This window comes from Methyloversatilis sp., from assembly GCF_051861465.1.
Classification (GTDB): domain Bacteria; phylum Pseudomonadota; class Gammaproteobacteria; order Burkholderiales; family Rhodocyclaceae; genus Methyloversatilis.
Genome location: NZ_JBHYCQ010000004.1, coordinates 1 through 57671, shown reverse-complemented (window position 1 = coordinate 57671; position 57671 = coordinate 1). Strand labels below are relative to the sequence as shown.

The following is a 57671-nucleotide window of genomic DNA, read 5'->3' as shown; positions in this document are numbered from 1 at the left end:
ATATGTTCGGTGAAGTGCTTCATGCGGTCTTTCTTGGACAGACGAAAACCGGATCACGGGTTAATCCCGCTCACCCCAAGTAGCGAGTGTACTGAGTAGCGCGAGTACCGTACAGGCAGAATCCCCCAGGCAGCTGCGAGACCGCGGCTGCATTGAGAGTTGGCAAACCCCTCCACGTCCCCGTCCCGTCCTCATCGAGATAGAACCCGATTGCCGCCGAAACGATAGACGTTATTCATTTGACGAGCGGTTTGTCCTGCCCGTGTGCGGTGCGCGCGGGAGAAGTTGATGAAACGAATGCTCTTCAACGCGACGCAGGCAGAAGAACTGCGCGTTGCGATTGTCGATGGACAGAAACTTGTAGACCTCGACATCGAGTCATCCAGCAAGGAACAGCGAAAAAGCAATATATACAAGGCGGTCATCACCCGGATCGAACCCAGTCTCGAAGCCTGCTTCGTCGACTACGGTGCCGATCGCCACGGCTTCCTGCCGTTCAAGGAAGTCTCCAAGGTCTATTTCAAGCCTGATCTTGAGCCGGGCCGCGCCCGCATCCAGGACGCGCTGCACGTCGGCCAGGAACTGATCGTCCAGATTGACAAGGATGAACGCGGCAGCAAGGGCGCCGCGCTGACCACCTTCATTTCGCTGGCCGGCCGCTACCTGGTGCTGATGCCGAACAATCCGCGTGGTGGCGGTGTGTCGCGCCGGGTCGAAGGTGACGATCGCGCCGAGCTGCGTGAAACGATGGATCAGCTCGAAGTGCCCGCCGGCATGAGCCTGATCGCCCGCACCGCCGGCATCGGCCGCAACGCCGAAGAGCTGCAGTGGGACCTGAACTACCTGCTGCAGTTGTGGACAGCGATCGAAGGCGCAGCGCAGTCGCAGACCGGCGCCTTCCTGATCTATCAGGAAGGCAGTCTGGTGATCCGCGCCATCCGCGACTACTTCCAGCCCGACATCGGCGAAATCCTGATCGACACCGACGAGGTGTACGACCAGGCCTACACCTTCATGGAACACGTGATGCCCGGCAACGTGGCGCGCGTGAAGCGCTACCGCGACGACGTGCCGCTGTTTTCGCGCTTCCAGATCGAGCACCAGATCGAATCCGCCTACTCGCGCCAGGTCACCCTGCCGTCGGGCGGTGCCATCGTGATCGACCACACCGAAGCGCTGGTGGCGGTGGACGTCAACTCCGGTCGTTCGACCAAGGGCAGCGACATCGAAGAAACCGCGCTGCGCACCAACTGCGAAGCGGCCGACGAAATCGCCCGCCAGCTGCGCTTGCGCGATCTGGGCGGCCTGATCGTCATCGACTTCATCGACATGGAAAACCCGCGCGCCCAGCGCGAGGTGGAAACCCGCCTGCGCGACGCGCTGCATCATGACCGCGCCCGCGTGCAGATGGGCAAGATCAGCCGCTTCGGCCTGCTCGAACTGTCACGCCAGCGGTTGCGTCCGGCGCTGGCCGAGACCAGCTACATCCCGTGCCCGCGCTGCAGCGGTACCGGCCACATCCGGTCCACCGAGTCGGCCGCGCTGCACATCCTGCGCATCCTCGAAGAAGAGGCGATGAAGGAAAACACGGGCGCCGTGCATACCCAGGTTCCGGTCGATGTCGCCACCTTCCTGCTGAACGAGAAGCGCGCCGACATCAACGCCATCGAGCTGCGGCACAAGGTCAACATCGTGTTGATCCCGAACAAGCACCTCGAAACGCCGGCGCACGAAATCATCCGCCTGCGCCACGACCAGCTGAATCTGGAAGGCACGGTTGCGCCGTCCTACCAGATGGCGGTCAATCCGCTGGCAGAGAGCTACCAGCCGCCGTCGACCATTCCGGCCGATGAACGTCCGAAGCGCATGGAAGCCGCGATCAAGCACCTCACGCCGGACCAGCCGGCGCCGATGGTGGCTGATCCGGTGCCGGCCGCACCGGTCGCCGTCGCGCCCGTTGCGACACCGGCCCCGGAGCCACGCGGTCTGTTCGGTCTGATCGCATCGTGGTTCCGCGGTTCCGATCCGGCACCGGCGCCGGTCGCAGCGCCGGTTGCCGAGCCGAAACCGGCCGGCAATCGCGAGCGCGGTCCGCGCTCCGGTGATTCGGGTGGCCGCAGCCGCGGCCGACGTGAAGGTCGGGAAGGTCGTGAGGGCCGCGAACCGCGCGAAGGTCGCGAGCAGGCGAATCGCACCGAAGGTCGCAGTGAGGGCCGTCCGGAAGGCGGCCGTGGCGAAGGCCAGCGCAAACCGCGCGAGCCGCGCACGCAGGATCAGGACAGCACCGTCGCCCAGGCCGAGCGCGCCCCGCGCGAGCCGAAGCCGCCGCGCGAACCGCGTGAGCCGCGCGCTCCGCGTGAACGGGCAGCCAACGATGCGCGCGAGCAGCAGCAGGTCGATCTGCCGCTGGGTGCGGATTCGACGCAGCCGGAAAACGGCGTCCCCACCGAGGGCGCCGAGGGTGGAGCACCGCGCAGCCGCCGCCGCCGCGGTGGTCGCCGCGAACGTGGCGAACGCCGCCCCGAAGGCGCCGAAGCAGGTGCCATCGGTGATGTCGCCGCCGTCGAGGGCGATATCGAAGGAGTGACGGCGGCTGCCAACGAAGCGCCGGTCGATCCGACGGAGGCACAGGCACCGCTGGCGCTGACCGCCGCCGCCGAGCCGGTCCTTGACGCACCGTCGCCCGTGCCGGCTGCCGTACAGGACGCACCGGCCGACATCGTGGCCCGTGCCGAACCGGTGGTTGCGGTGATCGAGGAAGCGCCCGTACAGGCTGAAGCACCGGTGCAGATCGAAGTACCGGCCCCGGCCGTGATGACGGTTGCCGAAGCGGATGCGGTGGAGCAGATCCCCCCCGAACCCGTTCAGGCTGCACCGGTCGTCGACACCCCGGTCGTCGCTGACGTGCCGGTCGTGCGTGTTGCGCCGCCGGTGACCGACAGCGCCGAATCGACGCTGGTGCGTGCCATGGAAAGCATGGGTTCGTCACCGATCCAGGTTGCGCCGGCACCTGTGGCCGCGCCGATTGACCTGCAGACGTCGCTTGATGCAAGCGGCCTCGTCATGGTCGAAACACAACCCGGCAGCGGTGCAGGTCAGGCGCCGATCGAGCCCGAGCCGGTCCTGCTGGGGCGTCGCCGCCGTCAGGCTCCGGTAATCGCCAGCGAACCGATGCAACAGGTGGAAACGCGCGGCGAGTAACTTCGCGCGTCACGTCGTCCGCAAGGAATGGGCCCGGTGCAGACCGGGCCCTTTTCATGCCGCCGGCAAAGCGTTTCCGGGGTGTTTTTCCCGGGTCACGCAAACCGTTATCACCGACACTCGTCGCCTTTACAACATTCACAGAGGAGAGATTCACATGCGTTTCCTTGCTGCACTGATGGCCCTGCTCACCAGCACGCTGGTGTTCGCCCACGGCCCGTCGCGACTCAAGGCCAACGAAACCATCACGCTGAAGGCCAGCCCGGACGTGGTGTGGGCCAAGGTGAAGGACTTCACCCAGTTGCAGGCCTGGCATCCGGCCATAGAGAGCAGCACCGCCACCGCCGGCAGCGAAGTCGGATCGGTGCGCACGCTCAAGGTGAAGGGCGGCGGCGAAGTGATCGAAAAGCTGGAAAAGATTTCCGATGAAGAGCGCAGCTTGATCTACACCGCACAGGACGGCGGTGCGCTGCCGGTCACCAAGTACAAGTCCTGGCTGACGGTGAAGCCGGCGGCCGATGGCGGAAGCGAAGTGGAGTGGCGTTCGGTGTTCTTCCGCGTCGACCAGGGAGACTACCCGGCGGCCGGCAAGGACGATGACACGGCAACCAGCACGATCAGGAAGGTCTATACCGACGGTCTGACGAACCTCAAGGCACTGCTCGACAAGTAAGACCGTCAAGCACGACCATGCGGGCGGCTTCGGCCGCCCGCTTTCATTTCAGCTGCTGTGCCAGATCCCGGATCAATCCGTCGGCGGCATCCTCGATCAGGTCGAGCACACGTTCGAAGCCGGCCGGACCGCCGTAGTAAGGGTCCGGAACTTCGTCCTCGTCGAAGGATTCCGCGTGCTGCAGGAACAATGCGAGCTTGTGCTGCACGCCCTCGGGACAACTCCGCTGCAGATTGCGCAAGTTGTCGCGATCCATCGCGTAGATGCGGTCGAAGCGAGCGAAATCATCGACCGTGACGCGTCGGGCGCGGATTTGCGACAGGTCGACCCCGCGTGCCGCCGCCGCTGCCTGCGCACGCGGATCGGTGCGGCTGCCGACATGGTGCGCATGCGTGCCCGCCGAAGCCAGTTCGACACGGTCCGCGAGCCCTGCGCCTTCAAGCTTCGCCCGCACGACGCCTTCGGCGGTCGGCGAGCGACAGATATTGCCCATGCAGCAGAACAGGATGCGCACTTCGGCGTTGTCCGGGCCCTGCGGGCTGCGGCGCAGCCAGCGCTCAAGCACAGCCGCCGCTCGCCGCGATGTCGAGCCGGAGCGGGATGCCGGCGATCGCGTCCTCATCCACCCAGCTGCGCGGCGGCAGTTCGACCGGATCGAAGGCGGTGTCGCCCTCGCCTACGTCGGTGCCCGGCTGCAGGCCTGCGAAATCGAACAGCTTCGAGTCGGCCAGATGCGACGGCACGACGTTGCGCAGGGCGGTCGCCATCGATTCGATGCGTCCGGGATAGAGGCGTGCCCACTCCTGCAGCATCGCCTTCACGTGCTTGCGCTGCGCGTTCTCCTGCGAGCCGCAGAGGTTGCACGGAATGATCGGATAGGCCATCACGCGGGCGAAGCGCTCGATATCGCGCTCGGCGCAGTAGGCCAGCGGGCGGATGACGATGTGCCGGCCGTCGTCGCTCACCAGCTTGGGCGGCATCGACTTGATCTTGCCGCCGAAGAACATGTTCAGGAACAGTGTTTCCAGCAGGTCGTCGCGGTGGTGGCCGAGCGCGATCTTGGTCGCCCCCATCTCGCCTGCCACGCGGTAGATGATGCCGCGGCGCAGTCGCGAGCACAGGCCGCAGGTCGTCTTGCCCTCGGGAATCTTGTCCTTGACGATGCTGTAGGTGTCTTCGGTTTCGATCCGGTACTCGACGCCGATCGATTCGAAATAGGCCGGCAGGATGTGGTCCGGAAAGCCCGGCTGCTTCTGGTCGAGATTGAACGCGATCAGGCGGAAGCGCACCGGCGCGCGCTGCTGCAGGCCGCGCAGCAGCTCCAGCATCGTGTAGGAATCCTTGCCGCCGGACATGCACACCATGATCACGTCGCCGTCCTCGATCATCGAATAATCGGCGATCGCCTGCCCGGTCGCGCGTTCGAGCCGCTTGCGGAACTTGAGGAAGGTGCTGGACGGCGGCGCCGCGTCGGGCGACGCCGGCACAGCGGAAAGAACTTGCGACATGGACACCCCGACTGCCGGTCTGGCACGCCGAGGCGCGCCGTCCGGCAACCCGATGTCGCCGGAACTGATGCGGATTATATCGTGCGGGCTCGGGTGACCGCGTTCAAGACCGGTCAATGGGCGCCGTAGAAGCTCGGTATCGAAACCTGATCCCGCACCGGAGCCGCCCCCATGAGCACACAGAAATTCCGCCTCGTCACCCGCAGCGATTTTGACGGATTGGTCTGCGCCGTGCTGCTGAACGAGCTGGACCTGATCGACGAAATCAAGTTCGTGCACCCGAAGGACATGCAGGACGGCAAGATCGACATCACCGATCGCGACATCACGACCAACGTGCCCTACGTCGCCGGCGCCCACCTCGCATTCGATCATCACCTGTCGGAGACGCTGCGCAACCCCGGCGAGCGACCCAATCACATCATTCACGCCGATGCGCCGTCCGCTGCGCGCGTCGTGTACGACTACTACGGCGGTCCGACGGCTTTCCCGACCATCGCGATGGACATGATGGAGGCCGTCGACAAGGCCGATGCGGCGCAATTTTCGCGCGACGAGATTCTCGACCCGAAAGGCTGGGTGCTGCTGAACTACCTGATGGACGCCCGCACCGGGCTGGGCCGCTTCCGTGATTTCCGCATCAGCAACTACGCACTGATGATGGATCTGATCCAGTACTGCCGGAATCACACGATCACCGACATCCTGCAACTGCCCGACGTGCAGGAACGTGTCGAGCTGTACTTCGACCAGGCCGAAAAGGCGAAGGCGCAGATCCTGCGCTGCACCCGCCAGCACGGCAATCTTGCCGTGCTCGACCTGCGCAACGAGGAAACGATCTGGGCCACCAACCGCTTCATGATCTATGCGCTGTTCCCGGACACCAACATCTCCATCCACATCATGTGGGGCGTGCAGAAGCAGAACACGGTGTTCGCCACCGGCAAATCCATCCTTGACCGGTCCAGCCGCACCAATGTCGGAGAACTGATGCTGGCCTACGGCGGCGGCGGCCACCAGGCTGCCGGCACCTGCCAGGTCGACAATGCGCAAGCCGACAACACCCTGCGCGCGCTGATCGCGCGCATCAACACCGACGGCTGACAGCGGCGCCTGGCTGGGCTAGGCTGATCAAGGGGCGCAGCGGACTCCGGCGGATGCATCCGCCGGAGTCCGCTGCGCGTAGTAGCTGCACCACCCACCCCATCGCGCCGCCCGCTCCGGAGTCGACCATGAAGCGCCTGTCCCACCGTCTGACGCATGTCCTGTTCGTCGTCCTGCTGATGCTTTCGCTGCCCGCACAGGCGGGCGGCACAGGCAAATTCGATGCGGCCGAGGCGAAAGCGGTGCGCGCCGTCATCGAGGCGCAACTGGCGGCCTTCGCAGCCGACGACGGACCGCGCGCCCTGTCCTACGCTTTCCCGGATATCCGCAAGCGGTTCCCGGCGCCGGAAGGTTTCCTTGAAATGGTGCGCAAGAGCTATCCGGTCGTGTACCGGCCGCGTTCGGTCGGCTTTCTCGAGCCGGAGCTGGAGGACGACGAAGTTTTCCAGGCGGTCGAAATGTCCGATGCCGACGGCGTGCTGTGGGTCGCCATCTACCGCATGGGACGTGTGGAAGACGGCAGCTGGCGCATCATGGGCTGTCGCGTCGTGCCGGGCGGCGGCAGCGCTATCTGAATCGACGGGACCGGCGCTGGCGCATTTTTTTCGCATAGAATCGCGGCTCCGCTTTTCGCTTTCGGCATGTCGTGATGTCGCGTTTTTCAGTTCGCTCCGCTCCGCCCACAGCCCTTTCGGTTTTCGTCACGGTTTTTGTCATTTCGCTGCTGAGCCTGGGCGCCCGGCCCGCTTGGTCGCAGGCGGCCACGGCGCCTGAATTCGGCCGTCTGCCGGACAGTGCGCGCATCGTATTGATGCCACTCGACGTCGAGTTGTTTTCGGTGGGCGCCGGTGGCGTCGCCGAGCCGCAGGCGCAATGGACCGATCAGGCCACGAAGCATCTGCGTGATTCGGTCCGGCGTCGCGAAGCATCGCTGGGCGTCACCCTGCACGAATCCGACCTGAGCGACGACGACGCGGTCGCGCTGAATCACCTGCACGGTACGGTGGCCACGGCGATCGCGCTGCATCACTACATCGCGCCCTACGCGTTGCCGACCAAGGAAAAGCGGCTCGAATGGCATATCGGCGCCGATACTGCGCGTCTGCGCGGCGCCAGCGGCGCCGACTACGCACTCTTCCTGTATATCCGCGACAGTTACGCCACCGCCGAACGCAAGGCGGCCATCGTGCTGGCTGCCATGATCGGCCTGGCCATGCCGGGCGGCATCCAGACCGGCTACGCCTCGCTGGTCGATCTCCGGAGCGGTGACATCGTGTGGTTCAACCGCCTGCTGCGCGGCACCGGCGACCTGCGGGAAGCCGAACCGGCGGAAGAGTCGATCAGCGCCCTGCTCGACAAGTTTCCGCGCTGACATGCGACGTCGTGATCTGCTCTGCGGCTGCTGCGGCAGCGGGCTGCTGACGCTCTGGCCCGGCCGCATCGCAGCTGGCGTGGCCGACACTCCACGCTTTGCACGGCCCGATCTGGCCAGCGACGAGGGGGGCCTGTGGGCGTTGATGGACCGCGAGGAAGAACGGCTGCGCCGCTCGCGCTTCCTGCTCGGCGACGACGCGCTGCAGCGCTATGTGTCCGACATCGCCTGCCGGCTCGCCGGCGATCACTGCCCCGACATGCGTGTCTATCTGGTGCGCACCCCGTACTTCAACGCCAGCATGGCGCCCAACGGCATGATGCAGGTGTGGAGCGGGCTGCTGCTGCGCGCCGCCAACGAAGCGCAGCTGGCTGCCGTGCTGGCGCACGAGGTCGGTCACTATCTGAAGCGGCACAGCCTTGAACGCCTGCGCGATGCGCGCGCCAAGGCGGGTTTCGCACAGTTCCTGGGTCTTGCGCTCGGGGCGGCCGGTGCCGGCAGCATCGGTCAGGTCGCACAGCTGGGCGTGCTGGCCAGTGTCTATTCGTTTTCGCGCGACCACGAGCGCGAAGCGGATGCAATCGGGCTGGCGCTGATGCATCGTGCCGGCTACGACGCGGGCGAGGCTGCCCAGGTTTGGGCGCAGTTGATCGAGGAGAACGCCGGCGAAGACGGCGGCGGCACGCTGCTGTTCGCCACCCATCCGTCCGCCGACGAACGTCGCGACACACTGAAGGCCGCTGCGAAGGCACTGGCCAGCGACGGCGCGCCCGGCGAGGTGCACGCCGAACGCTACCGCGCACACATCGCGCCGCTGCGGCTGCAGATGCTGCAGGACGAATTGCGCCGGCGCGTGCCGGACAGTTCCCTGCGCCTGTTCGACCGCCTGATGACGCACCACGGACGCGACGGACAACTGCTGTATGCACGGGCCGAAGCGCTGCGCTCGCGCGCCCGCGACGAGGATTTCGAGCAGGCGCTTGCCGCGCTCGACGAGGCCGACGCGCTTCCGGACCGGCCGGCAGAAGCGATGCGGCTGCGCGGCCAGATACTGCGTCGCCGTAACGATGCCGAAGGCGCGCGCAATGCCTTCCGCAATTATCTTGAACTTCGACCCGGCGCACCCGATGCGCCGATGATCCGCAGCTACGTCGAGACCCCCGCACCATGAAACTGTTCTGTCTGCTGTGCCTCACCCTTCTGCTGACCGGCTGCGGCGGCCAGTTCAAGCGGGTCGAATCAGCCCCGGTACTGGTGCGCGGCAGCATGGAAGTGCAGGCCGGCGGTGACTGGAACCACCACACGCCGTACGGTTCAAGACACCGCGAAATGTGGACGCAGCACGGTGTGCCGATCGATCTGCTGACGTTCTTCAGCGGGGTGGCCGACGGCATGGCGCTGGACGATCTGGCGCCGCGCAATGGCAAGCCCCCACTGTTCCGCCGCAACATGTCGCCGGAAGACATTGTCGGTCTCGTGGAAACGATGCTGGCCGGCAATGGTGGCCAGTTCCAGCTGCAGTCGCTGGCGCCCGACACGGTGTCGGACAGCCCCGGCTTCCGCTTCGAGTATCTGTACACGGCGCGCAGTCAGGAAGTGGAACGTGCCGGTATCGGTCGAGGTGCGGTCGTCGGCGACCGGCTCTACCTGATGCTGTTCGACGCCCCGCGCGGTCGCTATTTCGATCGTGGCCGTCAGGGCGCCGAACGCCTGATGGACAGCCTGCGCGTCGTGCCGCAACGTTGATCGCACGGTGATCGTCAGACGGCGATCCCGCCGCACGCAATCAAAATTCACCCGCCAGGCCGCGCACGCGTAGTATTTTTCAGGCCATGCCACTACCGCCGATACTTGCCAAACGCGCGTTCCTCGACCTGCTGCCCGACGCCATATGCGTCGTCGATGAACACGGCCGCTTCGTGTTCGTCAGCGCGGCCTGCGAACGCATCTTCGGCTACACGCAGGACGAAATGGTCGGCCGCGCGATGATCGACCTGGTGGCGCCGGAAGATCGCGCGCGCACGCTGCAGGCGGCCGCCGACATCATGGCGGGCGAACACAAGCTGAATTTCGAGAACAGCTATGTGCGCAAGGACGGCCGGCGCGTGCATATCCTGTGGTCGGCCCGCTGGTGGGAATCCGACCGGCTGCGCATTGCGGTTGCGCGCGACATCACGGAACGCAAGCGGGCAGAGGCCACCCAGGCCGCGCTGTATGCACTGTCCGAAGCGGCGCACGCAGCAAGCGACCTGCCGGCGTTGTGCGCGCATATCCGGCTGATCATCGACAGCCTGGTACCGGCCAACAACTTCTTCGTCGCCACCATTGATGGCGACGGTGTGCTCAGCTTTCCCTACCGTCTCGACGAACATCGAGCGGCTCCGCCGCACGCGCTGTGCAGTGAAGTGGTGCGTACCGGGCAGTCGCAGCTGCGTACCGCCGCCACACCCGACGCCTGCTGCTGGCTGGCCGTGCCGCTGAAGACCGAGCACCGCACGACCGGTGCGCTGGTGCTCAAGAGCATGCCGGGCGAGGCTGGCTACACCGAGCGCGACATGGCGCTGCTGCACTTTGTATCCACCCAGGTGGCCACCGCCATCGAACGCATGCAGCTGCTGGCACAGCTCAAGCGCATGGCCCAGTTCGATGAACTGACTGGCCTGCCCAACCGCGCGCTGCTGCGCGACCGGCTCGACACCGCGCTGTCGGCCGCGCGCCGGGAGCACGCTCACGTTGGCCTGCTTTATCTGGATCTCGACCGGTTCAAGGAAGTGAACGACACGCTGGGACATGCGACCGGCGATCAGCTGCTGCAGGAAACCGCGCAACGGCTCAAGCACTGTGTACGCGATGCCGATACGGTGGCGCGCGTGGGCGGCGACGAATTCGTCGTACTGCTGCCCGGCATTCCGCAGCCGGAAGACGCCCTGGTGGTCGCTCGCAAGATTCGCAGCGCGCTCGGCCAGCCCGTCGCGCTGGGGGGTCGCCACCTCACGGTGTTGCCCAGCATCGGCATCGCCGTCTATCCGGATCACGGAGAAGATGCGCTCGCCCTGCTGGAAGCCGCCGATCAGGCGATGTATCGCGCCAAGCACAGCGGCGACGACTGTCGCTGGGCCGGCACGGCAGACGAGTTTTAGCAGGCGCTGTTCCGGTCAGACGATGACGTAGCGGTTGCGACCGCGGTTCTTCGCCGTGTAGAGCGCCCTGTCGGTACGCCGGAACAAGGTCTCCGGACAGTCGTCGGGCCGGACGGCGGTCACGCCTGCGGAAAAGGTGTAGGCCGGCAACCTGGTTGGCGTGGGTTCCGGTGCCTGCAGCCGGGTCAGCAGCATGGCGACGCCCGAAATGGGCATGTCGGGCATGATCAGCAGGAATTCCTCGCCACCGATGCGCGCCGCCACATCGCTGGCGCGGATGCCGCTGCGCAGGCGCTCGGCGAAGTCGCGCAGCACCTGGTCGCCGACGTCGTGACCGTGCAGGTCGTTGCAGGCCTTGAAGTGATCGATGTCGATCATGACCAGAATCAGCGTCGTGTTCCCGGTGACCGATGCCGCCACCGCCGCCTGCAGGTGCTCGAACGCGTAGCGCCGGTTGTAAAGACCGGTCAGCGCGTCGCGCTGCGACACATGCAGTGCGTGGTCATAGTTCTGCTGCAGTAGCACTTCGCGCTGTTTCAGGTCCGAAATGTCGCTGGCCAGCGTCAGCACGCCACCGCCCGCGTCGATGGTTTCGACCACCCACACCCAGCGCCCGTCGGTCAGGTCGGATTCGAAACTGCGCGTTGGCTGGCTGCGCCGGCGCAACTGCACCGCGGCCAGCCAGCCATCGATGTCGTCCGTATCGATCAGCACGCCCTGCCGCGTGGCGTGGCAGTTGCGCATCATGTCTTCCCAGCTCGGATGGTCCGCCGCACGAACGTTGTAGCTCGACTCGAACCAGCGGTTCGCATAGCGCAGCACATCGTCGGCATCGAACCACGCGATGCCGGCTGCAGCATGGTCGAACATGCTGCCCGGGTCGGGCGCAGCCGGCGCACCGGCGCGTCTGGCGACAGACCGGTTCATGAAGGCGGGAGGTGATCGGAGGCGCGCCTGCGCGGCGGCAGGACGCGTGACGGATCGGGCCAGGCGAGCGGGTCCACGGTGGCAATCGAATTGAAGGCCGCCTTTGCGAACAACCAGCCCTGCATCAGCCGCACGCCCGAGTCGATCAGCACGTCGCGCTCCGCCACGGTCTCAACGCCTTCGGCGATGACCGTGATGCCCAGTTCCTCGCAGGTGCGCAGCACGCCGCGCACGATGGCGCGGCTGGCGCGACGCTGGTCGATGTTGCGGATCAGTTCCATGTCGATCTTGATGTAGTCCGGCTGGAACAGCGCCAGCAGGTTCAGACCGGAATAGCCGGCCCCGAAATCATCGATCGCGGTCTTGAATCCGAGGCGCTGGTACTCGGTGAAAATCTCGCTCAGCCAGCGTGCATCGCCGACCCGCTCGCCTTCGGTCGCTTCGAACAGGATCTGCTCGACCGGAAAATTGAAGTCGCGCGCCGCGTCGAGTGTTGCCCGGATGCACACCTCGGGCCGATAGATCGCATTGGGCAGAAAATTGATCGACAGCAATTCGGACATGCCAAGACGCGCTGCGCCCTCGATCGCCGTGCGGCGGCAGATCTGGTCGAACCAGTAGCGGTTCTTGTCATCCACCTTGTCGAGCACCGACGCCGCGCCTTCGCCAGCCGGACCGCGCACCAGCGCCTCGTGCGCGAAGATGCTGCGATCGCGTACATCGACGATCGGCTGATAGGCGAAGGAAAGCTGAAACCCGGCGTCTGCGGGCGACTTGCAGCCCGGACAGCCTGCGGTTCTGGTTTGGAAGCTTGGCGTGGAGAGGGTCATGGCCGGATTGAGCGGTACGGATGTGTACAGCGTTTTAACGGGAAGCGACACCGGAACTTGATCGCGTTCAGCGGGTGAATCTCTGCTTCAAGATTTTCTGCCATGCCCTGTCGCACGCCGCTGCGACACCTCTGGCGAACAAGTGACCACGGTCGCGAAAACAGGGACAGGATTGACCTATTCGGCGGAGCGACCCGGATTCCGGGCTGGACTTCGCATTCATCGGTACGCCCACGGCCTGCGCGTGTTGCTTACCCGATCCATCAGGTTGATGATGTAGACGCGAGTCAGGCGAAAGAGTGTCGAGTTCGGGCGTGGTTCTGAAACAGACGGATACAAAAAGCATCGCGTTCTCCGCTTTCCCGACGATCCGCCCGCCCACAATCACTGGATATCAGCGCGCAGGCTGACATGCGCAGCTTCTTCTGCTGCGTCTTCACGGTTGACGCCGGCCACAAGGAGCCTGAACGCACTCATGCAAGCCCCGTTGCCTGCAAATGAAGCGAGCCGTCTGGCAGCGCTGGCCGAATTCGGCATCCTCGATACGCCGTCAGAGCAATCGTTCGATGCAATCACCCGCCTGACGGCGGACATCTGCGCCATGCCGGTCGCCCTGGTGTCGCTGGTGGCGGGCGATCGCCAGTGGTTCAAATCCGCCGTCGGCCTGGATATCCGACAGACCCCGCGTTCGGTGTCCTTCTGCGCGCACGCGCTCGAGTCGTCGACAACGCTCGAAGTCGAAGACGCCCTCGCCGATCCCCGCTTTGCCGACAATCCCCTGGTCACGAGCGGCCTCAAGGTCCGCGCCTACGCGGGCGCTCCGCTGGTGACGCCGGGCGGAGAAGTGCTGGGCACGCTGTGCGTCATTGACTGGGTGCCACGGCGTCTCGACACGTTGCAGCGAACGGCGCTCCGAACGCTGGCCGATCAGGTGATGGCGCAGTTGCAGTTACGCCGACAGTTGCAGCTGCGCGCACGAACCGAAGCGGCCCTGCACGAGAGTGAGGAACGCTGGCAGTTCGCCCTGGCCGGTAACGCTCAGGGCGTGTGGGACTGGAATATCGAAACGGGCGAGGTGTTCTATTCGGAACGGTGGAGCACGATCCTGGATCACCTGCCATCGGAAGTCGTGCCGACACCTGAAGCATGGTCGTCTCGCGTGCATCCGGACGATCTGGCGTCGGCGCACGCGCAACGGGAGGCGCTGTGGAACGGATCGGCGCCCACCTACGCGGCCGAATACCGCATGCGTTCGCGTGACGGTCATTACATCTGGGTCCTCGACCGCGGCATGGTCGCCACCCGGGATCGCCATGGTCGGGCGCTGCGCATGGTGGGCACCCACTCCGACATCACGGCCCGCAAGACCGCGCAGCATCAGACGGAACGCATGGCGGCCTTGCTCGAAGAAGCACAGGCCATCGCCGCGATGGGCAGCTGGGAATTCGACCTCGACAGCAAGGTGCTGACCTGGTCGGCACAGACCTGCCGCCTGTTCGGCATTGCCGCGGAAGACTTCCACAGCACCTTCGACGACTTCCTTTCGTTGATCGTGCCGGAAGACCGCCCTACGGTCGCTGCCTGCATCTACGAGCAGACGAGTGCCGGAAGCATCGTCGAGAACACGTACCGGATACGTCGCCCGAACGGCGAAATCCGGTGGATGTACGAGCGTGGCAAAGTGGTGTTCGGTGGCGACGGCAGGCCGCGGCGACGACTCGGCATGGTGATGGACACCACCGAGCGCGAACTGGCGCGCGAAGCGCTGGCGGCCACCGAAAAGAGCTTCCGCAAGGTGTTCGAGGACGCCGCCACCGGCATCGCGATCACGACGCCCGACGGACGTTTCATCGCCACCAATGCGGCTTACAGCCGCATGCTCGGCTACTCGGAACAGGAACTGCAGGCGCGCACGCTGTGGTCGATCACGCACCCGGACGACCTCGCGGACACGCGTCACAGCATGACGCAGCTGCACGCTGGTGATCGCGACAGTTTCGTCATGGAAAAACGCGACCTCGCAAAGGACGGCCGCACGGTCTGGTGCCGCATGAGCGTATCGATGCAGCGCGACGCAAGCGGCACACCACAGAGCATGATCGGCGTCAGCGAAGACATCACCCTGCAGAAGGAGGCCGAATCACGTCTCACGCAAACCGAGGCGTTGCTGGCCATGGCCTCGCGCGTCAGCCATCTCGGCGCATGGATATTCAAGGTCGCGGACAACGCCGTGATCTGGTCGGACGAGGTTAAACGCATCCACGGGCTGGGTCCGGACGAAACCCCCAGCCTCGAACAGGCCCTGGATTTCTACATCCCCGAGCATCAGCCACTGGTCCGCGCGGCTGTTAACGGATGTCTGGACACCGGCGCGCCCTTCGATCTTGAAGTGCAGATCGTCACTGGCGCCGGGCGCAAGCTCTGGGTGCGCACGCTGGGCGAAGCCGTGCGCAATGCGGCGGATGAAATCGTCCAGCTTCAGGGGGCCTTCCAGGATGTATCTGAACGCAAGGTCGCGGAACAGGCGCTGCAGGAAAGCCGGCGCGAACTGCTGACGCTGATGGGCAATCTGCCCGGCATGGTCTACCGCTGCCGGCCGGACGACGACTGGTCGATGGAATTCGTCAGTGAAGGGGTTGTCGCCTTGACCGGTTACCGGCCCGACGAACTGATCGGCAATGCCTCGGTGCGCTATGTCTCGCTGATTCATCCGGACGATCAAGCCAGCGTCAGACGCGATGTCATGGCTGCGTTGCAGGCCGGTCGGGCGTTCGAGCTGACGTATCGAATCGTCGATCGCGAAGGCGCAGAGCGCTGGGTGTGGGAGCGTGGCCAGGGGGTGCGCAACCCCAGCGATCACCACATCACGATAGAAGGGGTGGTTTTAGACGTGTCGCAGCGGCGCAAGGACGAAGAGCAGTTACGCCTGCTCGAAACCGCCACTTCGCGCATGGCTGACATCATCATGATCACTGAAGCGGAGCCGGTCAGCGCGCCGGACGGGCCGCGCATCCTGTTCGTCAATGACGCCTTCGAGCGCGTGACGGGCTACAGCCGGGATGAAGCCATCGGCCGCACGCCGCGTATTCTGCAGGGGCCGGCGACCCAGCCTGATGCACTGACCCGCCTGCGCACGGCGCTGAAAGAGTGGCGGCCGGTACGCGAAGAAGTGATCAACTACAAGAAGTCAGGCGAGTTGTTCTGGCTGGAACTGGACATCGTTCCGATCGCCGACGAAAAAGGCTGGTACACGCACTGGGTCGCGATCGAACGCGACATCACCGAACGCAAGCGGGCAGAACAGGCCCTGCGCGACAGCGAAGACCGCTTCCGCCAACTTTCGCGTGCCACCAATGATGCCATCTGGGACTGGAACCTGCTCTACAACACGCTGTGGTGGAACGACGGCATTGAAACGCTTTTCGGCTACGACCGGAAGAAAATAGAGCTGACGATCGAGTCGCGAACCTCGCGAATGCACCCGGCCGACGTGGTGCGCGTGATGGAGAGCATGACCCGCGTCATCGATGACGGCGGCGATCAGTGGTCTGACAGTTATCGCTTCCGCCGCAGCGATGGCAGCTACGCCCACGTCATAGACCGTGGCTTTGTGATCCGTGATCCCGACGGTTTTCCGAAACGCATGCTCGGCGGCATGACCGACATCACCGATCGCAGGCAGGCCGAGGAAGAACTGCGTACCGTTGCCAGCCGGCTGCAGCACTACCTTGCCGTCAGCCCGGGTGTGACCTACGCACTGGCCGTACGGGAGGATCGTACGGTACCCGAATGGGTCAGCGACAATATCAAGTGGCTGTTCGGCTACCTGCCGGAACAGACCATGGCGCGCGACTGGTGGGTTTCGAATGTCCATCCGGACGACCTCGAAGGTACGCTCCCCCGGGTGCGCGAGGCACTCACGCAGGGTCATGTCATCCACGAATATCGTTTCCGCACGCTGAATGATCGCTGGATCTGGATCAATGACCACATGCGGGTCGAGCGCGATTCGAACGATGTGCCGATCCGCATCGTCGGCGTCTGGACCGACGTCACGCAGCGCCGCGAGGCCGAGCAGGAACTGACGCGTTACAAGACCCGCCTGGAAGAACTGGTGCTGTCGCGGACCGCCCTGCTTGAAGTTGCACAGCGGCAGGCGGAAGCAGCCAACCAGGCAAAAAGCGTTTTCCTGGCGAATATGAGCCACGAAATACGCACGCCGATGAATGGTGTGCTGGGCATGCTCGAAGTGCTGGCGCACGGCAAGCTCTCACCGAAGCAGGACGACATGGTGCGTATCGCGCGCGAATCAGGCCGCATCCTGCTGGGCCTGATCGACGATGTGCTGGATTTCTCCAAGATCGAAGCCGGACGCCTCGACATTGCGAACGAACCGGTGGCGGTATCGGAACTCGCCGAAAGCCTGTGCGACGCGCTGCTTCCGGTGGCTGAAGGCGTCATGGTCGACATCAGTGTATTCGTCGATCCGGACATGCCGTCGCAGGTGATGACCGATTCGGTACGCCTGCGCCAGATTCTGTACAACCTGGTCGGTAACGCGATCAAGTTCTCAGGCGGTCGCAAGCACGTACGCGGCCGGGTCAGCCTGAACGTGGAGGTGGTTTCCCGCAGCCCGCTCCGCCTCACCTTCAGCATCCGCGACAACGGTATCGGCATGACGGAAGAGACGATCGTCAGGCTGTTTACGCCATTCCTGCAGGGCGAAGGTTCAGCCACTCGCCGTTTCGGCGGTACCGGACTTGGCCTGAGCATCTGTCGACGACTGGTCGAACTGATGGGCGGCACCATCGAGGTATCGAGTGCGTTCGGCGAAGGGTCGCTGTTCACGGTCGAATTGCCGTTCGTGGCTGCGGACGAACAGATGCCGCCCACGCTCCCCGATCTGTCCGGCGTGTCCTGCATCGTGCTCGACGACGCGCTGTTTCCGGCTCTTCTGCAACGCTATCTGGCGCACGCCGGGGGTTCGGTTCATGCGGTCGTCACCGCTGACGAGGCGGCACTGCGCGCCGCTGCGAGCACGCCGCCCGTCGTGCTGATCCGCAGCGCCGACGCGCGTAACCGAACACCGGCGCTCGACAGCCAGGACGCGTTGCACCATGTGCTGATCACGCACGGCAGGCGCAGGCGGCCGCGAATGGCAGGCGGGGATGCAGTCAGCCTTGACGGAACGGTCCTGCGCCGCGCTGCGCTGCTGCGGGCAGTCGCGATCGCCGCCGGGCGCGCGTCGCCCGAAATCGTCAGCGAATGGACGACAAACGAAACTTTTGACGCGATTGCGCCCCTGTCCGTCGAGGACGCCCGGGCGAAGGGCGAGCTGATACTGGTGGCCGAAGACGATGCCATCAATCAGAAGGTCATCCTCGAGCAGCTGGAGCTGCTCGGTCGCACGGCCGAAGTCGCAAGCCACGGAAAAGAAGCATTCAGAATGTGGGCGACCGGCCGTTATGCGCTGCTGCTGACCGATCTGCACATGCCTGAAATGGACGGCTTTGCATTGTTGCGCGCCATCCGGGCCGAAGAAGCGGCGTGCGCGGGAGACCGGTCGTCACTGCGCAGGCCGCTGCCGATCATTGCGCTCACCGCCCACGCTCTGCGCAGTGCCTCCGCGCAGGCGCGTACTGAAGGATTTGACGACTACCTGACCAAACCGCTCGCGCTCGACATGCTGAAAGCGACGCTCGAACAGTGGATGCCCGGTTCGGGGCTTGAATGGGATCCGGGTGCCGACACGGGCGTACAGGGCGGCAGCGAAATTTTCGATCCGGTTGCAATGCGTCGTTACCTGGGCAACAAGGAAAAAACCATCCGTGACCTGCTGCAGCTTTTCGTGGAACGCGCCGCACAGCAGTGCGGGGAACTGCAACACCATTGCGCCAACGGTGACGCAAGCTCGGTGGCGAGCGTTGCGCACAAGCTCAAATCATCATCGCGTTCGGTCGGTGCCGTAAAGCTGGCCGAGTGCTGCACGGATATCGAGCAAGCAGCCCGGGCGGGCCGGAAATCGAATCTCGCGAAACAGTTGAAACGACTGGACAACATCTACCGCCGCACAGACGAAGCGATACGCCGCTATCTCGCGGAACCCGTCATCCATCAGGACGATCGCACGGAGCCGCCCAATTGAACGTATTGATCATCGATGACGACCCGTTCGCGCTGTCGCTGCTGTCACAGCAGCTCAACGAGCTCGGAATGCGCCGCGTGCAGACCTGCGACAGCGCAGATGCCGCGCTGAAACGTCTTGCCGATCGTACCGAGCGCTTCGATGCGCTGTTCTGCGATCTGAACATGCCGGGCATGGACGGCATCGAGTTCCTGAGGCATCTGGCGCAAAGCGATTATTGCGGCGGTCTCGTGCTGATCAGCGGCGAAGACCAGCGCATCCTCGATACGGTGGGCCGCCTGGCCAGCGCGCGATCCCTGAAACTGTGGGGTGCGTTGCACAAGCCGTTCGGCCTCGATGCCCTCAAGGCGGTGCTCGATTCGGCGCTGACCAGCACCGGCGAAATCCGGTCTAGCGCGCAGCGCGCGCCCTATCCGGCGGATGCCCTGCTGCACGCAATCGACGACGGACAGCTCGTCAATCACTACCAACCCAAGGTTGATTTCGCAAATGCCAACGTCGTCGGGGTCGAAACCCTGGTGCGCTGGAATCATCCAGTCGACGGTCTTGTCTTTCCGGACCAGTTCATCGGCACCGCCGAAGCACATGGCCTGATTGACCGGCTGACCCATGCCGTGCTGTCCCGGGCACTGTGCGATGCCGCGCACTGGAACGGTCTGGGCCAGACACTTCGCGTGGCGGTGAACGTGTCGATGGAAAATCTCGTCGCGCTGGACTTTCCGGACGAGGTGGCGCGCGCAGCGCACGCGGCAGGCGTGCCGATTTCGCAGCTGGTGCTCGAAGTCACCGAAAGCCAGCTGATGCGCGATCCGCTTGCGCTGCTCGACATCGTGGCGCGGCTGCGCCTCAAGCGCATCGGGCTGTCGATCGACGATTTCGGAACCGGATTTTCCTCGCTGGCTCAGTTGCGCGATATTCCATTCGACGAACTGAAACTGGACCGCAGCTTCGTGCATGGCGCCGGCACCAGCACATCAATGGTGGCCATCCTGCGCGCCAATCTGGGCATGGCCCGCCAACTGGGGCTGCGCACCGTCGCCGAAGGCGTCGAGACCCGCGAGGACTGGGACTGCCTGCGCCAGCTCGGCTGCGACATCGCACAGGGCTATTTCATCGCCCGCCCGATGCCCGCCGATCGTCTGCCCGAGTGGCTGGACGCCTGGCGCCTACGTCGCCCGGAACTGGTGTCGTGAAACAGCTGGCCGACACGGCGCGCATTCTGGTCGCCAGCGATGTCGTCAGCGATGCCGAACTGGTGCGCAAGCTGCTGCGTGACGAATTCGAAAAAATCTCGTTATCGACCGACGCCGATCAATTGGTCGAAGACTTCGAACGCTTCAAGCCCGATGTGCTGGTGCTGGCGTTCAACTCGCTGGAAAAGGCCGAGCGCTATTACCTTGGCCTCTACCGTCTCAGCACGGCCGTGCATGGGCTGCCGCACCGAACGGTCATCCTGTGCAACAAGGACGACCTGAAGCGCGTGTACGAACTGTGCAAGCGCGAGTACTTCGACGACTACATCCTGTTCTGGCCATTGACGCATGACGCACCGCGGCTGCCGATGGCGGTCTTTCACGCCCTGCGACAGATGAACATCGACCGATCGATGCCGGCCAGCGTGACGCAGCTTGCGGCACAGACGAGAAGAATTGCCGAGCTCGAAAGCGCGCTGGAGCAATACATGGCCAGCGGACACGAGCGGGTGGACACGGTCCAGCGCACCTTGCGCGACGCCGAACACCATATCGGCGCCGCACTCGCAGAGTTTTCCCGCAGTCTGGGCGAAAGCAGCAATGTCGAGGTGAAGGACAGGGCGCGCTTCGATCAGGAATTCCAGCAACTGCGCATCCGGCACATCGATCCGGAGCTGAAGAACGCCACCGATGCGGTGGAACCCGTGCGGGTGTGGGCGGGCGACTTCGCGCGAGCGCTGTCGCCCCAGATCGAATCGGCCCGCTCGCTGCAGAAGCTCGCCGAGCAGTTCAAACCCGTCGTGCTGATCGTCGACGACGACGAGTTCCAGCGCCGGCTGCTCGGCGAATTCCTGTCCGCGGAAAATCTGCAGCCCCTCTTTGCCGCATCCGGTGCCGAAGCCATCGGCATCCTGCGCAAGCACCGTCCCGACATCATCCTGATGGATTTCGACCTGCCCGGACTCAACGGCGTCGAGGCGACGCGGCAGATCAAGTCGGTGGAACACTTCGCGGACATCCCGGTGCTCATCATCACCGGCCACAGCGAACGCAATATCGTGATCGAGAGCCGGAACGCAGGCGCGTCCGATTTCGTCGTCAAGCCCGTCGACAAGGTCCGTCTGCTGGCCAAGATACAGCGCATATTGCAGATCGCCAGCGAGCTTCGCTCCGCACCACCGTGACCGTCCGGACAGCCACCCGGAATCGCCCGAACCACGCGCGCGATGCGGCCTGTCGAGTACCGGGTCGATGAATTGAGTCTAGGACTGAACGGCCATTTCCGGCTGATCCATCAATGCCTGCAGCGTGTGCCCGTCCTGCGTGCCGACAAAGCTGCATTCGGTGCTGTGCCCATCGCAGCGCCCGAGAATCGGGCAGCGACTGAACAGTTCCGCGGCCCAGTCCACGAAGGCGCGCACCTTGGGCGACAGATGCCGGTTCTGCAGATAGACGACTGAAATCGGCATCGGTGACGGCTGCCACTGCGGCAGCACCTCGCGCAGCGCACCGGACTGAAGGTGCGCATGCACCATGAAGCGCGGCGGCTGGATGACACCGAAACCCTGCAGACCGCAGGCGACGTAGGCGTCGGCGTCGTTCACCGACACCTTGCCCGGCACCTTCACCTCGACCACCTTGTCGTCGACGACGAAATCGAGATCGATGACGCGGCCGGTGCGACTGGAAAAGTAATGCACTGCGCGGTGGTCCTGCAGGTCGTCGAGCGTGCCAGGCGCCCCGTGGCGCTCGAGGTAGTCGGGCGCTGCACAGGTGACCGTTTCCATCGTGCCGATGCGTCGCGCAACCAGCGTCGAGTCCCGCAGTTCGCCCACCCGGATGACGCAATCGACGCTTTCACGCACCAGGTCGACCGGGCGGTCGCCCATGCCGATCACCAGTTCGATGTCCGGATAGCGGGTGTGGAACTCGCAGAGGCGCGGGATCAGGAACAGCCGGCCGACCGGCGCCGGCACGTCGATGCGCAGCCGGCCTTTCGGACCGCGCGACACTTCCCGGAACGACGCCTCGGTCTCTTCGATGTCGGCCAGGATGCGCGCACAGCGTTCGTAGTACGCCGCGCCGTCGGGCGTCAGGCTGATCCGGCGCGTGGTGCGGTTGAGCAGCCGCACCTGCAGCAGATTTTCCAGGTTCTGCACGGCCGTGGTGACGGTGGCGCGCGGCAGGCCGAGGCTGTCGGCGGCACGGGTGAAGCTGTTGGAATCCACAACGCGGGTGAATACCTGCATGGCCTGCAAGCGATCCATGGCGCAACTCCGTCGGAAAGGGTCGTCGCCGACGACCGATTGTTCGTGACCGGCGAATAGTGTTAACGAATTATCGCTATTTATCCAGATAGCGCCAACACAGACAATCCGGTCACGCCTCGCTTCCGGCCTCGCCGACAGGACTGACCGCATGCCCCCGCCGCATCACGACACCGCAAAGGATCGTTCGCCCACCCTGCCCTGGCGCAGCCTGGACATCGCCGGCCCGAATGGCCGCATCCCGCTGCGGCTCTACCGGCCCGCCTCCGACGTGCGGCTGCCGCTGGTGATCTACCTGCACGGCGGCGGCTTCGTCGCGGGTTCGCTCGACGACGCCGATGCCGCAGCCCGATTCATCGCCGCCGGACTGCCCGCTGCGGTGCTGTCGGTCGGCTATGCGCTGGCCCCGGCCCATCCCTTTCCGGCCGCGCCGGAGGACGCCTACGCCGCAACCCTCTGGGCGGTGGAACACGCGGCCACCCTCGGCGCCGACCCGGAGCGCCTCGTTGTCGCCGGCGATGACGCCGGCGGCAATCTGGCCGCCAGCCTGGCATTGATGGCGCGCGACCGGCAGGACTTCCGCATCGCGGTGCAGGTGCTGATCGGGCCCATGCTCGACCCGAGCATGACGCGCGCCGGCGACGCGCAGCGGCTGCAGTCCGACCTCAGCGTCGCGGACTGCACCGACTGCTACCGTCAATACCTGCCGCGGCTGTCGCAGCGCCTGCATCCCTACGCCGCACCGCTTGAATCGTGCCGCCAGGCCGGTCTGCCGCCCGCCTACATCGCCACGGCTGAACACGACCTGCTGCACTGCGAAGCCGAAAAGTATGGCGCGGCGCTGATTTCCGCAGGTGTGCACACCCAGGTCGAACGCTTTGCCGGCGTGACACACGCCGGCCTGCTCGCCCATCCACCGGTACTCGCCGGCGCGATCCAGTTCATGCGCTGCCGGCTCGGCCGGTGCACGAACGTCGCGCCCGGTTCGAATGATGACTGAATCCCCCTTGCATCCCGCTTCCATCCTTCCATGAGGTCAGCCATGTCCATCCTGAACCGCCGTCATACGCTCACCTTTCTCGCGGCCTCGCTGATCCTGATCGGCGGTGGCGCGGCCGTGCTGCACGCCCGGGCCGACACGCCGCAAGCCACGGCGACCGCAGCACCACCCGCCACTGTCGTCGAGGTGGCTGAAGTGACCCGCCAGACCATCATCGACTGGCAGGACTATTCCGGGCGCCTCGAAGCGGTCGATCGGGTCGACATCCGGCCGCTGGTATCGGGCACGCTGACCGCGGTGCATTTCCGCGACGGCGCGCGGGTGAACAAGGGTGACCTGCTGTTCACCATCGACCCGCGCCCGTATGCAGCCGAGTTCGAACGCGCGCAGGCCCAGCTTGCGGCGGCCGAAACGCGCGCAGCCTACACCGCCACCGACATGGCGCGCGGCCAGCGCCTGGCCGCCGACAACGCGATCGCGCAGCGCGACCTCGACGAAAAGCAGAACGCCGCGCGCGAAGCGGCCGCCCAGGTGCAGGCGGCGCAGGCCGCGCTGACCTCGGCCCGGCTCAACCTCGAATACACGCGCATCACGGCACCGGTGTCGGGCCGCATTTCGCGCGCCGAAGTGACGGTCGGCAACATCGTCGCCGCCGGCGCCGGCACCGTGCCGCTGACCACGCTGGTGTCGATGGACAAGGTTTATGCCGCGTTCGATGTCGACGAAAAGAGCTTTCTGAAATACGTCAATCCGGCGCGTGCCGCCGGCGGCGAGCCGGTCGCCGTGTTTCTCGGCCTGGCCGACGAAGACGGTCATTCGCGTCGCGGCCGCGTGTCGTCGGTGGATAACCGGCTCGACACCTCGTCCGGAACGATCCGCGTGCGCGCCGTGTTCGACAACGCCGACGGCCTGCTGCTGCCGGGGCTGTACGCGCGCATCCGGCTCGGTGGCGGCGCGCCGCGCGAAGCGCTGCTGATCGACGAGCGCGCCATCGGCACCGACCAGGACAAGCGCTTCGTGCTGGTACTCGACCAGACCGACCGCACCGCCTACCGCGAAGTGCGGCTGGGTGCGCGCCAGAGCGGCCTGCGCATCGTCGAGAGCGGCCTGAGTGCCGGCGAACGCATTGTCGTCAACGGCCTGCAGCGCACCCGGCCCGGCGACACGGTGAGCCCGAAGACCGTGCCGATGAACCGCGAAGTGCTGGTCGACGCGCCCGCGCAGCCGGCCCGGCGCACCCCGAACGTGAAGGTTTGAAACCATGAACATTTCCAGATTCTTCATCGACCGCCCGATCTTCGCCGGCGTGTTGTCGATGCTCATCCTGCTGGCCGGCGCGCTGTCGCTGTTCCAGCTGCCGATTTCCGAATACCCGGAAGTGGTGCCGCCGTCGGTCGTCGTGCGCGCGCAGTTCCCGGGCGCCAACCCCAAGGTGATCGCCGAGACCGTCGCCTCGCCGCTCGAAGAATCGATCAACGGCGTGGAACAGATGCTGTACATGCAGTCGCAGGCGAACAGCGACGGCAACCTGACGCTGACCGTGTACTTCCGTCTGGGCATGGATCCGGACAAGGCGCAGCAACTGGTGCAGAACCGCGTATCGCAGGCGCTGCCCCGGCTGCCGGAAGACGTGCAGCGACTGGGCGTGACGACGATCAAGAGCTCGCCGACCATGACCATGGTGGTGCACCTGACATCGCCGGACGACCGCTACGACATGACCTATCTGCGCAATTACGCGGTCATCAACGTGAAGGACCGGTTGGCGCGGCTGGAGGGTGTCGGCGAGGTCGGCCTGTTCGGCTCCGGCAACTACGCCATGCGCGTATGGCTCGATCCGCAGAAGGTCGCGCAGCGCGGCCTGACCGCCAGCGACGCGGTGCGCGCGATCCGCGAACAGAACGTGCAGGTCGCCGCCGGCGTCATCGGCGGCTCGCCCAGCGCACGCGACGTACCGCTGCAACTGTCGATCAACGCACAGGGCAGGCTGAAGACCGAAGCCGAATTCGCCGACATCATCCTGAAGTCGTCGCCGGACGGCGGCATCACGCGCCTGGGCGACGTGGCGCGCATCGAACTGGCGGCGTCCGAATACGGGCTGCGTTCGCTGCTCGACAACAAGCCGGCGGTCGCCATCCCGATCTTCCAGTCGCCGGGCGCCAATGCGCTCGACGTGTCGGACCGCGTGCGCCAGACCATGGAAGAACTGTCGACCGACTTCCCGGCGTCGGTCGAATACCGCATCGTGTATGACCCGACACAGTTCGTGCGCGCCTCGATCAACGCGGTCATCGTCACGCTGCTCGAAGCGGTGGCGCTGGTCGTGCTGGTGGTCATCCTGTTCCTGCAGACCTGGCGCGCGTCCATCATTCCGCTGCTCGCGGTGCCGGTGTCCATCGTCGGCACCTTTGCGCTGATGCTCGGCTTCGGCTACTCGATCAACGCGCTGTCGCTGTTCGGCATGGTGCTGGCCATCGGCATCGTGGTGGACGACGCCATCGTCGTGGTCGAGAACGTCGAGCGCAACATCAGCGAAGGTCTGAGCCCGCGCGACGCCACCTACCGCGCGATGCAGGAAGTCAGCGGGCCCATCATCGCCATCGCGCTGACGCTGGTCGCGGTATTCGTGCCACTCGCCTTCATGACCGGCCTGACCGGCCAGTTCTACAAGCAGTTCGCGATGACCATCGCCATTTCGACGGTGATTTCCGCCTTCAACTCGCTGACGCTGTCGCCGGCGCTGGCCGCGCTGCTGCTCAAGGGTCACGACGCGAAACCGGACGTGCTCACGCGCCTCATGAACCGCCTGTTCGGCCGCTTTTTCGCCGCCTTCAACCGCGTGTTCAGCCGCGCGTCGGACCGTTATTCGCGCGGCGTGTCGGGCGTCATCTCGCGCAAGGCGTCCGCCATGGGCGTGTATGGCGTGCTGCTCGCAGCCACGGTCGGCCTGTCGTATCTGGTACCCGGCGGCTTCGTGCCGGCGCAGGACAAGCAGTACCTGATCAGCTTCGCGCAGCTGCCGTCAGGCGCCTCGCTCGACCGCACCGAAGACGTGATCCGCCGCATGGGCGACATCGCACTGGCGCAGCCCGGCGTGGAAAACGCGGTCGCCTTCCCCGGCCTGTCGATCAACGGCTTCACCAACAGTTCGAGCGCCGGCATCGTGTTCGCCACGCTCAAACCGTTCGATGAACGGAAAAGTGACGACTTGTCGGCCGGCGCCATCGCCGCCTCGCTGAACCGGAAGTTCGCCGCGATCCAGGACGCCTACATCGCGGTATTCCCGCCGCCGCCGGTCATGGGGCTGGGCACGCTGGGCGGCTTCAAGCTGCAGCTGCAGGACCGCGGATCGCTCGGCTACGCCGAACTGGACGCTGCCGCGCAGGCCTTCGTCGCCGCGGCGGCGAAGGCTCCCGAACTGGGGCCGACCTTCTCCAGCTACCAGATCAACGTGCCCCAGCTCGACGTCGACCTGGACCGGGCGCGCGCCAAGCAGCTCGGTGTGCCGATCACCGACGTGTTCGACACCATGCAGATCTATCTCGGCTCGTTGTACGTGAATGACTTCAACCGATTCGGCCGCGTGTATCAGGTCAGGGCCCAGGCCGACGCGCCGTTCCGCGCCCAGGCCGAGGACATCCTGCAGCTGAAGACGCGCAACGCCAACGGCGACATGGTGCCGCTGTCATCGCTGGTCACCGTCAGGCCGTCGTTCGGCCCGGAAATGGTGGTGCGCTACAACGGCTACACCGCGGCCGACATCAACGGGGGCCCGGCGCCCGGCTATTCCTCCGATCAGGCGCAGGCGGCGGCGGAGCGCATCGCGGCCGAAACACTGCCGCGCGGCGTCAAGTTCGAATGGACCGACCTGACCTATCAGAAGATTCTGGCCGGCAACGCCGGCGTATGGATCTTCCCGATCAGCGTGCTGCTGGTGTTTCTGGTGCTCGCCGCGCAGTACGAAAGCCTGACGCTGCCGCTGGCCGTCATCCTGATCGTGCCGATGAGCATTCTCGCGGCGCTGACCGGCGTGTGGCTGACCGCGGGCGACAACAACATCTTCACGCAGATCGGACTGATGGTGCTGGTCGGGCTGTCGGCGAAGAACGCCATCCTGATCGTCGAGTTCGCGCGCGAACTGGAACTGCGCGGCCACGGCATCGTGCAGGCGGCGATCGACGCCAGCCGCATGCGCCTGCGCCCGATCCTGATGACGTCGATCGCCTTCATCATGGGTGTCGTGCCGCTGGTCACCTCGACCGGCGCCGGCTCGGAAATGCGGCATGCCATGGGCGTGGCGGTGTTCTCCGGCATGCTCGGCGTGACGCTGTTCGGCCTTTTCCTGACACCGGTGTTCTACGTGCTGCTGCGCTCGCTGAGCGGACGCCGGCTGACGCACGCCGGCCACCCCCCCGAAACCCCTGCCGCGCTCGCGCCGCAGGCTGCCCACTGATCAACGGGAGACCTCCGCATGACCTTCATTCTCCGAACCCGTGCGCCGGCGTTGCTGCTGGCCAGCCTGCTGCTGCTCGCCGGCTGCTCGGTGGTGCAGCCCTACGAGCGCCCGGCGGTCGACACACCGGCCGCCTTCAAGGAAGCACCGGTGGGCAATGCCGACTGGAAACCGGCGCAGCCGTCCGAACAGCGCGCCCGCGGCGAGTGGTGGACGGTGTTTGGCGACGACACGCTGAACACCCTCCAGGCGCAGGCGCTGGCCGCGAATCAGGACCTGAAGGCCGCCGCCGCCCGGCTGGCGCAGTCTCGGGCGCTGCTGAAGGACGCCCGCTCGCTGCGCGCGCCGCAGGTGAGCGCGGGCTTCGGCCCGACCCGGCAGCGCGCCTCCCCCGCCTCGCGTGGCCTGCCGGATGACGGCGACGCCAGTTCGCTGACGCTGTGGCGCGCCCAGGCCACGGTGGGCTACGAGGTCGATCTGTTCGGTCGCGTCGCCGCCGGTGTCGATGCCGCATCGGCCACGGCGCAGCAGCGCGAGGCGCTGTTCCGCTCGGTGCAGCTCGCGCTGCAGGCCGACGTCGCCCAGGGCTATTTCCTGCTGCGCGAACTGGATGCCGAACAGGCGCTGTACGCCGGCACCGTGCAGTTGCGCAGCGACGCGCTGCGTCTGGTGCAGCGACGCTTCGACGAGGGCGACATCAGCGAACTGGATCTGGCGCGCGCGAAGACCGAACTGGCGTCGGCGCAGTCGGAATCGTTCGGGGTCGCCCGCCGACGCGCCAATGCCGAACATGCGCTGGCGCTGCTGCTCGGTCGCGCACCGGCCGATTTCAGCCTGCCGCCGAGCCCGCTGCAGCAGGTCAGCATCCAGGTGCCCGCCGGCCTGCCGTCGGCGCTGCTGGAACGACGTCCCGACATCGCCGCCGCCGAGCGCGCGATGGCGGCGGCCAATGCGCGGGTCGGCGTGGCGCAGACGGCGTGGTTCCCGCGGCTGAACCTGACCGGCGCGCTGGGTTATGAATCGTCCGAACTGGGCAATCTGTTCCAGTGGTCGAGCCGCAGCTTCCTGCTCGGTCCGCTGGTCGGCACGATGCTGTCGCTGCCGGTGTTCGACGGCGGTGCGCGCGACGCCGGTCTGGAGCGCGCCCGCGCCGCCTGGGAGGAAGATGTCGCCACCTATCGGCAGACCGTGCTGAATGCCTTCCGTGAAGTCGAGGACAATCTGGCCGGACTGCGCATACTGGCGGACCAGACGCGCACCCAGGACGAAGCGGTGCGGTCGGCGACGCGCGCGGCGCAGCTGTCGCAGATCCAGTACCGCGAAGGGTCGGTCAGTTTTCTCGACGTGATCGACGCCGACCGCAGCGTGCTGCTGCAGCGGCGGATCGCGTCGCAGCTCGAAGGCGAACGCGCGCGCGCCGCCGTCGGTCTCATCCGTGCGCTCGGCGGCGGCTGGGACCACCCGGCCGAGGCCATCAACACATCCGACGCAGGGCCGGTTCAGCCCCTGCATGCCCGACATCATTGAGGAGATCCATCATGACCGTTACCCGCAAAGTTGCCTTCATCACCGGCGCAAACCGCGGCCTGGGCCTGGAAACCGCACGCGGCCTGGGCCAGCTCGGCATCGAAGTGGTGCTCGGCGTGCGCAATGCCGAACGCGCGGAGGAAGCCATCGCCGCGCTGCGCGCCGAAGGCATCACCGCCAGCGCGATCGCGTTCGACGCGAAGAAGCCGGCCACCTACCAGAATGTCTACGACCACCTTGCGCACCACTACGGCCAGCTCGACATCCTGGTGAACAACGCCGGCATCGCGCTGGAAGACCTGTTCGCGCCGAACGCCAGCAGCGTGACGCCGGCCGTGCTGCGCGAAACCTTCGACGTCAATTTCTTCGCCGTGGTCGAGCTGACCCAGCTGCTGCTGCCGCTGATCCGTCTGTCACCGGAAGGCCGCATCGTCAACCTGTCGAGCATTCTTGGCTCACTCACGCTGCAGAGCGACCCGAAGTCGCCGATCGCAGCCGCCAAGGCCTTCGCCTACAACGCCTCGAAAACCGCGCTCAACGCCTTCACCGTCCACCTGGCCGACGAACTGCGCGCAACGCCGATCAAGGTCAATTCGGCGCATCCGGGCTGGGTGAAGACCGACATGGGCGGCGAGAACGCGCCGATCGAAGTGTCGGAAGGCGGCCGCACCAGCGTGCTGCTGGCCACCCTGCCCGCCGACGGTCCGACCGGCACCTTCACGCACGTCGGCGAAACGGTGCCCTGGTGAAGCAGATGCAAGATGCAAGACACAAGATTCAAGGGCAAGACTCAACGCTCGATGGATCCGACTGCTTGCATCTTGAATCTTGCATCTTGAATCTGGATTGAAAGGAGCGATGATGACGATTTCCATGTATGAAACTTCGGTACCCGTGTTCGTGCGGGTGCTCCAGAACATGTCTGCCGTGCTCGACAAGGCCGCGGCGCATGCGGCCGCACGCAAGATCGACGAATCGGTGTTCATCCATGCGCGGCTTTCACCCGACATGTTCGCGCTGCCGCGCCAGGTGCAGATCGCGACCGACATCGCCAAGGGCGGCGCGGCGCGTCTGGCCGGTGCCGAGGTGCCACGCTGGGAGGACAATGAAGCGACCTTCGCCGAACTGCAGGCCCGCATCGCCAAGGCCATCGAGTTCGTGCAGGGCTTCGGCGCCGCGCAGATCGACGGCAGCGAGGAACGCGACATCACGTTCCGGCTGGCCGGGCGCGACGCGCATTTCAAGGGCCTGCGCTATCTGCTCGATTTCGTGCTGCCCAATCTGTATTTCCACGCCACGACCACCTACGCCATCCTGCGCCACAACGGCGTCGAGGTCGGCAAGATGGATTTTCTCGGCGCAGCAGCACTCGGCGACGCGCCGGGCGCCTGAGACCGCGGCGTTGAAATGACGGCGGCGCGACCCCAGCTTCTTCGAACCCCAACCGGCGAGATTGGCCAGACGTGCCGCTGCTCCTCTTCATCCTGCTGACGCTGATTCCGGCGGTCTGGCTGCTCGCCGAACCGCTGCGCATCGAATCGCGACGCCGCTGGCAGCGCAGCCGGCCGTTCCCGCCGGCCTGGCGGGCCATCCTGCGCCAGCGTGTGCCGCAGGTCCGGCTGCTGCCGGCCGACCTGCAGCTCCAGCTGAAGAAGCACATCCAGGTGTTCGTCGCCGAAAAGACCTTTGTCGGCTGCGACGGACTGGACGTGACCGACGACATGCGGGTGACCATCGCCGCCCAGGCCTGCCTGCTGCTGCTGAACCGGCGCAGCGGCTACTTTCCGGCGCTGCGTGAAATCCTCATCTATCCGTCGGCGTTCGCCGTTCGGCGCCTGTCCACCGACGCCGCCGGCGTCGTGCATGAAGGGCGCGCGGTCCATCTGGGCGAGTCATCGGCGCGCGGGCATGTCGTGCTGTCGTGGGACGATGTCGTGCGCGGCGCGGCCGATGCGTCCGATGGTCACAACGTCGTCATCCATGAATTCGCGCATCAGCTGGATCAGGAGAACGGCGACGCCAATGGCGCCCCGCCCATGGTCGGCCGCCACCGCGTCGAGCGCTGGACGCGCGTGTTCGACGCTGCCTACAGCCGGCTGCACCGTCAGCTGCAGGGCGAAGCCGCGCCTGCGCTCGATCCGTATGGTGCGAGCAGTCCGGCCGAATTCTTTGCCGTGGCGTCGGAATCGTTTTTCGAGCGGCCGCAGCACCTCGCCGAAGCCTTTCCGGAGCTGTTCGGCGAGCTGAGCCGCTACTACCGGGTCAATCCGCTCAGCTGGTGATGACCGCGTTGCGGCCTACAGAAGGCGCCCGTCATGCAGCGCGCTGGCCACCAGCACCGCCGTGACGCCGATGCCGTCGAGCGCGCGCAGGTCCTCGCGGTTGCGCACACCGCCGGCGGCGATGACGTCCACGTCCGTGCGCATCGACTGCAGCGTGCGGATCAGCTGCAACGCGGGACCGTCTTCGGCCCCGACGCGCCCCAGTTCCATCGCGAGCACCCGGGCCGGCCATTCGACCGGATCGTAGGACCAGTCCGGGCCGAGCGGAACGCCGCGCCGGTAATCGAGCGACAGCACGGTGTCGATGCGCGCGTTGCGGAACTTGCGCAGTGCGCCATAGCTGCGCATCGATTCGGTACCGAACACCGGCGTCACGCCGGCCGCGCGATGCAGCGCCAGCGCAGGCGTGGCATCGACATAACCGCCGTCCACCCACCACTCGACATCCGGGTGACGCGCGGCCAGTTCGGCGATCAGCGTCGTGTGGTCGGCCCTGGCAACGGTTTCGCCGCCGTCCTTGCCGCTGACCTTGCCGTGGGCCTTCCCTGCGACCGGTCCGCGAATGGCATCGATGTCGGCCACATAGACCTGACGCGCACCGGTCGCCTCGATCAGCGCCTGCGCCACGTCGTGCGGGTCGCAGCCATCGACCAGTGAAGACTGCAGCGGCTGGTAAGCTTGCCGGTCGCCGCGGCGCGCATGCACGACCTGGCCGTTCATCAGATCGATGACGGGAATGATTTGAGGCACCACGAATCCTTATATGAAGCGTCGAATTTTCGTGTTCGAGTTTATCACCGGCGGCGGACTGGCCGGCCAGCCCCGGCTGCCGTCTTCGCTGCTGCGCGAAGGCCGGCTGATGCGCGATGCGCTGTTGCGCGACGCGGCCGCGCTGCCCGATGTCGACATCACCCTGCTGCATGACGCGCGCCTGCCGCCGCCCGGCTTTCCGGCGCATCTCGTTGCGGTCACCCCTGACCCTGCCTTCGATGCCGCTTTCGAAGCGGCTTTCGACCATGCGCTCGCGACCGCCGATGCGGTGCTCATCGTCGCGCCGGAAAGCGGCGGCGTGCTCACTGCACTGACGTCCCGGGTCGCGGACGCCGGCAAGACGCTGCTCGGCTGCGACGCCGACGCCTGTCGCATCGGCACGTCCAAGTCGCTGACCGCCCGCTGTCTGGCCCGGGCCGGTATTCCGGTGCTGTCGCACTACACCGATGCCGCCGCGCTGCCGGCGCTGCCCGGTCGCTGGGTCGTCAAACCGGATGACGGCGCCGGCTGTGACGGCCTGCGGCTTGTCGACAGCGTGCATCGGGCCGCACAGGCACTGCGCCCGGGCTTCGTGGCACAGCCCTGGGTCGCCGGCGAGGCGCGCAGCCTGAATCTGATGTGCGCGCATGGCGAAGCGGTGCTGCTGTCGATCAACCGCCAGCACCTCGCCATCGACGGCGACGAGGTAGCGCTCGCCGCATTGGCCGTCGGTGCGGTGCCGATCGACGACACATACAAGGCGTTGGCACGGCGCATCGCTGCCGCCCTGCCCGGCCTGCTCGGTCATGTCGGCGTCGACGTGCTGCACACCGTCGACGGCCCGGTCGTGGTCGAACTGAACCCACGCCTGAGCACGTCGGCCTGCGCGCTGCACGACGCGCTGGGCTGCAATCTGCTCGCCGCCACACTGACCGTGGCCGACGGCGGCCCGTTGTGGCGTCCGAACCGCGCCGCGCAGCCGCAGCGCATCGAACTGACGGAGGCCGTCGATGTCGTCTGACGGCGCCATCACCGGCTGGGACATCGGCGGTGCGCACGTGAAGGCGGCGCGCGTCGAGCACGGCCGCGTCACCGGTGTCGTGCAGGTGGCCTGCCCGCTGTGGCAGGGACTGGACAAGCTGGATGCAGCCGTCGTGCAGGCACGTGCGGCACTCGGCGACACCGGCCACCACGCCGTCACGATGACCGGCGAAATGGTGGATCTGTTCGATTCGCGGGCCGCCGGTGTGGTGGCCATCGTCGAACGGCTCACCGCAGCGCTTCCGGGGGAACTGCGCCTGTATGCCGGACGCAGCGGCTGGGTCGCGCCGGCGAACGCCCGCTCGAACGCCGACGACATCGCCTCGGCCAACTGGCTGGCAACCGCCGCATGGGTCGCGAGCCGCTGCCCGCAGGCGCTGCTGGCCGACATCGGCAGCACCACGAGCGACCTCATCGTGATCGACCGCGGGGTGGCCAGCGTGAGCCGCAGCGACGCCGACCGGCTGATCAGCGGCGAGCTGGTGTATGCCGGCCTGGTCCGCACGCCGCTGATGGCGCTGGCCCCGGCGGTCGATTTCCGCGGCCGGCGGCACCGCGTGATGGCCGAACACTTCGCGACCACGGCCGACATCTGGCGACTGCTCGGCGAGTTGCCGGAACACGCCGACCAGTATCCGGCGGCCGACGGCGGCGCCAAGACGCCGCAAGCCAGCGCCCGACGCCTCGCCCGCATGATCGGTCGCGATGTCGACGAAGGATCGATGGACGACTGGCGCACCCTGGCCGCCACTTTCGCCGACGCCCAGCTCGCGACGCTGATCGACGCCAGCCGCGCACTGCCCGGCATTGCGGCCCTGTCCGCCGACGCACCGGTGGTGTGCGCCGGCGCCGGCTGCATGATCGCCGCCCGCCTTGCCGACGCGCTCGATCGCCGCGCCGTCACGCTCGCCAGCCTGCTGGCCGACTGCGCACCGACCTGTGCCGACGATGCGACCACCTGCGCCCCGGCCGTCGCTGTCGCGCTGCTGGCCGGGCCTGCGCGATGAAGTCGTCAGGCGATGGCGCGTTGGCGCGATTCGAGTCCGAGCCGCCCCTTTGGGTGTGGCCCCTTTGTGTGCGGCCTCTGTGGGAGCGGCGGCCCCGCCGCGATTGCACCGCGCTGGTCGCGTTGCAGCGTTCGAATCGCGGCGGGGCCGCCGCTCCCACAGGGGGCAGAGCCGGTCGCGGCAAGGGCAGGCCGTGGTGCGCCGCTTCCGGAGCAATCCGGACGGGTTCGGCATGAACACGCCGCTCGTCATCAAGCTCGGCGGCAGCCTGCTGAGTGACCCCACGGACGGACGGCTTCAGCGCTGGTGCGACTGGCTGTCGGGTGCGGGCGCCGGGCGCGGCATCGTCGTGGCCGGTGGCGGCCCCTTTGCCGATGCGGTCCGGGCGAGTCAGGCTCGCTGGGGCTTTCCGGATGATGTCGCACACCGCATGGCGCTGCGCGCGATGGACCAGTACGCGCTGATGCTCGCCGGCTCCCGTGCCGGTTTCGTCGCCACCGACGAGATCGCGCGGATGACCGGTCTGTGCGCGGCCGGCCAGACGCCGGTGTGGATGCCCGCGCGCGAACTCGACACCCGGCTCGACCTGCCGCGCGACTGGCGTGTCACCTCCGACAGCCTTGCCGCGTGGCTCACGCGCGCGCTTCGCCTGCCGCGCGTGCTGCTCGTGAAGTCGTGCGACATTCCGGAGGCGCCTCTGGCCGAACTGGCCCGGCGCGGCATCGTCGATACCTGGCTGCCGACTTTCGCGGCAGAACACGGTATCGAGGTCCACCTCGTTCAGGCGGACGGCCCGCTACCCGTGTAAGCCGCGTTCGGGGGGCGCTGTATCTGTGGGAGCGGCGATCCACGTCGGGGCCACACCCGCGTACGCTGAACTTCATGACCCGCGTCCATCGGTCGAGGCCTTGTCTGCCACCGCGCCACACAGCGCGGCGAATTCGCGTTCGATGTCCGGCAGCAGCTCGGCGAAACGCTCGCGTACCGGCTCGGGGCGCTGGCTCACGTGGCACACCGGGTCACCGTACAGCTCGGTCGCGCCGCCAGCCAGTACGTTGGCGAGAAACACGATGTCGGCGACGGTGCGCAGTGAAACAGGCGCGGTGCGCGGCTGTTCGTGGTCGCGCATCGCATCGATCAGCACCACCGGCAGGCCGAGCGATTGCAGCAATGCTTCACCGATCGTTTCGTGCCATTCCAGAATGAGTGCCTCCACGCCGCCCTGCTCGTCAGCGGCCTGAGGGTGACGGGCCAGCCGATCAAGCAGATAGAACGCGCCGATGTCGTGCAGCAGCGCCGCCGTCATCGCCTCGTCCGGGTCGATCGACGTCAGACGCTGCGCGATCACGTATGCCGCGGCGGCGGTGCGCAGCGTGTGCAGCCAGAGACGGCGCGACAGCGCATCGACGTGGGTCAGCTGGCGCGCGCAACCGATCTGGCAGCCGGACACCGTGCTCGCGATGTGCCGGCTGCGCTCGCCGCCCAGCTGCGCGATCGCGTCGCGCAGGCCGGTCACCGGCAATGCCGGACGCAGCCGATTGGCCCGACGCAGCAGGCGGGCACACAGCAGCGGATCAACCCGCACGGCGCCGGCCAGCTGCTGCAGCGTGACCTCCGGTGCGCGCAGCGTCTGGCGGACGCGCAGCAGCGCATCGAAGCAGATCGGAAAGATGACACCCGGCCGCAGTTCGCGTGCAATGTCGGCCAGCAGGTCGAACGTGCGTGTCGCCCCGGGCGGCGCATCCGTGCCACCCCCTTTGGCGGGTGACGCGGCCAGCGCAGCGGACAGGGCGGGCGTTGCGGCTCGGCTCACATCGGTCTCCAGGCAGTCGACGATCACGGGCCGGAAGGACCGCCCGAGCGGGCGAATCATCCGGACTGGACGGCTCAACGCTTGACTACACACAAACGACGTACATGGATGCAGCACGCGGCGTGGCGCGGCGCCAACCGGACGAGGCCGCCTGAAACGGTGACGTCCTCCACATGGGATCTTGCGCCGCGCAGCGGGCATGTGCGCGCGCGAAAAATCACGTCTGTCGGTCGGCAGACTGCATTGCAGGCCGGAAGGTCTGCGCCGGCACCGTGTCGGCCATCGTGCGATGCAACCGGACATCGATTCCCGCATCGGCCCGCCGGCCAGCGTTCCGGCCCTCGCACATGCCGGCCGCCAGATCAGAGCGCGGCGCCAACTATTCACGGTAACTTTTTGTCGCTGCGCGCGCCGCCGCCCTGTTGATCCGGCATTCTGGCGCGCCCATCCACCGTGAATCACCCGAACCCGACGTGCCGAACACTCTGGATGCACTGCGCAGCCGCCCTGACTGGCGGGTCTTTCTGCTGTTGCCGCTGCTGCACTTCGCCAGCGCCAAGCTGACGCTCTCGACCGCGCTGTCGCCCGAGAACGAGGTGGTCATGTGGCTGCCGAACGCGGTGCTGCTCGCTGCGCTGCTGCACTACCGCGGCGAGCGCGCGGTCGTGCTCGCGCTGCTTGCGCTGGGTTCCGATGTGCTGGCCAACCTGCCGGTATTCCCGCCGCTGCAGGCCGTGCTGCTGAGCCTGAGCAATCTGGCCGAGGTCACGGTCACCTATCTGCTGATGCGTCGGCTGGGTGCTTCGCCGGGGCTGGAGCGCATCGGCGACTTCGGCCGCTTTCTGCTCGCCGGGCCGCTGCTCGGTGCGCTCGGTTGTGCGCTGCTGGCCAGCGCAGTGCTGATATTCACGCGCGACAACGTGAGCGCGGGTTACTCGACACTGGTGCTGTTGTGGTGGTTCGGCGACGCGCTCGGTCTGCTGATCTGGACGCCGCTGCTGCTCGCGCTGCTGCAGCCCGAGCGCGACCCACCGGTACTGGGCTGGCGCGATACGGCGGTCTTCGTGTTCACCGGGCTGCTGGCCGGCACGATTTTCCTGCAGGAACACACTGCCGACCCGGACAGCCGGCTGGCACTGACGCCGCACCTGCTTCTGTTGCCGGTGCTCTACATTGCCGCGCGGTGCGGCCGCCGGCTCACCGCACTGACCGTGGCAATGATTGCGTTGGCCGCCGCGTGGTCGCAGACCACCGGATTCCGCCCTTTCGGCGACGCAACACCGCACGAAATGATCCTGCGGGCGCAGGAGTACATCCTGACGCTGAGCATCATCGGCATGGGGCTGGTCATCCTGCTGGGCGAACAGCGCGCGCTGGCGCACGAACTGGAAGACAAGGTGAACGAGCGCACCCGGGCACTGGAAGAGTCGAACCGCCGGCTGGCCGAACTGAGCGCCACCGACAGCCTGACCGGTGTGGCCAACCGACGCTCTTTCGATACCACGCTGGCGCTGGAATGGGCGCGGGCGCGGCGCAACGGAGAGCCACTGGCGCTGTGCATGCTCGATGTCGACCTGTTCAAGGACTACAACGACCACTACGGCCATCAGGCGGGCGACGATTGCCTGCGTCAGGTGGCCGAGGTGATCGGTCTGCATGTGCGACGCTCGACCGATCTGGTCGCCCGCTACGGTGGTGAGGAATTCGCCTTCATCAGTCCGGGTGTCGATGAGACACAGGCGCTCGCCACGGCGCAGTCGGTCTGTGCAGCGCTGCGTGCGTGCGCGCAGCCGCATGAACGCTCGCCCTTCGCCGTGCTGACCGCCAGCATCGGAGTCGCCGTCATCGTACCGGGTGAACACGACACACCGGACGCGCTGGTGCGCCGGGCCGATGCGGCGCTTTATGAGGCCAAGCGGCGCGGCCGCAACCAGGTCGTTCTGGCGGGCGCGCCGGAGCGATCGGTGGCGTGACCGGCTGCGGCCTGCGCAGTCCTAATACCAAAGTCGTAATTTTCCTTGTCGACCGGCCTTACATCGATGTCAAGGCGATCAACACAAGCAACGGAAAATCATGCACTTGGCCGCTGGGTATGCTTTTTGCGTTCCGTTGACGAAAAATGCTCCGCCCACAGGGAGGAGGTCAGACTTTCAGGAGATCCGTAATGTTTGTCCGCCGTACGCTCGTCGTGCTTGGCCTGCTGTCGCAGGCACTCATCGTTGCGCCATTGAGTGCTGCGCCGGTCACCTGGGTGGACTGGACCAGCGGAACGGCTGGCGCCAGCGGTTCGGCCACCGGCGTGCTGAACATCGGCGAATCGACGGTCGATGTCGATTATGTCGGTGAAATCGCCTTCATCCAGACCGCGGGCGGCGGCAACTACTGGAACCCCTCTTCGCCCTATGTCAGCGCACTGGTCGACAACGCACCGGGCACGACGGACATCATCGCGCTGTCGCGGGCCACATCCAAAACACTGACGTTTTCGTTACCGGTACAGGACCTGTTCTTCGCCGTGGTCAGCCTGAACGGCAACGGCTACCGGTTCGACCAGGATTTCGAAGTGGTCGGTTTCGGGGCGGGCTACTGGGGCAACGGCACACTGACCCGCGTCGATCTGGGCGGCGGCCAGTTCCAGCTGAACGGCAGCGGCGAACCGCATGGCGTCATCCGTTTCACCGGTGCCGTCAGCTCGATCACCTGGACCAGCCTGACCAACGAAAACTGGAACGGCTTCACGGTGGGCACCTATGGCATCGCACCGCCGATACCGGAACCTGAAACCTGGGTGTTGATGCTGGCAGGCCTGGGCATCGCCCTGTTGGCGGGCTTGCGCCGCCGCTGAACGGCGGGTGGCGCGGGCGTCGGCCCGCGTGCGGCTGAGTGCCGCGCAACAGCGGTTGCGACACAATCGGTCGCGACGGCCCCGCCTTTCACGTTCCAGCCATCCCTCACCGCCTCCCCTGCTTCGGCCGCTGCAGCGCGCGTGATCCGCTATGCTGTCGCGCGAACCGGACCGGGCTGCGATGCAGAGCGCGGGCCGGCCCCCTTCCGTATCCGAAGCAGCCGAGGCCTTTCCGTGATCGAAGAGTTCCAGAGTTATCTGCTGTTCTTCCTCGGCGCCTGGTGGATCGCGCTGATTGCGCTGGTCGCCGGCGCGTTCGGTGGCCGTCATTCGCAGCGTCTGGTGGCCAGCCCGCTGGTCATGCTCATCATCTTCATCCAGGTCTGGATCGTCGTCGCGCTGGCCAAACTGGCGTTCGGCTATGTCGGCTATCTGATGGAGCTGAGCAAGAACGTGCAGGCCATCTATCCGGAATTCGTCTTGCCGCTGGCCGCCGGCATCTATGTGGCGCGCCAGCTGCTGCGGCTGGACGCCCAGAAGCACGGACGACTGCGTGCCGACACCGGTCTGCCGCCGCCGCGACGGCGCGCGCGACGTCCCTACTGAGCGGTCCGCCAGCGCCGATTCAGCGCAGGCGCACGACGTGGTCCAGTTCGCCCTTCTTCACCTCCACGACCGCGTCGAGCGACTTCAGCATGTCGCTGAAATCGCTGTAGCCATGGTCCTTGACGTCGAACGTGGCGTCGAGCCGCTTGATCATCGGCCAGATCGACGCCTTGTTCACCCACGGTTCGCCCTGGGCACCGGACAGCAGACGCACGGCGCGTCGCAGGATGTCGGCCGCCGGATCCGAGGGCTGCACGGCGCTCGCTTCGGCCGGCGAAGCCTCGTCGGACGGGCTCTTGCCGATCAGGTTCTCGTAAAAGCGGAACTCGTGACAGCTTTTCGCCCAGTGACGATTGGTGGCCTTGCGCGTTCCGACGCCGATCAACGTGCGCCCGGCCGCCTTGATCTTCTGCGCGACCGGCATGAAATCGCTGTCGCCGCCGACGATGATGACGGTTCCGATGTGACCGAAGCGGCTGATGTCTTCGGTCGCGTCCAGACACAGCTTGATGTCCGCACCGTTCTTGGCTGACGCACCCGGCGGAAACAGCTGGATCAGTTCCACCGCGCTCTGCAGCAGCATGTCGCGGTAGCGGCCGAAGTACTGCCAGTTGCAATAGGCGCGATTGATCGCGATCGGTCCGAACGAGGCGCCGAGGCCGACGATGGCATCGATGTCGACCAGCGGTTCCTGCACCTTGAAGCGGGAATCCGGCTTGGCGTAATGACCTTCGCCATAACGGTCCTCGACCAGACTGGCGTGCAGGTTCTCGAAATCCCAATATAGGGCGACCGACCGGTTCGGTTCGCTGTCACTGCGGCTCAATGTGTGCTCCCTGCGTGCTCGGATGGGGCCGACATGATGCCTGCCGCCGCGCGTACGCGCCTGAAAAAGGTGGGCGGGCTGGCCCAGACGCCTCATTTGCAGTAAACTTTTCAGATACTTGGCAATTCCCCGAGGCAGCGCTTTCAGCAGGCGCTGCCTTTTTGTTTTGGGGAACCCTCATCGAACGCCAGACCGTGCGTTCGTTCATCCGAACGTCCATCCATCATGAGGTGACCCGCATGCAACCTTCGCCCCCCATCACCGTATCCAGCCTCGATACCGCGCGCCTTCACCGGCTGCTCGACCGCGAGGCCTACCGGCACCAGCCGGGCGCCGACGCCTTGCGCGATGAACTCGATCGCGCCACAACGGTGGCGCCGGCCGACATGCCGCCGGGCGTCGTGACGATGAATTCCACGGTGCGCTTCATCGACGACGCGAACGGAGCCACCTTCGAACTCAAGCTGGTGTATCCGGAAGCCAGCGGCGTCGCCGGCACCGTGTCCGTGCTGGCGCCGATCGGCAGCGCACTGCTCGGGCTGTCGGTCGGCCAGGCCATCCCGTGGCAGGTGCCGGGTGGACGGCAGATCACGGTGCGCGTGCTCGATGTGCTGATGCAGCCCGAAGCGATGGGCGATTACGTCAGCTGAACGCAGGTGCGCTGCAATGAAAAAGGCCGGCACACGTGCCGGCCTTTTTTGTCAGCGTCGCCGACTCAGCTGCGACGATAGGCAATCGCGCCGATCAGGCCGAGACCGGCGATCAGCAGCGCCCAGGTTTCCGGTTCCGGCACCACGGCCACGCCGCTGAAGCTCACTTCCGACACCGAAAACGCGTTGTCGCCGCCGACGGCGTAGAGGCGGGCGTAGCGCGCAACCGTCGTCGGGAAGTCGATGGTCGCCTGGTACTCCGGATCGCCCGCCACGCTGGATATGATTTCGCTGCCGAAATTCGACTGGCCTTCGAACGCGAGGTTGGTGAACAGCGTGTTCCACACCGACCCATCGAGCGACACCTGAACCTGATAGAAGTCGTTGTGATCGACGCCGATGAGCACGTCGCTCAGCGTGTAGAGCTGACCGAAGTCGAAATCCAGCGAGACGCCGCTGCTGCCCACCTGGTTGAACCAGGACACCGAATCCGTCTGGAAAGACGTGCCTTCCGGCGCGATGTAGCCATCGAACAGGATGGACAGATCAACACCGTCGATCGCGACGAGACCGTTGTTCGATACCGACACCGGCGTGACCGGCGATGCCGCGAAAACGGCCGGGGCGCTGATCAGCGAAGCAGCGATCAACAGGGACTTCAGCGTGGAACTCATGAGTGGGGTGTCCTTCGTGTAGGGGGGGCGCTGCGACGCTATAAGCAAAACCCAAACCAGTCCTGCAAACCATTGATTCCGTTGAACCGGATTACGCCGCGGCAGCGGGCTGTCAATTTTTCCGACGTTCGGGGATCCGTGCGCACCGGATCGGCCCGGGTCAGAACGCGCGCGCCAGATCCATGCCGGTGTACAGGCCCGACACCTCGTCGGCGTAGCCGTTGAACATCAGCGTGTCGCGCTTGACCAGTTCGCCCAGACGACGCTCGCGGCGCTGGTCATAGCGCTCGCGGCTGACCCGCGGATTCACGTTGGAATAGAAACCGAAATCGTGCGGGGCCGAGCGATTCCACGACGTCAGTGGTTGCTCGTCGGTGAACCGGATGCGCACGATGGACTTCGCACTCTTGAAGCCGTATTTCCACGGCACGGCCAGCCTCAGCGGCGCGCCGTTCTGCTTCGGCAGCAGGTCGCCGTACAGGCCGACCGCCAGCAGTGTCAGCGGATGCATCGCCTCGTCCAGGCGCAGGCCTTCGATGTACGGAAACACCAGCGGATTGAAGATGGGCGACGACATGAGCTTTGCGTCGTGAAAGGATTCGAATTCGACGTACTTCGCGCCGCCCAGTGGCTCGACCTGCTTCAGCAGGGCCGACAGCGGAAAGCCGACCCAGGGCACGACCATCGACCAGCCTTCGACGCAGCGCAGGCGGTAGATGCGCTCTTCCAGTGGCGCGAGCTTCATGATCCGGTCGATGTCCAGCGTGCGCGGCGTGTGCACCAGGCCTTCGATGCTCACCGTCCAGGGGCGCACCGGCAGCTTGTGCGCATAGACCGCCGGATCCTGCTTGCTGGTCCCGAATTCGTAGAAATTGTTGTAGCCGGTGACGTGTTCAAGCGGCGTCAGCCGATCGCTGATCGAATGAGGACTGCGCTGCAGCGGGCCCAGTCCGGCGGCCGCATACAGCGCACCCGGGGCCGCCCACGCGCCGAGCAAGGCGCCGCCGACGCGCAGCGCGTCGCGGCGCGCCTCGAACACGGTGCGCGGGGTGATGTCCGAGGGCAGGATGCGGATGTGCGCTTGTTTCTGCATGCGATGACGCCGGGCGGGTGATGCTGCGACAGACCGGCGTGGCGTCCCCATCCTTACGGATCAGTCATCTGCCACTGCAGCGGCAGACCGCCCGGCACGCGCAGTGCGCCGGTCACTGCGATCGTGAGCAGGCGCTGCGCGCCCGGATGGGCGGCCAGTGCTTCATCTTCCCACACGATCTGCGCATGTCCGCTCACCTGCAGCAGATCGCCGCTGTCGAAATCGATGAACAGCAGACCGGCACGCGGTTCGAGCAGCAGATTGCCCAACGTGTTGAAGAAGAAGTTGCCGACATAGTCGGGCAAGGTCAGCACATCATCCGGACCGACCGTGACGAAGCCTGGTTCGCCCCCGCGGTGCGACACGTCAACGCCGGCTGCGTGTGCGCTCGCGATGAACAGCGTGTCGGCACGCGCGATCAGCGCGCGCGCCGCGTCATCGAGCGCCGCCAGCGGCTGTGCCGGTGCAACCGGTTCATCGTCGCCAAAGTAGAAAGCTTCGCGCGTGCGGATGTATTTCGGGCAGTTGCCGAAGCTCTGCTCCACCTCGACATCGAAGCCGGCCTCGCCTGCCCGCACGACGGTGCCATTCATCCGGTTGCGCCGCCGTGTGTGCGGCTGGATGCCGAGCAGACCGAGCGGCGCCCCGACCCGCAGGTGGGCCGCGAGCGGGCTGTCGGGATGCGCCCGGGCGGCGACCTGGAGGGTGCGTGGATCGGGCGACTGCACGAAGCCCGGCGGGCCGGACAGCACCGACGCCCAGGGCTGGCCGTCAGCGTCGACGCTGCCGATGACGAGAAAGGGCAGCAGCGCGAAGAAGTCGCGATGCTGGTCCGGCATGTGGTCGCGGATGGCGCGCGGGCCGACTTCGGCCATGCGCGCCTGCATGCCGGCCTGCGCCTGCACCGCGCGCTCGCCGTCGTGGAAGGGATCGCGTGGGGTGTCCATGGCGATCAGGCACGCAGGCCGACAGGGCTCACCGACATCGCGACGAAGCCGGGCAGCGCCTCGACGCGCGCCAGCCAGGCGCGCACGTTCGGGTAGTCGTCGAGCGACACATTGCCTTCCGGCGCATGGGCGACGTAGGTGTACACCGCCACATCCGCCAGCGTCGGCGCCGTGCCCGCCAGCCAATCCTGCACACCCAGTTCGAGGTCCATCACGGCGAGCAGGCGGTGCGAACGGGCGATCACCTCCTGCGTGTCGAACTGGGCGCGGAACAGCGTCACCAGCCGCGCCGCCGCCGGACCGAAGGCGACCAGACCCGCCGCGACCGTGAGCCAGCGCTGCACCTTCGCCTGACCGACCGGGTCCAGCGGTAGCCAGCGGCCGGGCGCGTAGCGCTGCGCCAGATAGACGAGGATGGCATTCGAATCGGCGATCACCGTGGCGCCATCCTCGATCACCGGTATCTGGCCGAAACTGTTCTTCTGCAGAAAGCCCGGCGTCTTCTGTTCGCCGCCCGCCAGATCGACCTGGCGGAATTCGAACGGCAGGCCCAGCAGTCCGAGCAACAACTCGGCGCGATGGCTGTGGCCGGACAGCTTGAAGCCATGCAGCACGATGGGGACATCAGGACGGTGGATGGCGGTCAGGGACATGGCGGACTCCTCGGTTGGGTTTCGTGACGCCGACGGGCGACGCAACACACTATCCACGATCCAGTTCAGGCAATAAATGAGCAATATCGGATAACACTGCTCCACTTATCGCAGTAATATCCGGCATGGACACACTCAGGGCGATGCGTGCCTTCGTCAACATTGCCGAGCAGGGCAGCCTGACTGCCGCCGCGCGTGCCCTCGACAGTTCGCTGCCGGCCGTCGTGCGCACGCTGGCCGCACTCGAGGCGCATCTGGGTGTGCGACTGATGAACCGCACGACGCGCCGCATCGCACTGACCGACGAAGGCCGCAGCTATCTTGAAAGCTGTCGTCAGGTGCTGTCGGCCGTGCAGGACGCGGAGGAGTCGCTGAAGGAAGGGGCGGCCGAGCCGTCCGGACCGATCACGCTGACCGCGCCGGTGCAGTTCGGCCTGATGCACGTGGCACCTGTCGTCACCCGCTTCGCGCTCCAGTATCCGCAGGTGAAGCTGCGCGTGCTGCTGCACGACCGCGTGGTCAATATGCTGGAGGAAGGCATCGACGTCGGCGTGCGCATCGGCGCGCTCGACGACTCCGGCCTGATCGCACGACCGCTCGGCGCCATCCGCCGCGTCGTGGTCGCCAGCCCTGACCTGATCGCCGCCCACGGCGAGCCCGCACATCCGGACGCCCTGCGCGGCGTACCCTGCGTGCGCTTCACCGGCGCGTCGAGCCTGGCCTGGAGCTTTCACATCAACGGTCGCGCCGTCACGGTGCCGGTCGCCGGCAACCTCGAGTTCAACCACATCGCACCGGCGGTCGACGCCTGTGCCGCCGGCGCCGGTTTCGGCCTCTTCCTGTGCTACCAGGTCAGGCCCTACCTCGCACGGGGTACACTGCGCATTGTGCTGCGCGAATTCGAGCCGCCACCGCGACCGGTTCACATCGTGTACCCGCACGCACGCCTGCTGCCAGGCCGCACCCGGCTGCTGGTGGACTGGCTGGCGCGCGAACTGGGTGACGACAGCGGCGCATTCGCGCCGGATCAGGCGTGAAATACGCATGACCCGGTGCGCGCTGCACAATGTCTGAACTTGTCGGCCCGGCACCGCGTCACAGACGCGGTCATAGCCGGGGCAAGCGGATGAAGCTGCCATCACCCCCGGACAACCGGCAGCTCTTACAACACCCGCATCCGCCGGAGTAAAAACGAAAAACATGCAAGCCCATCAGGACACCCTTTTCCTGCGCACGCCCCGCCTCGATGCGACCGACCCGGATGCGCTGCGCAGCACGTTGCGCGATTACTTTCACGCCACCTTCAGCCGCTACGAACAGCTGTTCGAGGTACTGACCTGTGACGAGGCCTACTACCGGAAACCGATTTCGCTGCGCCATCCGCTCATCTTCTATCTCGGCCATACCGCGACCTTCTTCATCAACAAGCTGCTGCTCGCAGGTCTGATCGACGCGCGCATCAACCCGCGCTTCGAATCGATGTTCGCGGTCGGCGTCGATGAAATGAGCTGGGACGATCTGAACGAGTCGAATTACGACTGGCCGAGCGTGCAGGCGGTGCGCGACTACCGCAACACGGTGCGCAGCGTGGTCGACCGCGTCATCCACACCGCGCCGCTCACCACGCCGATCGGCTGGACCCACCCGTGGTGGGTCGTCATCATGGGCATCGAGCACGAGCGCATCCACCTGGAAACCTCATCGGTGCTGATCCGGCAGAGCCGGCTCGACTACGTGCGCCCGCATCCGGCATGGGAGCCCTGTCGCGACGCCGGCGATGCGCCGGACAACGCGCTGCACCCGGTCTCTGCCGGCGTCACGCAACTGGGCCGGCGACGCGATGATCCGATCTATGGCTGGGACAACGAATACGCGCAGCGTGACGTCGCGGTCGATGCCTTCCAGGCCAGTCGTTACGTCGTCAGCAACCGCGAATTCCTCGAGTTCGTGGATGACGGTGGCTACGCGAACGAAGCCTGGTGGGAAGACGAAGGTCGTGCCTGGCGCGCCTGGCGCACCGGCGATGGTCACCAGACTGCACACCCGGAGTTCTGGGTGCGCACGGCCGATGGCTGGCATCTGCGGCTGATGCTCGAACAGGTGCCGATGCCATGGAACTGGCCGGTGGAAACGAATTACCACGAAGCCAAGGCCTTCTGTAACTGGAAGGCCGCGCGCAGCGGCGCATCGGTGCGGCTGCCGACGGAGGACGAGTGGTACCGCCTGCATGACGTGGCCGGCGTGACCGAAGTACCGGCGAACGGCGCAGCCGGAGCCAACATCCACCTCGATCACTGGGCGTCGTCCTGCCCCGTGGATGTCCACGCGCACGGCGACTTCTTCGACGTGGTCGGCAATGTGTGGCAATGGACGGAAACGCCGATCTACCCGTTCGCCGGCTTCGATGTGCACCCGACGTATGACGATTTCTCGACACCGACCTTCGACGCGCGCCACAACCTGATCAAGGGTGGCTCGTGGATTTCCTGCGGCAACGAGGCGACGCGTGCATCGCGCTATGCCTTCCGCCGCCACTTCTTCCAGCATGCGGGGTTCCGATACGTGGTGAGCGATACACCGGCCACAGCGCCAAACGTCTATTACGAAAGCGACCGGCAGTTGTCCGAGTACGCCGAATTCCATTACGGCGACGAGTACTTCGGCGTGCCCAACTTCCCGAAGGCACTGGCGCAGATCGCCATCGAAGCCATGGCCGATCGCCCGGCCCGCCGCGCGCTCGATCTGGGCTGCGCCACCGGCCGTTCCACCTTCGAACTGGCACGTCACTTCGAACACGTCACCGGCGTCGATTTCTCGGCCCGCTTCATCAACGCCGGCGTCCATCTGGCCGAACAGGGCGAACTGCGCTACACGCTTCCGGACGAAGGCGAACTCGTGTCGTACAAGACGCGCCGGCTCGCTGACATGGATCTGGACGCGGTGCGCGGCAAGGTGGACTTCCAGCAGGGCGACGCCTGCAACCTCAAATCCGTGCTGACCGGTTATGACTTCATGCTGGCCGCCAACCTGATCGACCGGCTGTACGATCCGGCCGCCTTCCTGAAGTCGGTGCATGAACGCCTGAATGTCGGCGGCGTGCTGATGATCAGTTCGCCCTACACCTGGCTCGAAGAGCACACGAAACGCGACGACTGGCTGGGCGGCTTCAAGAAGGACGGCGAAAGCTGGACCACGCTCGACGGCATGAAGGCCCTCCTGGGCGAGCACTTCCGTCCGCTCGGTGCGCCGCGCGACGTGCCTTTCGTCATCCGCGAGACGCGTCGCAAGCACCAGCACACGGTGGCCGAGGTCACGCTGTGGGAACGCGTGCGCTGAACGGGACGACGGATGTGAGCGTCGATTTCGACCGCCTCATTGCGCGCGACGGGACGGCCAGCGTCAAGCACGACGGGCGCGGCAGCTACTTCGGTACGACGGCCGTGACCCCGCTCTGGGTGGCCGACATGGACTTCGCAGCGCCGCCCGCCGTGCTCGACGCGCTGGCCGCGCGCGCGGCGCACCCGGTATTCGGCTACTCGCTCTACCCGGACGGTGCCTTCGATGCGCTGACCGGCTGGCTCGCATCGCGGCACCGCTGGACGGTGGCGCGGGAATCGGTGCTGATGTGCCCGGGGGTCGTACCCACACTGTATGCCGCGGTTCAGGCGTTCGCCGCCGAGGGTGAAGGCGTCATCGTGCAGCCGCCGGTGTACCCGCCCTTCTTCTCGGCCATCCGCGACACCGGCCGGCGCGTGATCGAAAACCCGCTGATCGAACGCGATGGCCGCTGGACAGTCGATCTCGATCATCTCGACGCCTGCGCCGCCGACGGCGCGAAGCTGCTGCTGCTGTGCTCGCCGCACAATCCGGTCGGCCGCGTATGGTCGCGCGAGGAACTGGAGGGCATGCTGGGCGTGGCGCGCCGCCACGGGCTGGTCGTGCTGGCCGACGAAATCCACCACGACCTGATCTACCCGGGCCACACACATATACCGCTGGCCACGCTGGCGCAGCCGGGCGACCGCATCGTCACCACGGTGGCGCCGAGCAAGACCTTCAACATTCCGGGGCTGGGCCTGTCGGCGCTGATCGCGGACGACGCCGAGCGGCGCGCGATCGAAAAGGTGTTCGGGCGCCTGCACGTCAGCGCGTCCAACCCGTTCAGCGTCGCCGCATTCGAAGCGGCCTACCGTGACGGCGGCCCGTGGCTCGATGCGCTGATGACCTATCTGGCCGGCACGCGCGACGCCGTCGTGCAGTTCGCCGCACAGCGCCTGCCCGGCATCCGCGCCGTGCAGCCGGAAGGCACCTACCTGATGTGGCTGGACTGTCGCGCACTCGGGCTGAACGACCGCGCACTGCGCGATTTCTTCGTCGGCGGCGCACAGGTCGGCATGAACCCCGGCATCACCTTCGGCACCGGCGGCAGCGGCTTCATGCGCCTCAACCTCGGCTCGCCCCGTGCAGTCGTTCTCGACGCGCTGGGGCGGATCGAGCAGGCGCTGTCAAAGCGCTGAGGCGTCCGCGCGAACATCAGTTCGGGCGGTCGTGTGTGGGCGGCGGTCGTGGGAGCGGCGACGTTCTTGTGGGAGCGGCGACGTTCTTGTGGGAGCGGCGGCGTTCTTGTGGGAGCGGCGGCGTTCTTGTGGGAGCGGCGGCGTTCTTGTGGGAGCGGCGTCCCCGCCGCGATCTGCACGCTGCAAGGTGACCATCGCGGCACTGATCGCGGCGGGGACGCCGCTCCCACAGGGAAGCTCCCATTGGGCATCTCCCACATGGCGGTTCCCATACGCCCGCATCCACTTCAGCCCTGTGCCGCGATGCTGCGCCGGAACATCAGCAGCGATGCAACGAAGAAGGCCAGCGCGATCGCGGCCATGGCCAGCAGGCTGGGCCACACCACGTCCAGACCGGCGCCGCGGTAGAGCACCGCCTGGGCCAGACTGACGAAATGCGTCGTCGGTGCGAACAGCATGATGTTTTGCACCACCTCCGGCATGCTTTCGCGCGGCGTCATGCCGCCGGACAGCAGTTGCAGCGGCAGCACCACGAGAATCATCATCAGGCCGAGCTGGGGCATGTTGCGCGACAGCGTGCCGATGAAGATGCCGAGCGAGGTGGTGGCCAGCAGCTGCACCAGCGTGCCGGCCATGAACAGCGGGATCGAGCCGGCGATCGGCACGTCGAGCACGCGGCCGACCACGAAATACAGCGACAGTCCGACCGCGATCCACACCACCAGCGCCATCGACCACACCTTGGCCAGCATGATTTCGAAGGCGCCGAGCGGCATCACCAGCAGATGTTCGAGCGTGCCGTGCTCGCGCTCGCGGATCAGCGCCGCACCGGTCAGGATGACCGACAGCATGGTCACGTTGTTGATGATTTCCATCACGCTGCCGAACCACGAACTGGTCATGTTCGGATTGAACATGACGGTCGGCGCCAGCGTGATCGGCGATGCCGCCTCGCTGCGCCGGTGCGGCACGAACTCGCCCACTTCGCCGAGCACGATGTTCTGGATGTAGCCGGCGCCGATGAAGGCCTGGCTGACGCGCATCGCATCGATGTTCACCTGGATGACCGGCTGTTGCCCGGCGAGCACGTCGCGTTCGAAATCGGGCGGGATGTTGAGCACGAAGGTGTAGATGCCGGCATCCAGCCCGGCGTCGACCTGTGATTCCGTGATCATGTCCGGCGGCTTGAAGTACGGCCCGTAGAACGACCCCGCGATGCGCGACGACAGCACCGACTGGTCCTCGTCGACGATGGCGATCGGCGCGTTGTGCAGTTCCTGCGAGGTCGCCGTCGACGCCGTGTAGATGCCGCCGCTGAACGCCCAGACGATCATGATCAGCAGCACCTTGTCGTTCCACAGGCTGAGCAGTTCCTTCATGCCGAGCCGCCAGGCATTGAGCAGGCGCACCTTCATCACCGCTCCTGCTTCTTCAGCAACAGCACGCTGAGTATCGTCAGCACCGGCACGAAGGCGAGCATCGCGAAAAAGTCCGTGTAGACGTCCTGCAGGCCGAGCGCCTTGGTGAACAGGCCGCGGCTGATGTTCAGGAAATAGGTCGCCGGAAAGAAGGTGCCTATCAGGCGCCCCGCCCCTTCGAGCGACGACACCGGGTGGGTGAGGCCGGAGAAGGTGACGGTGGCGAGCATGGTGACCACGGCCGTCGCGGCCAGCGCGGCGATCTGCGTGCGCGCGAAGGACGACATCAGCAGGCCGAGGCCGGTGGTCGTCGTCACGAAAATGAGCGCCGCCACGCTCAGCGTGAACAGGCTGCCCTTGAGCGGCACCCCGAACACGAACACGGCCAGCGCGACCAGCCCGTAGAAGCTGATCATGCTGACGCCGATGTAGGGCAGTTGCTTGCCGAGCAGGAATTCGAGCCGGGTCACCGGCGTGGCGTACAGATTGGTGATCGACCCCAGCTCCTTCTCGCGCACCACGCCGACCGCCATCAGGATGGCCGGAATGAAGGTGAGCAGCAGCGGAATCACCGCCGGCACCATGGCATAGACGCTCTTGAAGTCCTGGTTGTAGCGGTAGCGCATGTCGAGCCGCGCCGGCGCCTCCTGCACCGCGCCGACCTGCCGGCGGGCCGCCTGCTGCAGGAAGTCGGCATGCAGGCCCTGCACGTAGCCCAGCGTCGTTTCGGCACGGAACGGCATGGCGCCATCGACCCAGACGCCGATGTCCACCGCCTGTCCGCGGCGCAGGTCGCGTCCGAAATCGGGCGGGATTTCGAGCGCCACGCTCAGTTCGCCGGCCTTCATGCGCTGGTCGAGTTCGGCGCTGCCGGCCAGAGGCGGCTGTTCGAGGAAGTAGCGCGAGCCGGCCATGTTTTCCACATAGGCACGGCTTTCCGGCGACTGGTCGCGGTCGAGCACGGCGAATTTCAGGTCCTCGACATCCATCGAAATGCCGTAGCCGAGTATCAGCACGAGAATGACCGAACCGAGCAGCGCGAACGTGAGCCGCACCGGATCGCGCACCACTTCCAGCCACTCGCGGCGCGCGTAGGCGAACAGGCGAAGCAGGCTGAAGGCGCGGCGTTCGGTGCTCACCGCGCGGGCGGCGACGGCCGCGACGGCCGGCGCGGCAGGCCGGTCCGCCTCGCCGGTGGCTTCTTCGAGACAGGCGATGAAGGCGTCTTCGAGCGACGCCGCATTGCGTTCGGCGACCAGCGCCGCCGGGCTGCCGCTGGCCAGCACGCGGCCGGCATGCATCAGCGATATCCGGTCGCAGCGTTCGCCTTCGTTCATGAAGTGGGTCGACACGAAGATGGTCACGCCGTCCTTGCGCGACAGATCGATCAGCAAGCGCCAGAAACCGTCGCGGGCGACCGGATCGACACCCGAGGTCGGTTCGTCGAGGATGAGCATTTCCGGCTTGTGGATGACCGCGACGGCCAGCGACAGGCGCTGGCGGATGCCCAGCGGCAGGCCGGCGGCCTGCGCGTCGACGTAGCCCGCCAGTCCGAAGCGATCGACCATTTCCTGCACGCGCGGCGCCACGTCCGCCGCCGGCAGGTGGAACAGCTGGGCGTGCAGCACCAGGTTCTGGCGCACGCTCAATTCGCCGTACAGCGAAAAGCCCTGGGTCATGAAGCCGACGCGGCGGCGCGTGTCGAGATCGCTGGCATCGACTTCATGGCCGAACAGCAGCGCCCTGCCCGAGGTCGGCGGCAACAGGCCGGTGAGCATTTTCATGGTCGTCGTCTTGCCGCAGCCGTTCGACCCGAGGAAGCCGAAGATTTCCCCGCGACCGATCTCGAAATCGACGTGATCGACCGCGGTGAAATCGCCGAACTGCATGGTCAGCCCTTCGGCGACGATGGCCGGGCCGTCGCCCTGCACGACGCGCGGCGGCACGACCAGCGCGGCGTGGCCGCGGCGCTTGTCCGGCGGCAGCAGTTCGATGAAGGCAGCGTCGAGATCCGTCGTGCCGGTGCGCGCCAGCAGGTCGGCCGGACTGCCGGTGGCCAGCACGCGGCCGTCGTCCATCGCCACCAGCCAGTCGAAGCGCTCCGCCTCGGCCATGTAGGCGCTGGACACCAGCACGCTCATGCCGGGACGTCGCGCGCGCATGCGGTCGATCAGCTGCCAGAACTGGCGGCGCGACAGCGGATCGACGCCGGTGGTCGGCTCGTCGAGTATCAGCAGGTCGGGGTCGTGGATCAGCGCGCAGCACAGGCCGAGCTTCTGTTTCATGCCGCCGGACAGCTTGCCCGCCGGCCGGTCGCGGAAGGGCGTGAGCCCGGTGCTGTCGAGCAGCTCGGCGATGCGCGTCCCGCGTTCGGCCGACGACTGGCCGAACAGGCGGCCGAAGAAGTCGACGTTTTCGAACACCGACAGCGTCATGTAGAGGTTCTTGCCCAGCCCCTGCGGCATGTAGGCGATGCGCGGGCACACGGCTTCCCGATGAGGGCGGCTGCCCATGTCGCCGCCCAGCGTTTCGACGCTGCCCTGCTGGATGACGCGCACGCCGGCCACCAGCGCCATCAGGCTGGACTTGCCGACGCCGTCCGGTCCGATCAGGCCGACCATGCAGGCCGACGGAATGTCCAGATCGATCGCGTCGAGCGCCACCGTATCGCCATAGCGCAGGCCCACGCCGGCCAGCCGGGCGACGCCGGTTCCGGTCATGGCTGCGCGGGCATGGCCACCGGCGGCGGCACGGTCGCCGGCCACGGCGCGCCGGCGTCCAGCCTCACCCAGGCCACGCCGGGCAGACCGGTCTTGACCTGCTTGGCGTACGCCCGAAGCAGTTCGGGCGGAATCTTCACGCGCACGCGGAACATCAGCTTCTCGCGCTCGGTGCGCGTCTCCACCGACTTCGGCGTGAATTGCGCCTGCGGCGACACGAAGCTCACGCTGGCCGGAATCGAAATGTCGGGCCGCACGTCGAGCACGATGCGCGCTTCGCTGCCGATCGCCACGCGCCCGGCCTGCGAGGTCGGCAGGAACAGCGTCAGGTAGACGTCGGTGATGTCGAGCAGCGTCAGCACCTTGCCGCCAGCGGGCAGCACCTCGCCCGGCTCGGCGAGCCGGTACAGCACGCGGCCATCGGCCGGCGCGACCAGCACCGCGTCCTGCAGGTCCACCCGCATGCGCTCGACCCGCGCCTGCGCCGCCTCGACCGCTGCCGCCGCCTGCACCACCGCCGCACGGGCCACCTCGATCGACGACTGCGCGCCACCCAACTGCGACACGGCGGCTCGGGTCACCTCTTGCGCCGTCTGTTTCGCGGTGCGGTCGACGTCGAGCTTCTGGGCCGAAATGAAGCCCTTGTCGACCAGCTGCTGCGTGCGCTCGATGTCCTTTTCGGCCAGCGCCAACTGACCCTGCCGCTGTGCCACCACCGCGCCGGCGGTGGCGACATCGCTGCGCCGCTGGCCGACCGCCGCGATCGCCGCCACATGCGCCGCCTTCGCCTGGGCGACCTGGGCTTCGGCCATGTGCAGTTCGGCCTCGAGTGCGCGCACATCCATGCCGGCAAGGGTTTGCCCGGCGCTCACATCATCGCCTTCGCGCACCGTCACGCTGGCCAAGCGCCCGCCGGTCTTGCTGGCGACATCGATTTCGGTCGCTTCGATGCGACCGTTGCCCGAAGCGAAGGCGTCGATCGGTGGTGGCGTCTGGAAGTGCTTCCACGCGAAGAAGGCTGCGATGGCCAGCAGCGCGATGGCGATCGGCACAAGCCAGGGGCGTGAACGGGGTTCTGACATTCGGGCGGTCCGGAAACAAGCGAGGGATCACTGCAGGCGGCCGGCATACGGCCACTCCCCCATAGTGCGCGTCTCCGGCGCGCGTGTATTGACCTTCGGCAAGCCGGCGCGACGAATCGGGCGTCAGCCCGGCAGCGACAGCACGAACGACAGGATGAGGAGCAGCGGATAAGGGAAGGCCACCGTCGGCTTCAGCGCACTCTTCGCGTACTCCATCAACAGCCCGGCCGCACCCGGGCGCGTCGCCTGCCACTCGGTGTGCAACTGGAACGCCGCGTACTCCGAAGCCCCGTCGGCGATCAGCGTTTCCACCTTCAGCAATCGCTGACCCAGACGCCCCTGCACCGTGCGCAGCATCGCCTCGATCACCCAGACGATGGCGATCAGCGGTGCCGCCAGTTCGAACGGAAAACCGAACAGCGCGGCACCGGCGGTCAGCACCACCGCCGCGACCTTGATCCCGACCGCGTAACGCTCATGGCGCTCGTGGTCCTGCTGCAGCGTGGACCATTCGGTCTGGAGGGGTGACAAGGTGGAAGCGTTCATATGTGCGGCAGCGAGACCGGAAAGAAGCAGGAAAGGCCGCAATCTATCCGCTGACAGCGCGGCATGCCCGGGCATGCGTCAAGCTTCTGCTTCGAAAAGCAGCGAAGCATGTGACTACCATGGCCACGGCCCCAACCCTGGCCGCACAGGTGCGAATGGGAGAAGTCGCCCGAACGACCCTGTGCAATGGGGCGCGCCCCATCGCGTCACCACTCGGATAAATGACTGATGGAACAGACACCGTTGATATGCTCCACTTGCGTGACATACGAGGGGTGAGGTTTTTTGTGTTCGTTCAACAGATAGTTGTCCAGCACACGGCGCGCCAATCAACTGAGAACAAAAGAAGCCCCCCAATGAAAATTCTTTGTGTTTATCCGGCACCGTCCATAGTTATGGCGCAAAACTGCGCCAGAAAACAAAGTTAGGCGTCACGAACAAACAATGCTGCGGTCCAAGAAAAATCGCGCAAGCCTTGCACGGCAGCTGTCGCGGCAAAAGCAGGCGTCACACCCGAGCCTGAGCAAGTGGGATGTATGGCTTCCTCGTCTGAGCCACTTCGCGCAGTTCTGCCTTGTGTTGATCACGGTCGGAAGCCTTTACTTCACGGTGATCCCGCTCTACCAGAAAGCAGTCCTGGAAGAAGGGATCGCGAAGCGGGAGGTCGAACTGAAGCTTCTGAACGACCGACTTGCGATTGCCTATAAGCGACTGCGCACGAACGCAGTTCTGGACTATCAAATGCTCGCGACTCCGGAATGCGCGGGCCTTTATAGTCCGCCGAGAACGGCAAAAATGTCGGATGTAGCCTCAGCGCCCAAGCCGTCCCGAGCGGAACTGGTATTCTCAGTCGACATACGACAATGCCTACTTAAGGTTGCGGATGAAGCAACGCCACTGGCCGACCTTAGCCCTAGTGACCGACAGCAGTTCAATGCCGAACTAGCGGAAGTAATCGATCGTCTTGAGCATAAGAAGCAAACCGCAATGGCGGCATATCGTAGCGTTCCGACTGAGCTTAGTGACATCGGAGCCCAGGCGTTGCCAGCGGACTCATATCGTGTCCAACATCTAGAACTCATTGCTCGGATTAGGGGCGCTCAAGCTGTGGAGATTGAACGACGACGACTTGCCGCTGCCATCGAAAAAGAGCGAATTGGGTCTGAGTATGAAAATGCAATCACTGGCGAGCTAACGAATCTGCGCAAGACAAACTGGCGAAGCGACTTGCAGTGACGCCTAACCATTCGTATATGGACTCCCCCCAGAATCAAGGCTGATCAATAGTCTGGCGTAGTCGGGTGAATCACTTGCAGTCGTATATCCGGCATCTGAAGCGGGTTCTGTGTGACCCGTGCCGACATGGAATCTGCGCGGGGATCGCCAATCGCTACAAGCGGCACGCAAGCTGCCGGAAGGGTTATCGGCGTAAGTCCCCGTGGGTGTGACCCGTTTTGCCATGATGGATGATCAGTCTCGTTGCAAGGGTTGGTGGGATATCGGTTGAAGGGTTGTTCAGGCGGCGACCGGCCAGCTGGTGCGCTCGATCTTGCGCGCCAGTCGGGGTTGCGGGTCACCGTAGCGGGTTGCGTCACGCAGCACGCCGTAGCAGATGCGTGCGAGCTTGTTGGCCAGTGCGCAGGCGGCCTTGTTGTGGTGGGTGCGCGCCGAAAGCGTCACGGCCCACTGCCTGAGCGGGTCCAGGGCGCGATCTGCTTTGGCCGCGAGTGCGGCGGCCCTCAGGCAGGCGCGGGCGCCGTGCGTGAGCAGCATGCGCAGGTAACGATCGCCCCGTTTGGAGATGTGCCCGAGCGTTCGGGTCGAGCCGGACGAGAACTCCTTGGGTGTGAGCCCGAACCAGCTGGCGAAGTGACGCGCGTCCTTGAAGTGGGCAACGCTGCCGCCGGTGGCGGCGACCATGGCGGTGGCGGTGATCAGCCCGATACCTGGAATGGTGAGCAGCCGGGTGCAGGCGTCACTGTGGCGCGCCAGAGACGACAGTTCCTTCTCAAGCCGAGCGATGCGGGCTTCAAGAAGACGGATTTCCTCTACCAGCAGCTTCATCGATTCTCGGATGAGAGTCGGAACAGCGCTGGCAGGATCGGCCAGCACACGGCTGATCGCCTCAATGCCGGTGCGCGCGCCGACCGGAATGACGAGGCCGAATTCGCGGCAGAAGCCGCGCAGCGCGTTGATGCGTGCTGTCCGCGTAGCCATCCACAGGGCGCGGATGCGATGCAGGCCCTGCAACGCCTGCTGTTCGACTGATTTCACGCGCACGGGCTCGATGTCGGATGCGCGGGCAGCTTCGAGCAGTGCGCGCGCGTCGGCGGCGTCGGTCTTGTTGCGGCGCACGTAGGCGCGCACATAGGCGGCGGGCAGCAGCCGCACTTCGATGCCGAGTGAAGTGAGCCAGCGAGCCCAGTGATGAGCCGAACCACAGGCCTCCATGATCACGAGAGAGACGTTGCGGTTGGCGAACCAGGCTTCGAACTGCTTGCGGGTGAGGCGATGAGACTCGGTGAGCCGCCATTGATCATCGGCGACGGCGAGTTGAAAGATGCTCTTGGCAAGATCGACAGCGACGGTAGTAGCATTCATGGCGGACTCCTCCGGTTGAAGGCCGATCCCCACACCCATGACGACCGGCAGGTGCCTGATTGGGCGCCAAAAGGTCGGGGGAGTCCATTCCATCATTCAACCGGAAGCAGTGGGGTATGCCGCCGTTTGGGCCTCCATTTCATTCTGGCCCAAACGTCGTCATACCCCACTGCTCCGGTTAACTCAAACGTTGAGGCTGTAGAAAAACCCGCTTCATCGTCCGTTTACATGCCGTGGTTATGATCGGTCATCGCTTCGAC

46 protein-coding genes are annotated in these 57671 nt (G+C 66.0%); 29 read left to right on the top strand and 17 right to left on the bottom strand.

Going from position 1 to position 57671, the window contains the following annotated elements:
* Positions 1-288: 288 nt before the first annotated feature.
* Entirely contained in the window at positions 289-3201 is a 2913-nt protein-coding gene (locus ACTIFF_RS06720; protein ID WP_439536142.1) for an Rne/Rng family ribonuclease, read from the top strand.
* A gap of 157 nt (positions 3202-3358) precedes the next feature.
* On the top strand, positions 3359-3874 hold the full coding sequence (locus ACTIFF_RS06715; protein ID WP_439536141.1) for an SRPBCC family protein: 516 nt from the start codon (positions 3359-3361) through the stop codon (positions 3872-3874).
* Between the two features lie 43 nt (positions 3875-3917).
* Here the strand turns inward: ACTIFF_RS06715 and ACTIFF_RS06710 are convergent, their stop codons facing one another.
* Both ACTIFF_RS06710 and ttcA read right to left on the bottom strand, forming a co-directional pair.
* The gene (locus ACTIFF_RS06710; RefSeq protein WP_439536140.1) at positions 3918-4439 is read right to left on the bottom strand and encodes a low molecular weight protein-tyrosine-phosphatase; all 522 of its coding nucleotides are present in this window, start codon (positions 4437-4439) and stop codon (positions 3918-3920) included.
* Entirely contained in the window at positions 4432-5382 is a 951-nt protein-coding gene (gene ttcA, locus ACTIFF_RS06705; protein ID WP_439536139.1) for a tRNA 2-thiocytidine(32) synthetase TtcA, read from the bottom strand. Before ttcA ends, ACTIFF_RS06710 begins: the two co-directional genes overlap by 8 nt.
* A 171-nt stretch (positions 5383-5553) precedes the next feature.
* Here ttcA and ACTIFF_RS06700 point away from each other — a divergent pair, with 171 nt between their 5' ends.
* The 6 genes from ACTIFF_RS06700 (at position 5554) to ACTIFF_RS06675 (ending at position 10998) form a co-directional block, all read left to right on the top strand.
* The gene (locus tag ACTIFF_RS06700; protein ID WP_439536138.1) at positions 5554-6486 is read left to right on the top strand and encodes a hypothetical protein; all 933 of its coding nucleotides are present in this window, start codon (positions 5554-5556) and stop codon (positions 6484-6486) included.
* A gap of 128 nt (positions 6487-6614) precedes the next feature.
* A complete protein-coding gene (locus ACTIFF_RS06695; RefSeq protein WP_257078719.1) occupies positions 6615-7061 on the top strand; it encodes a DUF4864 domain-containing protein in 447 nt (148 codons plus the stop codon).
* A 74-nt stretch (positions 7062-7135) separates the two neighbouring features.
* Positions 7136-7858, top strand: a complete 723-nt coding sequence (locus tag ACTIFF_RS06690) for a hypothetical protein (protein ID WP_439536137.1) — start codon at positions 7136-7138, stop codon at positions 7856-7858.
* Between the two features lies 1 nt (position 7859).
* Positions 7860-9029: a M48 family metalloprotease gene (locus ACTIFF_RS06685; protein WP_439536136.1), complete on the top strand. Its 1170-nt coding sequence runs from the start codon at positions 7860-7862 to the stop codon at positions 9027-9029.
* Positions 9026-9604 carry a hypothetical protein gene (locus ACTIFF_RS06680; protein WP_439536135.1) on the top strand — a complete coding sequence of 193 codons (579 nt, stop codon included), beginning with the start codon at positions 9026-9028 and terminating at the stop codon, positions 9602-9604. Before ACTIFF_RS06685 ends, ACTIFF_RS06680 begins: the two co-directional genes overlap by 4 nt.
* Before the next feature lie 86 nt (positions 9605-9690).
* On the top strand, positions 9691-10998 hold the full coding sequence (locus ACTIFF_RS06675; RefSeq protein WP_439536134.1) for a diguanylate cyclase domain-containing protein: 1308 nt from the start codon (positions 9691-9693) through the stop codon (positions 10996-10998).
* Positions 10999-11013: 15 nt separating this feature from the next.
* Here ACTIFF_RS06675 and ACTIFF_RS06670 read toward each other — a convergent pair whose 3' ends face one another.
* Both ACTIFF_RS06670 and ACTIFF_RS06665 read right to left on the bottom strand, forming a co-directional pair.
* Positions 11014-11925 carry a diguanylate cyclase gene (locus tag ACTIFF_RS06670; protein WP_439536133.1) on the bottom strand — a complete coding sequence of 304 codons (912 nt, stop codon included), beginning with the start codon at positions 11923-11925 and terminating at the stop codon, positions 11014-11016.
* Positions 11922-12755, bottom strand: coding sequence for an EAL domain-containing protein (locus ACTIFF_RS06665; RefSeq protein WP_439536132.1), 834 nt, complete (start codon positions 12753-12755; stop codon positions 11922-11924). Before ACTIFF_RS06665 ends, ACTIFF_RS06670 begins: the two co-directional genes overlap by 4 nt.
* Before the next feature lie 475 nt (positions 12756-13230).
* Here ACTIFF_RS06665 and ACTIFF_RS06660 point away from each other — a divergent pair, with 475 nt between their 5' ends.
* The 3 genes from ACTIFF_RS06660 to ACTIFF_RS06650 are packed head-to-tail and all read left to right on the top strand — an operon-like array spanning position 13231 to position 21277.
* Positions 13231-18900, top strand: a complete 5670-nt coding sequence (locus ACTIFF_RS06660; protein WP_439536131.1) for a PAS domain-containing protein — start codon at positions 13231-13233, stop codon at positions 18898-18900.
* Entirely contained in the window at positions 18897-20093 is a 1197-nt protein-coding gene (locus tag ACTIFF_RS06655) for an EAL domain-containing response regulator (protein WP_439536130.1), read from the top strand. Before ACTIFF_RS06660 ends, ACTIFF_RS06655 begins: the two co-directional genes overlap by 4 nt.
* Positions 20090-21277, top strand: coding sequence for a response regulator (locus ACTIFF_RS06650; protein WP_439536129.1), 1188 nt, complete (start codon positions 20090-20092; stop codon positions 21275-21277). The genes ACTIFF_RS06655 and ACTIFF_RS06650 overlap by 4 nt, the downstream gene beginning before the upstream one ends.
* Before the next feature lie 78 nt (positions 21278-21355).
* Here the strand turns inward: ACTIFF_RS06650 and ACTIFF_RS06645 are convergent, their stop codons facing one another.
* On the bottom strand, positions 21356-22360 hold the full coding sequence (locus ACTIFF_RS06645) for a LysR family transcriptional regulator (protein WP_439536128.1): 1005 nt from the start codon (positions 22358-22360) through the stop codon (positions 21356-21358).
* A gap of 151 nt (positions 22361-22511) precedes the next feature.
* Here ACTIFF_RS06645 and ACTIFF_RS06640 point away from each other — a divergent pair, with 151 nt between their 5' ends.
* The 7 genes from ACTIFF_RS06640 (at position 22512) to ACTIFF_RS06610 (ending at position 31622) form a co-directional block, all read left to right on the top strand.
* A complete protein-coding gene (locus ACTIFF_RS06640; RefSeq protein ID WP_439536127.1) occupies positions 22512-23360 on the top strand; it encodes an alpha/beta hydrolase in 849 nt (282 codons plus the stop codon).
* Between the two features lie 42 nt (positions 23361-23402).
* Positions 23403-24617, top strand: coding sequence for an efflux RND transporter periplasmic adaptor subunit (locus ACTIFF_RS06635; protein WP_439536126.1), 1215 nt, complete (start codon positions 23403-23405; stop codon positions 24615-24617).
* Between the two features lie 4 nt (positions 24618-24621).
* Positions 24622-27813 (top strand): efflux RND transporter permease subunit, encoded by a 3192-nt coding sequence (locus tag ACTIFF_RS06630; RefSeq protein ID WP_439536125.1) that lies wholly within the window; start codon positions 24622-24624, stop codon positions 27811-27813.
* Between the two features lie 18 nt (positions 27814-27831).
* Positions 27832-29340, top strand: a complete 1509-nt coding sequence (locus ACTIFF_RS06625) for an efflux transporter outer membrane subunit (protein ID WP_439536124.1) — start codon at positions 27832-27834, stop codon at positions 29338-29340.
* An 11-nt stretch (positions 29341-29351) separates the two neighbouring features.
* Complete coding sequence (locus ACTIFF_RS06620) at positions 29352-30089, top strand: SDR family oxidoreductase (protein WP_439536123.1); 738 nt, start codon at positions 29352-29354, stop codon at positions 30087-30089.
* Positions 30090-30201: 112 nt separating this feature from the next.
* A complete protein-coding gene (locus ACTIFF_RS06615; protein WP_439536122.1) occupies positions 30202-30732 on the top strand; it encodes a DUF1993 domain-containing protein in 531 nt (176 codons plus the stop codon).
* Positions 30733-30803: 71 nt separating this feature from the next.
* Positions 30804-31622, top strand: a complete 819-nt coding sequence (locus tag ACTIFF_RS06610; RefSeq protein ID WP_439536121.1) for a zinc-dependent peptidase — start codon at positions 30804-30806, stop codon at positions 31620-31622.
* Positions 31623-31637: 15 nt separating this feature from the next.
* Here ACTIFF_RS06610 and ACTIFF_RS06605 read toward each other — a convergent pair whose 3' ends face one another.
* Positions 31638-32372 (bottom strand): HisA/HisF-related TIM barrel protein, encoded by a 735-nt coding sequence (locus ACTIFF_RS06605; protein ID WP_439536120.1) that lies wholly within the window; start codon positions 32370-32372, stop codon positions 31638-31640.
* A 13-nt stretch (positions 32373-32385) separates the two neighbouring features.
* On the opposite strand from ACTIFF_RS06605, the gene ACTIFF_RS06600 reads away from it, so the two are divergent.
* The 3 genes from ACTIFF_RS06600 (at position 32386) to ACTIFF_RS06590 (ending at position 35228) form a co-directional block, all read left to right on the top strand.
* The gene (locus tag ACTIFF_RS06600) at positions 32386-33393 is read left to right on the top strand and encodes an ATP-grasp domain-containing protein (RefSeq protein ID WP_439536119.1); all 1008 of its coding nucleotides are present in this window, start codon (positions 32386-32388) and stop codon (positions 33391-33393) included.
* Positions 33383-34420, top strand: a complete 1038-nt coding sequence (locus ACTIFF_RS06595) for a hydantoinase/oxoprolinase family protein (protein ID WP_439536118.1) — start codon at positions 33383-33385, stop codon at positions 34418-34420. The genes ACTIFF_RS06600 and ACTIFF_RS06595 overlap by 11 nt, the downstream gene beginning before the upstream one ends.
* Before the next feature lie 232 nt (positions 34421-34652).
* A complete protein-coding gene (locus tag ACTIFF_RS06590; RefSeq protein ID WP_439536117.1) occupies positions 34653-35228 on the top strand; it encodes an amino acid kinase family protein in 576 nt (191 codons plus the stop codon).
* Between the two features lie 72 nt (positions 35229-35300).
* Here the strand turns inward: ACTIFF_RS06590 and ACTIFF_RS06585 are convergent, their stop codons facing one another.
* Positions 35301-36233 carry an HDOD domain-containing protein gene (locus ACTIFF_RS06585; protein ID WP_439536116.1) on the bottom strand — a complete coding sequence of 311 codons (933 nt, stop codon included), beginning with the start codon at positions 36231-36233 and terminating at the stop codon, positions 35301-35303.
* A 473-nt stretch (positions 36234-36706) separates the two neighbouring features.
* Here ACTIFF_RS06585 and ACTIFF_RS06580 point away from each other — a divergent pair, with 473 nt between their 5' ends.
* The 3 genes from ACTIFF_RS06580 to ACTIFF_RS06570 all read left to right on the top strand — a co-directional run bounded on the left by ACTIFF_RS06580 (position 36707) and on the right by ACTIFF_RS06570 (position 39684).
* On the top strand, positions 36707-38206 hold the full coding sequence (locus ACTIFF_RS06580) for a diguanylate cyclase domain-containing protein (protein ID WP_439536115.1): 1500 nt from the start codon (positions 36707-36709) through the stop codon (positions 38204-38206).
* A 191-nt stretch (positions 38207-38397) separates the two neighbouring features.
* Positions 38398-39078: a PEP-CTERM sorting domain-containing protein gene (locus ACTIFF_RS06575; RefSeq protein ID WP_439536114.1), complete on the top strand. Its 681-nt coding sequence runs from the start codon at positions 38398-38400 to the stop codon at positions 39076-39078.
* Positions 39079-39312: 234 nt separating this feature from the next.
* The gene (locus tag ACTIFF_RS06570) at positions 39313-39684 is read left to right on the top strand and encodes a hypothetical protein (RefSeq protein ID WP_439536113.1); all 372 of its coding nucleotides are present in this window, start codon (positions 39313-39315) and stop codon (positions 39682-39684) included.
* A 19-nt stretch (positions 39685-39703) separates the two neighbouring features.
* On the opposite strand, the gene ACTIFF_RS06565 is transcribed toward ACTIFF_RS06570, so the two are convergent.
* Entirely contained in the window at positions 39704-40510 is an 807-nt protein-coding gene (locus tag ACTIFF_RS06565; protein ID WP_439536112.1) for an NYN domain-containing protein, read from the bottom strand.
* A gap of 239 nt (positions 40511-40749) precedes the next feature.
* Here ACTIFF_RS06565 and rnk point away from each other — a divergent pair, with 239 nt between their 5' ends.
* Positions 40750-41160, top strand: coding sequence for a nucleoside diphosphate kinase regulator (gene rnk / locus ACTIFF_RS06560; RefSeq protein ID WP_439536111.1), 411 nt, complete (start codon positions 40750-40752; stop codon positions 41158-41160).
* Positions 41161-41225: 65 nt separating this feature from the next.
* On the opposite strand, the gene ACTIFF_RS06555 is transcribed toward rnk, so the two are convergent.
* From ACTIFF_RS06555 to ACTIFF_RS06540, 4 genes are all read right to left on the bottom strand, one after another.
* Entirely contained in the window at positions 41226-41834 is a 609-nt protein-coding gene (locus ACTIFF_RS06555; RefSeq protein ID WP_439536110.1) for a PEPxxWA-CTERM sorting domain-containing protein, read from the bottom strand.
* A gap of 160 nt (positions 41835-41994) precedes the next feature.
* Positions 41995-42927: a protein-methionine-sulfoxide reductase catalytic subunit MsrP gene (gene msrP / locus ACTIFF_RS06550; protein ID WP_439536109.1), complete on the bottom strand. Its 933-nt coding sequence runs from the start codon at positions 42925-42927 to the stop codon at positions 41995-41997.
* A 53-nt stretch (positions 42928-42980) separates the two neighbouring features.
* Positions 42981-43874 carry a pyridoxamine 5'-phosphate oxidase family protein gene (locus ACTIFF_RS06545; RefSeq protein ID WP_439536108.1) on the bottom strand — a complete coding sequence of 298 codons (894 nt, stop codon included), beginning with the start codon at positions 43872-43874 and terminating at the stop codon, positions 42981-42983.
* A gap of 5 nt (positions 43875-43879) precedes the next feature.
* Positions 43880-44527 (bottom strand): glutathione S-transferase family protein, encoded by a 648-nt coding sequence (locus tag ACTIFF_RS06540; protein WP_439536107.1) that lies wholly within the window; start codon positions 44525-44527, stop codon positions 43880-43882.
* A gap of 125 nt (positions 44528-44652) precedes the next feature.
* Between ACTIFF_RS06540 and ACTIFF_RS06535 the strand changes: the two genes are divergently transcribed.
* The 3 genes from ACTIFF_RS06535 to ACTIFF_RS06525 all read left to right on the top strand — a co-directional run bounded on the left by ACTIFF_RS06535 (position 44653) and on the right by ACTIFF_RS06525 (position 49044).
* Positions 44653-45564, top strand: coding sequence for a LysR substrate-binding domain-containing protein (locus ACTIFF_RS06535; protein WP_439536106.1), 912 nt, complete (start codon positions 44653-44655; stop codon positions 45562-45564).
* A 163-nt stretch (positions 45565-45727) separates the two neighbouring features.
* Positions 45728-47863 carry a 5-histidylcysteine sulfoxide synthase gene (ovoA, locus tag ACTIFF_RS06530; RefSeq protein WP_439536105.1) on the top strand — a complete coding sequence of 712 codons (2136 nt, stop codon included), beginning with the start codon at positions 45728-45730 and terminating at the stop codon, positions 47861-47863.
* Positions 47864-47877: 14 nt separating this feature from the next.
* Entirely contained in the window at positions 47878-49044 is a 1167-nt protein-coding gene (locus ACTIFF_RS06525; protein WP_439536104.1) for a MalY/PatB family protein, read from the top strand.
* 287 nt (positions 49045-49331) lie between these two features.
* Here ACTIFF_RS06525 and ACTIFF_RS06520 read toward each other — a convergent pair whose 3' ends face one another.
* The 4 genes from ACTIFF_RS06520 to ACTIFF_RS06505 all read right to left on the bottom strand — a co-directional run bounded on the left by ACTIFF_RS06520 (position 49332) and on the right by ACTIFF_RS06505 (position 54810).
* The gene (locus ACTIFF_RS06520) at positions 49332-50459 is read right to left on the bottom strand and encodes an ABC-2 transporter permease (protein ID WP_439536103.1); all 1128 of its coding nucleotides are present in this window, start codon (positions 50457-50459) and stop codon (positions 49332-49334) included.
* The gene (gene rbbA / locus ACTIFF_RS06515) at positions 50459-53227 is read right to left on the bottom strand and encodes a ribosome-associated ATPase/putative transporter RbbA (protein ID WP_439536102.1); all 2769 of its coding nucleotides are present in this window, start codon (positions 53225-53227) and stop codon (positions 50459-50461) included. The genes ACTIFF_RS06520 and rbbA overlap by 1 nt, the downstream gene beginning before the upstream one ends.
* Positions 53179-54264 carry an HlyD family secretion protein gene (locus ACTIFF_RS06510; protein ID WP_439536101.1) on the bottom strand — a complete coding sequence of 362 codons (1086 nt, stop codon included), beginning with the start codon at positions 54262-54264 and terminating at the stop codon, positions 53179-53181. Before ACTIFF_RS06510 ends, rbbA begins: the two co-directional genes overlap by 49 nt.
* 123 nt (positions 54265-54387) lie before the next feature.
* On the bottom strand, positions 54388-54810 hold the full coding sequence (locus ACTIFF_RS06505) for a hypothetical protein (protein ID WP_439536100.1): 423 nt from the start codon (positions 54808-54810) through the stop codon (positions 54388-54390).
* A gap of 444 nt (positions 54811-55254) precedes the next feature.
* Here ACTIFF_RS06505 and ACTIFF_RS06500 point away from each other — a divergent pair, with 444 nt between their 5' ends.
* Positions 55255-56046, top strand: a complete 792-nt coding sequence (locus tag ACTIFF_RS06500; protein ID WP_439536099.1) for a hypothetical protein — start codon at positions 55255-55257, stop codon at positions 56044-56046.
* Between the two features lie 279 nt (positions 56047-56325).
* On the opposite strand, the gene ACTIFF_RS06495 is transcribed toward ACTIFF_RS06500, so the two are convergent.
* Positions 56326-57504: an IS110 family transposase gene (locus ACTIFF_RS06495; RefSeq protein WP_439536098.1), complete on the bottom strand. Its 1179-nt coding sequence runs from the start codon at positions 57502-57504 to the stop codon at positions 56326-56328.
* Positions 57505-57671 lie beyond the last annotated feature (167 nt).

Coding starts and splice junctions, on each gene's coding strand:
- ACTIFF_RS06555 (WP_439536110.1), bottom strand. CDS start 41,834: ATGAGTTCCACGCTGAAGTCCCTGTTGATCGCTGCTTCGCTGATCAGC.
- ACTIFF_RS06680 (WP_439536135.1), top strand. CDS start 9,026: ATGAAACTGTTCTGTCTGCTGTGCCTCACCCTTCTGCTGACCGGCTGC.
- ACTIFF_RS06720 (WP_439536142.1), top strand. CDS start 289: ATGAAACGAATGCTCTTCAACGCGACGCAGGCAGAAGAACTGCGCGTT.
- ACTIFF_RS06590 (WP_439536117.1), top strand. CDS start 34,653: ATGAACACGCCGCTCGTCATCAAGCTCGGCGGCAGCCTGCTGAGTGAC.
- ACTIFF_RS06660 (WP_439536131.1), top strand. CDS start 13,231: ATGCAAGCCCCGTTGCCTGCAAATGAAGCGAGCCGTCTGGCAGCGCTG.
- ACTIFF_RS06715 (WP_439536141.1), top strand. CDS start 3,359: ATGCGTTTCCTTGCTGCACTGATGGCCCTGCTCACCAGCACGCTGGTG.
- ACTIFF_RS06685 (WP_439536136.1), top strand. CDS start 7,860: ATGCGACGTCGTGATCTGCTCTGCGGCTGCTGCGGCAGCGGGCTGCTG.
- ACTIFF_RS06665 (WP_439536132.1), bottom strand. CDS start 12,755: ATGACCCTCTCCACGCCAAGCTTCCAAACCAGAACCGCAGGCTGTCCG.
- ACTIFF_RS06540 (WP_439536107.1), bottom strand. CDS start 44,527: ATGTCCCTGACCGCCATCCACCGTCCTGATGTCCCCATCGTGCTGCAT.
- ACTIFF_RS06595 (WP_439536118.1), top strand. CDS start 33,383: ATGTCGTCTGACGGCGCCATCACCGGCTGGGACATCGGCGGTGCGCAC.
- ACTIFF_RS06510 (WP_439536101.1), bottom strand. CDS start 54,264: ATGTCAGAACCCCGTTCACGCCCCTGGCTTGTGCCGATCGCCATCGCG.
- ACTIFF_RS06695 (WP_257078719.1), top strand. CDS start 6,615: ATGAAGCGCCTGTCCCACCGTCTGACGCATGTCCTGTTCGTCGTCCTG.
- ACTIFF_RS06670 (WP_439536133.1), bottom strand. CDS start 11,925: ATGAACCGGTCTGTCGCCAGACGCGCCGGTGCGCCGGCTGCGCCCGAC.
- ACTIFF_RS06640 (WP_439536127.1), top strand. CDS start 22,512: ATGCCCCCGCCGCATCACGACACCGCAAAGGATCGTTCGCCCACCCTG.
- msrP (WP_439536109.1), bottom strand. CDS start 42,927: ATGCAGAAACAAGCGCACATCCGCATCCTGCCCTCGGACATCACCCCG.
- ACTIFF_RS06495 (WP_439536098.1), bottom strand. CDS start 57,504: ATGGAATGGACTCCCCCGACCTTTTGGCGCCCAATCAGGCACCTGCCG.
- ACTIFF_RS06625 (WP_439536124.1), top strand. CDS start 27,832: ATGACCTTCATTCTCCGAACCCGTGCGCCGGCGTTGCTGCTGGCCAGC.
- ACTIFF_RS06615 (WP_439536122.1), top strand. CDS start 30,202: ATGACGATTTCCATGTATGAAACTTCGGTACCCGTGTTCGTGCGGGTG.
- ovoA (WP_439536105.1), top strand. CDS start 45,728: ATGCAAGCCCATCAGGACACCCTTTTCCTGCGCACGCCCCGCCTCGAT.
- ACTIFF_RS06700 (WP_439536138.1), top strand. CDS start 5,554: ATGAGCACACAGAAATTCCGCCTCGTCACCCGCAGCGATTTTGACGGA.
- ACTIFF_RS06690 (WP_439536137.1), top strand. CDS start 7,136: ATGTCGCGTTTTTCAGTTCGCTCCGCTCCGCCCACAGCCCTTTCGGTT.
- ACTIFF_RS06505 (WP_439536100.1), bottom strand. CDS start 54,810: ATGAACGCTTCCACCTTGTCACCCCTCCAGACCGAATGGTCCACGCTG.
- ACTIFF_RS06520 (WP_439536103.1), bottom strand. CDS start 50,459: ATGAAGGTGCGCCTGCTCAATGCCTGGCGGCTCGGCATGAAGGAACTG.
- ACTIFF_RS06620 (WP_439536123.1), top strand. CDS start 29,352: ATGACCGTTACCCGCAAAGTTGCCTTCATCACCGGCGCAAACCGCGGC.
- ttcA (WP_439536139.1), bottom strand. CDS start 5,382: ATGTCGCAAGTTCTTTCCGCTGTGCCGGCGTCGCCCGACGCGGCGCCG.
- ACTIFF_RS06575 (WP_439536114.1), top strand. CDS start 38,398: ATGTTTGTCCGCCGTACGCTCGTCGTGCTTGGCCTGCTGTCGCAGGCA.
- ACTIFF_RS06635 (WP_439536126.1), top strand. CDS start 23,403: ATGTCCATCCTGAACCGCCGTCATACGCTCACCTTTCTCGCGGCCTCG.
- ACTIFF_RS06630 (WP_439536125.1), top strand. CDS start 24,622: ATGAACATTTCCAGATTCTTCATCGACCGCCCGATCTTCGCCGGCGTG.
- rnk (WP_439536111.1), top strand. CDS start 40,750: ATGCAACCTTCGCCCCCCATCACCGTATCCAGCCTCGATACCGCGCGC.
- ACTIFF_RS06500 (WP_439536099.1), top strand. CDS start 55,255: ATGCTGCGGTCCAAGAAAAATCGCGCAAGCCTTGCACGGCAGCTGTCG.
- ACTIFF_RS06645 (WP_439536128.1), bottom strand. CDS start 22,360: ATGGATCGCTTGCAGGCCATGCAGGTATTCACCCGCGTTGTGGATTCC.
- ACTIFF_RS06600 (WP_439536119.1), top strand. CDS start 32,386: ATGAAGCGTCGAATTTTCGTGTTCGAGTTTATCACCGGCGGCGGACTG.
- ACTIFF_RS06545 (WP_439536108.1), bottom strand. CDS start 43,874: ATGGACACCCCACGCGATCCCTTCCACGACGGCGAGCGCGCGGTGCAG.
- ACTIFF_RS06675 (WP_439536134.1), top strand. CDS start 9,691: ATGCCACTACCGCCGATACTTGCCAAACGCGCGTTCCTCGACCTGCTG.
- ACTIFF_RS06535 (WP_439536106.1), top strand. CDS start 44,653: ATGGACACACTCAGGGCGATGCGTGCCTTCGTCAACATTGCCGAGCAG.